The sequence below is a fragment of the Paenibacillus periandrae genome (assembly GCF_022458865.1).
GTDB lineage: Bacteria > Bacillota > Bacilli > Paenibacillales > NBRC-103111 > Paenibacillus_S > Paenibacillus_S periandrae.
The window spans coordinates 173,015-230,685 of sequence record NZ_JAJNMU010000018.1 but is presented as its reverse complement, the minus strand read 5'-3'; the positions used below and the strand labels follow the sequence as shown (position 1 = coordinate 230,685).

Here is a 57,671-nt window from a genome sequence, read left to right as displayed (position 1 = left end):
ACTCCATTCATCCGGAAGCCATTCTGCACTCCGATCAAGGCATGCACTACACCCATCCTGTCTTTCAAGACAAAGTAAAGAAAGCAGGGTTTAAACAATCGATGTCTCGCAAAGGAAACTGCTGGGATAATGCCCCTATGGAATCCTTCTTTGGTCATATGAAGGATGAACTTGAATACGCCGATTGTCAGACTATTCATGAGCTGCGCCAAAGGGTGAACGAATATATCCTTACGTACAATACGGAGCGCTACCAATGGGGATTAAAAAAGATGACTCCTGATGAATACAGAAGTCATCTTATCACCATCTAATATACCTTTTTATTACGTGTCCACAAATGGGGTTACAGTTCACTTTTGAGAAGAAGGAGTTGTTTTATTCCAAAATGATACGCTTGATATATTGTTTAGAAGTAAACTCATAGCTGCATTAGCACTTGTAATTAAATTACTTGATCCCACATTAAGAATTAACTGTGTAATTGAGTTATTAGACATATTCTTAATAAAAGTTTCTTTTGCGCACGTACCTTCAACGGTTAATTCTGATATAGCCCTTCCAAATCTCGGAGGTCTTATTGTTGCTTGTAGCAGGTTATTCACATTTGAATAAATTAGATCGTCATACATATGCTCCGCGATATACCAGTATCGTAGTAATGCATCAAATGGATCTGTAGCAATAGAAGCATAACGGAACATTTTTGATCTATCTTCTGTAAATAAAGAGCCGTTGTTAATCTCAATTATCCCAGTATTAACCTCGATACTGTCACAACCACATCTTATACAATGATTCCAGTTATTATTAGTTTCGTAAGCATGAAGGCCAATAGCTGCCAGTGTGCTCAGTACACTTTCTATTTCTATACAATCATTCGTAAATAACTCCACATAAGCTGTTACCTCATTTAAGCTGGCAAGAAGATTGCTATTTATGTCTAATTTTTTCAGCCACTTTTGAGGGTAACTGCACAGCAAAGCAACTGCAACAGAATCATTAGAGCTTGGATTCTGAGTTACTTTAGCAACCACAGTATTATTATAAAAAACATCCCAAGTGCCTTGTATTATAATACCTATCGAACTGAGAAGGTGCCTGTTCCTCAATAAACTCCATAAATGTCCTGAATACTAATCTTCGTTCAAATTCACCGATTCTTTTTGAAGTTGGTTTTGATTCAATCTCATAAAAAAGAGCTAGAGATAAAGAAACAATATGCAGAGATAGAGAATCTGACGTCACTCCTTACTGATGTGAAGCAGAATGAACCTAGCGAAACTGATTTGTATCAAGGGAAAGACGGGTTGAAAAAAGCTAGGGAACAATATAGGAATGCCGTTCAGGAACTGGATTGGAACGTACAGGAATTGAGGAGACTGACTTCTGATCAGGATGAAGCGAGTGTCTACTTACTTCGAGTCATGGTTCAGCAAGTTAAGAACTTGACGCAATTGTGAGTTGTAATTCAGTTTGTCACCAATTGTAATTTATTTTGTCATAGAATTGGAACGTAGCTCGCGGCAGCGGAGGAACGAAGTCGGGATCGCAAGGCAGAACAGGCGCCAGCAGTGACCTATCGCCGGGTAAGCAAGGAGGACGGCCATGTTTGAGTCTTTCTACGGTCTTGGACGTTCCCCGTTTTCTCGGGACTTACCGACGAATGAGCTCTACGAGTCGGTTATTCTCGAGGAGACGCTTGGCCGTCTTGAGTACGCCGCTCACCGGCAGTGGTTCGCCGTTGTAACCGGCGATTGCGGCACGGGCAAGACGACGACGATTCGTCGGTTCGCCGAAGTGCTCGATCCAGCCAAGTACAAGGTTCTTTACTTGTCAGATTCGAAGCTGACTCCGGGGCATATTTACAAGGGGTTGCTCGAGCAGCTCGGCTGCGAATCAAAATTCTACCGTGGCGATGCCAAGCGCCAATTGCTTCGCGAGATCGAGCTTATGCGCGGCATTCACCGGCTCTTGCCCGTTGTCGTCGTCGACGAGGCGCATCTCTTGGATCGCGAAATGCTAGAAGAAGTGCGATTTCTGCTCAACTTCAAGAGGGATGCGCAGAGTCCCATGGCGCTCATCTTGGTAGGTCAAAGTGAACTCGGGGATCGACTGAACCTGCAAGCTTACGCGGCTATCCGCCAGCGGATCGACCTGCAATGTAAGCTTCCGCATTACGATCGGGTTCAGACTGGTGATTATATCAGGCGTCACATGGCGTTCGCAGGTACGGATCATGACATTTTCACTGAAGGAGCGCTAGATGACATCTTTCGCTTCTCGTGTGGCGCTGCCAGACTGATCAACAAATTATGTACCCACGCACTCATTTACGGTTCACAGAACAAACATCGCATCATCGACGATCATATGATCAAGCGAGCCATCCAGGGAGAATTATCGTGATTCTCCCTTTCTCTTCACCACGAGCGGACAGCTTGTCCGTCACTAGTAGGACAACTTACGCCGTCAAATGGTGGACATTATGCATTAGCAGTAACAATATACATATAAATAAAGATAAAACACAATAAATTTCGGTTTTTTTGGAAAAAAGTCTTGATTAGTTGACGGCCATTCCTTCTGTGCTTCGATTGAGAAGGCTATATACCCCCATCTATAAAAGATAGTCCTGTAGATGTAGAAGACCCAACCCGTAAATCAAGCATTATTCTCGCACGTGCTCTGATGTTAAATCGCGCGCCGTCATGATTGCTGAGCAAGTTGGCGAAGCGCTGACTAAATGTTCTGAGCTGCAGGTTACACGCCCGCACATACAGACCTATATAACTATATCGCTATTCATTACTGAGACATTTGAATCGTTACTGATCTGGTTGAGCCCTAAAGCGTTGATGAGCAGTTTTTGGACTCAACTGGCTCAAAAGAGGTCCATATAGAATGGGGGAGTGTTATTGTTGGCTGAGTTCGCTTACCAAGCGGTTTCTTGAAAAAAGAAGAACCATTCGCAACGCAGCTTAATACCTGCAAAAAGATAGGCTTATTTGGCATGCTCAAAAACCAACGAAGCAGACTTAAAGAGGTACAATAAAAATTGGATGACAAATACCTCCTACACCAAATTAACAATTATATCCACTAAATACCAAAAAAGGTACCTAAGGCACAGCGAGATCAAGTAAGGTTACGGATTCAGGATTATCCTACTCTTTCTCTACAGACAGGGTATTCCTATAATTTTCTAATATATTTAAGTAACAAAGATTCAAGGATTCAGGAAAATTGTAAATTTCACTACATTGAGAGGATTTACCAACAGGTCCACTTACTTTATCATACAAATTATTATCATAAACTACATATTTTATCCAATACCACAGATTATATTGCAAATAATGGGTATTTATAGTAATTTAAACGTAGTTATTTGTCCCTTGTAAAAAACTTGTCATGTAACACACTCCAAGAGTGCTGTGACAAAGAGTATCTCTGATGTATTCAAGAGCAGCCTATCGGATGCACTAAACTGATTCTCTTTCTAATTATCGACGATACATCATGTAAGAGGAAGATCACAACTCGCCAGATGGAAGGGTGATCTTCATTTTGCTTATGACGAAGGCGAATGTATACTGTCTCATTGTGATGTAATGGCGAATTGCAAAAGGTTGCATTATTTTACAGCGAGTATTTTACAAAGCGAGGAATGTCTAATGTGTGGAATAACCGGTTTTTTTGACTGTCGAAAGAAGTATCCTGTACAAAAAGAACTTCTAACGAAAATGATGAGAGTATTGGAGCACCGGGGTCCTGATGGAAGCAACCACTATGTCAACGATGAAATTGCTCTCGGCTTTAATAGACTGAGCATAATTGATGTCGATAATGGGATGCAGCCCTTTTACAATGAAAACAATACAATCATCTTAATTTGTAATGGCGAAATCTTTAACTATAAAGAATTAAAACATCAGCTTGAAATAAAAGGCCATCGATTCAGAACGAACTCGGATTGTGAAGTTATTATTCACTTATACGAAGAACATGGTGTGGAATTACTGAATCTTTTGAATGGACAGTTTGCCTTTGCTTTGTACGATACTCAGAGTCATACCGTGTTCTGTGCGAGGGATCATTTGGGCATTGCGCCATTCTTTTATACGATCATTGACGATGTGTTCATATTTGGTTCGGAGATTAAAGCTATCTTTGAGCACCCGTTAGTATCCCGTGAAATTGACCTTGTCGGATTAGACCAAGTATTAACCTTCCCGGGTGTTATAAGTCCACGCACCTTGTTCAAGAACATCAAGAGTCTTCAAGGAGGCCATTACCTGCTAGTGAGTGAGTCTCATATAAAGGACATCGAATACTGGGATATGTTTTATCCAAAACAAAATGAAATAGTATACAAAGATGAAAATTACTATTTTGAACATTTAAATGAGTTGTTGTTGAAATCTGTAAAATATCGTTTGCAATCCGATGTTCCGGTTGGTTTTTATTTGAGCGGTGGCTTGGATTCTTCCTTGATTGCAGCACTTATTCATGAAATTGACCCCACGCCACAACATTCAATTTCAGTAGATTTTACGGACAAGATTATATCAGAATCCAAATATCAAAAAATAATAGCGGAGAAGGTCGGATCTTATCACAATACCATTCTTTTTGAATTGCGAGATCTTGATAAACATCTTCGCAAGACGATTTGGCATTCGGAAACCTTGCTCAAAGAATCCTATAATGTGGCTTCATTGCTTCTTTCGGAAAGAGCGAAAGAAAAGAATCTAAAGGTGATTTTGACAGGTGAGGGCTCAGATGAATTGTTCGCCGGTTATGTCGGATATCGGTTCGATATCATGAGGAATGAAAATCCGGCATCTGTTGATCCCGAAGAAGCAAAGATAAGAGAACTGCTCTGGGGAAGTCCCCTATTTATCTATGAGAAGAACTACTTGAAACACGAGGAATTAAAGAAGAAGTTATTCTCCTCGACGATTAATGGCATCCACAGTGAAATGAGTTATCTCAACAATCAAGTAGTGAGAAAAGACAGGATTGCAGAAAGGCATTTAGTGCATCAAAGGTCTTACATTGATCTCAAGCTTCGCTTAGGGAACCATCTGTTAGCGGATCATGGCGATCGAATGTGTTTTGCGAACTCCGTTGAAGCAAGATATCCGTTTTTGGATGTTAATATCTTAGAGTTTGTGCGTAAGATCCCACACCATCTTAAGCTCAATCAATTTAAGGAAAAATTTATTTTGAAAAAAATCGCATCGAACCGAGTGCCTGAAGAAATCATCAGTCGTCCTAAATTTGGATTTGTCGCACCCGGGTGTCCAGACTTATTAAGGGAGAATGCGTCGTACTTAAACGACGTTTTATCATATGATACCATCCGTAGGCAAGGCTTCTTTAATCCAGATACTATAGAGCAATTGAAAACTAAGTATTTGTCCCCCGATTACAAACTGAATTTAAAATTCGAAGAGGACTTATTGATGCATGTTTTAACATTTGGATTATTACTGGGTGAATTTAAGGTTTCCAATTTATGAGGAAGGAATGGTTAATCATGTATCCAATTGAAGTGGAGAAGAAGTTAAAAAGGGTGTGGTTAGGTATCTTAGAAATAGAATCGGTAGACCATTCAACATCTTATTACAAATGCGGCGGAGATTCCCTAAGCGTCATGTTGTTGATTACCAGAATTGAAGAAGAATTTGGAATCATTGTATCTTTAGGAGATTTGCATGAAAACCAGACTATTCATGCACAAGTAAACCTCATTCTTAAATTGTTGTCTAACCCGCGGGAAAAAACGATCGATTCATTTATGCCAAAAATCTAGCTAGCATAGGGGGACGGTAATGCAATTATCGGAAATGATGGTCCTGATCTATAGAAGCGTGAATAAAGATATGCTACCGGAAAAAGAAGTTATGAGGCAATTTCATTTAACCGAGGATCAGTTATCCGATATCTTGAAAAAGATTAAGAGTTTTATAAAGTATTATGACCATTACTACAAACTTAAAAATCCTGATTTTTACAATAATTTGGATCCGAGCATATTACAGGGACTATTTGATTCAAGTTTTTTACTGAATGAGAATAAGCCTGAAACTATTGAGACCACCCCTTATCAAACAGAGATTCAGATGGCAGGTGAAGGCCCGAAACTGGATTTAGGCTGGTGCTCATGCGATTCCATTGCTTTTTCGAACATAATAAAAATGAACCAACTTGGCTGTCCGTTCGCTCTATTGTTATCCCCCTTATCGACAACTGCCAAAATGGAAAATGGATTTGTTCGCATTGAGCGAGTAAACAAAGGGTTGAACGGTATTCATATAGTTAAAGAAAGTCTTTCGCCCGACGAACTATTATCAAAATGTCGAAGAATCATACGATCCGGTAAGACTCCATTGATTGAAGCACCGATTTATGATCACAACATAAATGAATTTTCTTATCATATTGCGGTCGTACTTAACGTAAGCCAACAAGAGTTAACGCTATATGATGAGTTTAACCACATCTTTCCGGAGTTAAAAAACGGTTCGAACTTGTATAAGATACCGATGAGTTACCTATATTCGGAATATAATCCATGTGGAAGGTGGCTGTGCGGCCCAAAGCGTTTACATCTTATCTATGCTGAACATCTGGATGAAGAAAGCGAAGGGGGCCATTTTCAGCAAATTGTCCATCAATCCATAAGACATGTAACCGAATCTTACAACAGCCAAGACAATTTGCTTACCATAATAGAGCAGTTCATTGATCGTATTACTACTGAGTCACAATATCATTCACTCTTATCTACTACTCATCAGATTCGGATGCGTTTTGTAGAAGAACGATACATCTGGTACCATTATTTACTGAAATATAGTTCATCGGAAAAGCTAGTTAGGCTTGCGAAGGATATGTTCTCTTATTGGGTGACATTTACCAATATTTTGCTTTACATTACAAAAAAAATGGATAAAGATCCTCTGCTGAGTGATGTGATCCAATCAGTCCGAAGGATTGAGATGGATTTTATTAATGAACTCAAACTCTGGAGCCCATTATCCAGATTAGGTGTGTTTACGTGAAAAAGCTGCATACATTAAAGTTCAGTGTCTTCTTCTTTTCTTGTTACCAGGATTACAACCGGGAAAATAAATACGACATCATTATGCGCCTTTCACGTTTTGCGGATGAGAACGGTTTTGAGGCAGTATGGTTTCCAGAGAGGCATTTCCATGATTTTGGCGGGTTATTCCCCAATCCGTCCGTCATAGCTGCAGCTATAGCGGCTACAACGAAGAACATTAACATACGTTCCGGGAGTGTGGTCTCACCCCTACATAACGTGATACGTATTGCGGAGGAATGGGCGGTTGTCGATAACCTGTCAAAAGGGAGGGTGGGATTATCGTTTGCTCCAGGTTGGCATCCCAATGACTTTGTTCTCTATCCCGAACGTTATCAGGAACGGAAGAAAATAATGTTCGACCAAATCAAGGTGATTGCTAACCTATGGAGAGGAGACAGCATTGAAACCGTAAACGGTGCAGGGGAACAGATTAAGATATCCGTATATCCTCAACCGATCCAAACGGATCTTCCGATCTGGATCACAACGAGCGGAAATAAGGAAAGCTACAAATCGGCTGCCCGGATTGGGGCCAATATCTTAACGCACATGATCGGACAGAATCTGAAAACCCTACAGGAAAACATTACAATTTACAGGGAAGAACTCGAGAAAAGTGGGTATTCCCCATATGAAAAGACAATTTCAGTGATGATGCACACATTCATTGGTGAGGACAGGGAATTGGTTAAAGGGATCGTAAAAGAACCGTTTACCAATTATCTTAGGACAAGTACCAGCTTATGGAATAATATGGATCGTTCGACGCTTCAGGATCATAAAGTCATGAATAAGTTATGTGAAGTTAAATTCAGACAGCACTGGGAGACTGCAGCATTATTCGGAACGATTGATTCGTGTGAAAATCTTATCAAGGATTTAAAAGGTGCAGGAGTAAATGAAATTGCGTTCTTGCTGGATTTTGGAGTGCCCGATTCATTGCTATTCGACGAGTTGGAACCATTACTTCAATTGAAACAAAGGTTTGCCGTGGAAGAGTAAACTGGAGGAACGAATATGGAGGTGGACTATATGGAAGGCGCGAGGATCAGACGATTTACGGATTGTGCTTCATTGAACAATGGGGTCCTGATGCCGTGGTTAGGACTTGGAGTATATAAGGCAAAGGAGGGTGGTGAGATTGAGAATGCATTGCTAGAGGCCTTTCGTTTGGGGTATCGGAGCATTGATACGGCTGCCTGTTATAAAAATGAAGCAGGGGTAGGCAAGGGCATCAAGATATCCGGTATTCCAAGGGATGAGATGTTTATTACAACAAAGCTCTGGAACGATGACCATGGCTACGAAAAAACCTTAAAAGCATTTGAGGTTAGCCGAGAAAAATTGAGTGTCAGTTATGTTGATTTGTATTTGATTCATTGGCCAGGAAAAGACAAGTATAAAGAAACTTGGCGTGCTTTAGAGAAATTGTACTCCGAGGGTTTAGTAAGAGCGATTGGGGTAAGCAATTTTAAAAAGCATCATCTTGAGGATATAATGTCGGACTGTACTATCGTACCAGCTGTAAATCAAATTGAACTTCATCCCCGTCTGACACAAAAGAACTTGCTTCAATACTGCCGGGATAAGGGGATTCATGTAGAGGCTTGGAGTCCGTTGATGAGGGGCCAAATATTCGATGATGAAGTGATCCAAGATTTAAGTCAGCATTACAACAAATCCCCTGCCCAAATTATCCTTAGGTGGAATTTGGAACACGAGTTAATTACAATTCCTAAAACAGTTCGCACAGAACGATTGCAGGAAAATATGGATATTTTTGATTTCGAATTGACACCTGAGGATGTTAGTAGGTTAGATGGTTTGAATCAAGATGTCCGTATCGGACCAGACCCTGATGTGTTTCTATTCTAAACATACCTAAGGAGTCTCTCTGCTACCAAGGAGGTGAAATAAATGGATAAAAGATTACTTGAATTGATCGACAAATATGTCCAAACATCTGAAGGAATGAGCGAGCAAATAGTGGACAGTAATTTGAGCGATTTAGGTTTAGATTCGTTCGCCATCATCAGTCTGATTCTGGACATAGAGGAAGCCTATTCGATCAAATTCCCAGAGGAACTCCTGAGTCTCGAGAAATTATCCACGGCTAAAGAGTTTGAATACATTATCCAGGAACTTCAAAATAAAGCTGGATAACAAATGGTAAGGGAGGCAGTCGGTGATGAGCATGGACAGAAGAGTAATTACTTTGCTATCGAGATTTGATTTGAACGATAAAGAAATCCTTGAGTTAAAAGAGCTTATGAATACGCATGCCAATTGGGCCAATATTTATGGAATGCTATTTCATCATCGGCTTTTTGGTATCGCTTACTCAACCTTGACGAAATATTTCACCTATGCTGAACTAAAGGAATTTGCATGTCCTACGTTTTACAGTAATCTGCGGAATAACTACATGATGCAGCTAAGTAAAAACAAAGAACATTTGAAGCAAACATTGAATGTTTGTGAGGTCTTATTAGATCAAGACATTAAATTTATCCTGCTTAAGGGTCTTACATTGGCATTAAATGTGTATCAGGATATTGGATGCCGTCATTTTAACGATACGGATATTCTTGTTCATCCCAAGCAACTAGAGGAAGCCATTTCAGTAATAAAAGATTTGGGATATACCCAAGGTGGGTTTGATTTTGTCAAACAGGAAGTGATACCGGCAACACGGAGAGAACTCATTACTCGTCCGCTTTTCTCTCACGAAGTAGTACCTCTGAGAAAAAAAATCGATGATAATCCCTTCTTTGATGCACATGTCATTGATCTGCAATTTTCAATTGATTTAATGACAGGAAACCGGACTGATGAGCTAGTCGAAGAGGTAATGGAGACTTCCATCCGCCTGGATATAGAACAATGTCATGTTCCTTCACTGAATTGGGACGATAGTCTACTATATGTCTGTATGCACTACTATAAAGAAGCAACCTCTGATTTCAACGTATATCTGTATAAAGATTTGGGAATCTACAAACTCTGCGATATCTACCATATGTTTAAGTCGCCTAAGATTACAATTAATTGGGACCGTTTCATGGCACAGGTAAAGCGATTGAATCTCCAGAAAGAAGTTTACTATGCCTTCAGCTACATGCATGCCCTCTATGGTCATGTGCTGCCGGATAGCATTATTTCTGAATTAAAGCCTGACAATTTGGAATATTTAAACGAAGTTTACAAAATCAACAGCGACAAAAAATTGGCAATAACCTGGGAATCTGAAATTGCAGATAGGATATTTGATATGGACAGGGTCTCTTTGTTACTTAAGAGTACCGTTTAAACAGGTTTGAAAATACAAGTAAAGCAGGTGTTTAGAGATGAGGGTTCCATCAGTCAAAGAAATTATTTTTTATAAATATGAAATGAATGTGCTTCAGGCAGAAGCTTTGGTTGACTTAATATTGCGTGGAAGCCAGCGGGTTTCCACCTTGCTCCTGGACATTGATGGGTCAAGAAAAATAAGGGAAAAAGGAATCATCCTGAGACTGAATGTAATTGAGGATATCATTTCCTTAATTAAAAGTACATTGATGATTGGGGAGCATGTGTTCTGGTACGGTAATGACGAAATTCTTATTGTATTTGAGAATGTTCCTTTTGAGGAATCGGTCAGGCGTGCAAATGAAATTCGAGTAGCCATTTCACAGCATCATATCGAGATGCATGAACCTGTTGAGAACGCCAGTTTCAGCGGTTCCGTTACTGTTACCGGTGGAATAGTAAGCTCGGATGAAAGTCGTGATATCAGTGACATTATCCGCTTGGCCAAAATTCGTATTACTCAAGCGAAACAAGAAGGACGGAATTGTATAAATGCTACACAAAATGCAGCAATGGAGAATTATCTTTACAAGTTGACCCAATACGAGCTGAATCAATTGGAGCAACTTTCACATAAGAGAGGGCGAGAACTTGGTTGTCTGTTAAGAGAAGCAGTCGATACTTTGCTGCTGCACTACCCACAATTCCATGGGCACCGGAAAGACCGGGAACAAAAAGTGCCCGCAGATGCTTTTTACTATGCAACTAAACCAACCGTAAGATTATAATAACAAGGAGGCCAAAGAGATGAAGATAGAATCCCCAACCGATAATATTGTCCGGATTTATGAAGATAGCAAAAGAATTGAAGAAGGGCAGAAAGCAATAAATACCTTCCTATCCGAGAACCTACCGAAGGGTGATGTTTACCTGATTGCATTGGATATGGATGGATCTGCTCTATTCAGAAATCGAAGTATCGAAGCTAAAATATTTCTGGTAAAACAACTAAAGGAATTGTTGCTTTGCCATATTACACCTGAACGTTTAATAGTTGACTCGGGAACAAGAGACGAGATGTTTATTGTTTTCCAAACGGATAACCAAGACGAAGCATTGCAGTATGCTGAAGAGATCAGGAGCCTTATTAAGGGGAATCGGTTCATCTTGGAAGAGAATAAAGATGAGACAATCTACTTGACTGCAAGCATCGGCGTAACCGTTGCACCCAAACTGGCGGATAATGCATTCGACCTCATCTGGTCTGCCAAAGAGGCTCTTAAGAAAGCAAAAGAAACCCGAGATACGATCGTTTGCATGGAAGTCCATTCCTTGGTTACTGTACAGAACTTATTGTCGGATGATCAGAAAGAAATGCTTCTCTCTCTTTCCGACTATTTCGGGAGAACGGAGGAATCTTTAATTCATGAGGCCGTTTTGCGGTTGTTCGAGAAGCACGGACCCATGTGGTATTGGGGGGTGGATTCGTCGGATGAATACAAGCAATTCCACGTAAGGTATGCCAACTAAAAAGATTTTAATTGCGAAATAAGATCTTGATCTCATTACAATATTGGCAAAGGAGAAATTCGATGAATCAACTCATTCGGGTATTTGGAAAAGAGCCTACAGAGTATGAGAATGGTAGATATTGGAATTCCAATCTGATTCTGTTTGAAGGAAAAGAATACATTGTTAGCCACAAAGCCGTATTGACTGTGATTACCAATGCAACCTGCAATGCTTCGTGCAAGTTTTGTTCCAACGATATCACCTTTACGCCGGGCGGGTCGTATATATCCCATGAGAATGAAGCAATACACAGAGCCATTTCATTTGCTGTCCTGGGCGGAGTGAAGAAGATTGCTTTTAGTGGCGGGGAACCTACGGCCAACCCGCAGGCTTTATATAATTTAGCGGCGCATACCCTTCCATTGTTTGAAAAGTCCCGGATCCATACGAATGGCTACGGGTTACTCAAAAACGTGATCACGAAAGACGGAATCGAAAAACCACTGATTGACGCGCTATGCGAACTTGGCTTATCAGGTATAAGTTTAAGTATTGCTCATTTTAACGAACAATCGAACCAGGATATTATGCGTTTTAAAGGGACATGGAAGGGACTTACAGAAGAAGCGCTGCAGAAGATTTGCCTCAGAAGTTCGGAGCAGTTTAATATCCGCATGAGTTGTGTATTGACGATGGCTGGTATTAAGGGTGTAGACGACATCCTGCAGTACATCGAATGGGGCAGACAATTTAATGTGAAGTCCTTCATCTTCCGATCCCCTTCATGGATTCCAAGCGAATATACCAAACCAACCATGGTTACACGTTTTAATCGGATCAATCATGTCGATATTGACCCCATTACAGATGGGTTGGACCAGCATCCTGACTTTAGTATCAAGTTCACCGAACACAAAACCGACTCGCATGTTCACGTTTATAAATACAAAAACGAAGTGACAGTAGATATCGATGCCTCTTCTGAAGAACCTGATCCGGACGAAAAAATTCGAAGAGTCATCATCATGTCGAATAATGTTGCATATAAGAGCTGGATTGATCCGTACTCAAACATTTTCCCCGACCAAGAGGAAAAAGCGCGGATCGATGCCAAGATTGAATTGCCTGAGCTTGAGCGGGATGGTGTTTTTGTTTGAACTTCACAATCGATTTGCATGTTCATACCATTAACTCAGATGGACAATATACACCACCAGAGGTCATCGATATCGCCAGGAGCAAGGGTGTTAAAACGTTGGTGTTTACCGATCATTCAGGTATCACTCACTCGAAAGAGATTGTTTCCTATGCTAAACGAGCAGGTATTGAAATTCCACTTATGGGAATTGAAATTAGTACGATTCATAAGGGTAACAAATACCATGTCCTCGGATATGCCAAAAATTTCAGAAATTCTGAACTTGAGTCCTATTTAATGTATCCAACCGCTATAAAGAATGAACGATATATCAAAATCATTGAGATGCTACGCTCCTCAGGCTACAACATTCCGGTGCATCGTGAAATGCTTAAAGGCATAAACGTGAACGGAACATACATGCATAAGGATAAATGGATGTTTACCGGTACTCTTATTGCCTCTTACGTATCACAGGTGAGTGGATTGTCCCCTGATGAAGCGAGAAGTTTATTTTCCGGGGGAATATATCCTGAAAAAAGGTTCATTTATATCGAGAAGGGGAAAAGCCGGGAAGAAAGATATCTCCCTACATGTGAGGTAATCCGGAAATTGCGTGAGTACGGCGCTGTTACCATTCTTGCGCATCCATGGTGGGAATGCACTGGGCGCGGGAATACCACTGAAAATGTAATTGCTCATTTTCAGGATTTCATCGATGCGGGCTTAGCCGGATTCGAGGCCTTATCTCAGCAGAACGATGAATGTTTTGTCGAAGCAGGAAATAAATTGGATAAAATGTATCCACATCTTCTTCATGTCGGTGGATCGGATTACCATGGAGACAAACGTCCTGATCTTGGCGTAAGAGGGGTTACTGAGGAAAACTATCGAAAATTGATGGAAATGGTGAGGATTTGAAAAACAAAAAAGTGATCCTATTTGATTTGGATGATACTTTAATCGATACCTTTTCCAAAAGCTACCTCAAAATTTCATATGCTTTTCGTAATCTGGAAATACCTCCTCCAACCATGATGGAATTTGGAAAAGTTTATGGAAAATCTAGCTTTCCCACTTGTATGTTGGAATGGCTCGATGAGATGCAGTTGCCAGTTTTCATGCAATATTACGAAGAATCTAAGCCACATTTCCCCTACATCTTGTTTAGCAGCATACATGAGTTAAATCAACATTTTGCTAGGGCAGGGGTTAAGGTGGGTATTGTTACGAATACCCCTGCGGATCGCATAATGAGCAAGATGGAACAGGTCGGGCTTCATCGTGTAGCATTCGATTATGTTCGGAGTAATGCCAAAAAACCAAATCCGGAGGGTATTCTATCCGCCTGTTCATTTTTTCAGGTTGAGCCTTCTGAAGTGTTATATATTGGGGATAGTTTAATTGATCTTGCAACTGCTAGGTCCAGCTCAGTGGATTTTTTTGCGGTAACGACAGGGAATACGGAGAGAAACCACTTTATAGAATCGGGTGTAAATCCGTCTTATGTTTTTGATTCGCTAAGCAGTTTGTTCCATGCCTTTACGCAAGGAGTTTCCATCTATGGAAAGAATGATTCTGTTTGATATGAACGATACTTTGGTCAATACCATGGAAACGGCATATTTGAGGAATAAATACTGCTTCGAACTGCTAGGTAGGCCTTTTCCAGCTTATGAGGAATTTGTGAAGATTTTTGGTCAAGTGGATTTTCCCAAGGGTATGTTCCGATGGGCGGGGCAGGAATATACGGAGGATTTCCTGCGGTATTATCCCTCATCACGCCCAATGCATCTTTATAAACCTTTGTATCCGATCAGAGAATTAATCGATGATTTTAGATCAGATGGTTATAAAATAGGTCTTATATCGAATTCCTCGAAGGAACAGTATCTCAAGAAGTTGGATGATATTGGGATTGAAGAGTCATGGTTTGATGTGGTATCCCTGGAAGCCAAACGTCCTAACCCGGATGTTTTGGTTTCCTTATACGATACCAATGGCTTGGAACCGAAACAAGTCATATTTGTAAGCGACAGTTTGTATGATTACTATTTATCCGAAAAGTTGGGCTTGAATTTCATTGCTGTTCTAACCGGATCCGATTCAATGGACATGTTTTTGCAAGCGGGTTTGGCTGCTCCGAAAGTTTTGAATAATCTTGGTGGAATAAAGGGGAAGAATCTACCTGATACGATATGGAATTCACGGAACGAAAGAGTACTATAAGTCTGTAGTTCAAACCGAAGGGCTGCATAGGGGAAGCAGTGCCTGGTTTATATACGGCAAAGATAGCGAACCTCAAATGACAAGAATATCGATTTTTCTTTCACTCTATTTCTCCATCTCCCTGTCCACCTTGAGGAGCATGGATGAGGAGGCCTGTACTTGGGGGGAATGGTATTCAACGCATCCTAATGAAATCCCTCTCATTGCATTATTTCAGTTGGGTCAGGACAGGTCAACTTATGAATCTGGAAAATCATATCATTGCAAGTATAGCGGTTACGAAGGTCAGAGTCTTCCTTATACGAAGGTGAGCGAATCTCAACTACTCCTTCCGTGTCAATTTGTGGGAAAGGTCCAACCGGATGATCTTATGGAAAGGATCTCCCGATTTAAAGAAGGTAAGCCTGATATTCATTTGGGAGGGCCTCGATTTTTAAGAAAGACAAATTCCACCGTTGAAACGGATGTTCATGTATCCAGTCTGACGGAATACAAGGCTGGAGAATTATGCGCCTATTTGGAGCCGATATATTCGGATATTCTCATGCGTTTAATTAAGGAGAGAGATAAATGTATAAGGTAGTCCTTGTCGGATGTGGAGGATTTGGTACATTATGGTATGAAGTTATTAAGAACCAAGATGTTGTAGCAGTTGTTGATCCCAAAAAGGAGTGCAGAGAAAATGCCAAGGCATTTTTCGGCCTTCGCGATGAGCAGTGTTTTTTACCAGACGGAGAATGGGAAAACTGCGGGGCAGATATTTTGGTAGATTGTTCCCCATTTTTCCACCATTATGACAATGCAGCAAGAGCTTTATCCAAGGGAATGCACTTGTTAACAGCCAAACCTCTGTGCTCGAACATGAAGGATGCTTTGAAGTTGGTTCAAATGGTCAATCAGTCTGAAAAAACCGCCTTCGTCGCTCAGCAAAAGCGGTATTATCCTGTATTTCGGGAATTGAGAAAACTCCTTCAGGATGGGTTAATAGGAAAAGTTGAAACCGTTAAAGTAAACATGAACTTATCTGGATTGGGCTGGATGCCTGGTTACCAATGGAGATCAAAGATGTCCGAACCTACCCTTTATGAGGCGGCGATTCATCAGTTCGATATAATGCGGGCCGTCTTTCAATGCGAAATCGAAAGTGTTCTGTGCCATAGCTGGAACCCTTCATGGAGTCCATTTCAAGGAAACTCTTCCCTGTGGGCGATCTTAAAGACCAATTCGGGCATTACTATTCAGTATGACGCCACCTTTGCCGCCAAGAGCGAGGAATTCGTCGCATTCGATTCGGGATGGACAATGGAAGGGACTGATGGAGTTCTCACCATTCGGTCAGGGAATATTTATTTGAACGGCCGATTATTTCTTGAACTTGAAGTTTCCCCGCCCTTGGAAGTATTGAATCAGGAAGTATGGAATCAATTTGTGACGGCTATAGATTCCAAACAGTCCAATCACGAGTTATCTTACAAGAAGAATATCGGTAGTCTGTTTGCTTTGTTTGCATGCGAACAATCAATCCAACAAGGGAGATGGATTCATGTCGAGCAACTCAACAACGCATGACGTAGCTGATCAACCCCGTATTATATTGCTAGGCCCACCTGCCTCCGGTAAAAGCACGCTTTTTAAGAGCTTATCCAGGATTTATCCAGATATCGGGCATTTTTCAGTCCGATTATTCTTCGAAAGAGAGAAGAAGTTAGGGACTAGATGGGGGGAATTGGCCATCCCTGATGAACGGGGTTGGCTACCCAACCTTCTGGTTGCAGAGGCTGCAGAAATGCATATCAAACAACATGCGGGCAGAGGCTTTGTCATGGAGGGATTTCCCGCCTCCGAAGAACAGGCACACCTTATGAATGAGATGATAAGAAGAAATGATTTTCAAATACACGGCATTATATACCTGATCGTTAACGAAGCGACGTCCATCTCCCGCGCTAATAAAAGAATGGTTTGTGACCAGTGTGATAACGGAGTTAATAATGTGGATTCGGAGAATGGATTATGTCCGGTGTGCCAGACTCCACTTATCAAGAGATTTGATGATATCGGCGACCGCTTCATTAATCGGTTGAGACTGCACCAAGAGCGGATTCAAAGGGTTATAGATATACTACAGCTGCCGGCAAAAACTGTAAATGCGGAACAAAGGAAAGAAGTCGTTTTTCAAGAAGTTTTGAATTTTTTAAGAAAAGGGGTTTGATGGGTGAAATTTCATATTTTTGGCGATGGATGTTTGCATGTCAATATCAACCAAAATATACGAAATGAAGTCTTTTCATTCGGTCAAGTTTCCCTCTCTCCAGGCGGGAACGCCATGAACGTTGCCAGGCAAATTAATCGTTTCGGCGGGGAAGTCCAGTTATACAGTGTGTTGGGTGATGATCCGGTCGGGCAAATGATCTCCGGCATTCTGCGGCAGGAAGAACTGAACTGCAATCATATTGTATGGCAACAGAACAGTAAAACGACGACGGTTTGTATTCAACTTAGTAAACAACAACCTCCCCGACTCACCGTGGAGGTTGGGGAATACACAAAAAATGGGGTAATGGAAGCACTACGTCCTTTCTTCAACCAAGTAAAACCCGGCGAGCCTGTATTTATTCCTGCATATCCGGAATATGCCCCTTTGTTCGATAACCTCTCCTTAAGCAGGGGGGAGATTTTTGCAGATTGTGGTTACGCCCCCTATTCTGGCCATCTGAATGAGTATAAACAGGCAATAGTGCGAATTTTAAATAAAGTGAATTATGCATTAGTCAGTGGTTTTTCATTTCGACAAGAGGATTTTCATTTTATTAAGGAGGAACTTGAAGGAAGACGTTGCCAAGCCGTTCTCGTGACTTTCGCCGGTAGAGGTGTATTGTGGATTACTTCGGATCAAATCCGATATTTGGAAACGGAACAGGTAATCCCTATCAATTCGATTGGTGCAGGGGACTGTTTTTTTGGAAGCTTCATGTATTTTATGAAGAACCATTATAGCCTGATGGATTCAATTCAATTCGCACATAAAGCGGCAAGCTGGAAGGTTCAACAATTTGACTCACTGCCATATCTGCAAGATATCGGGAACTTAATGGATGGCCTATTATAAATTTCGACTGGTAGGTGGGGTGAAATATTGAATAAATTAAAGGTAGGCATCATCGGGTTAGGCAAGATCACCCAGATCAAGCATTTGCATTACCTCTTTCATTCCGAAAAATTCAAGATTGAGGCTGTTTGTGACCTAAGTTCGGCAATTAGTGAAGTAATTCGGGAGAAATACAACATCCCGCATGCTTTTTGCAACTATCAGGAAATGTTAAAGCTGCCACTGGATGCAGTTTTCGTATTGAACCATGACCATTTCCAACCAATTATGGATTCCCTCAATGCAGGCTTGCATATATTTACCGAAAAACCTCTCTGTTGGACTATACAAGAGGCGAAGCAGATAGAGGATAAAATAACTAAAACTGGAAAAAAAATGCTTATCGGTTATATGAAGAGACATATACCGGTTGTGGATGATCTGCAGCGCGAGTTGCAGTCCGGTAAAAACATTAAGCTTGTGCGGATTCATTCATTTGCGTCGGGGGTTAAGAACAATCTATCTATATCCAGCCAGGTGGTAAAAGATAAGAGTTTAAAGCCTCAGGAACGCGTCACCAACGATTTGATTCTAAATAAACTTTGTCAGGGTTACCACTTTCAAAAGGATGAGGAAGCCATTCATTTTCGAATGCTCCTGGAGTTGGGCATCCATAACTATAATATAGTGAGAAATCTCTTAGGCGAACTTGTTTCCGTGGATTATGTATCTTTTTGGGACACAAGAAATGGTGCTCTGGAATCAGACGACAAAGAGAATGTCAAAAAACACAAAATGTTTATGGGTATTCTGACATTTGAGAATAACGTGAAATGTATATGGGAAATAGGAGCATTTTTTGATACGGATAAGCCATGGGACGATAAAATCGAGGTCTACACCGAAGATATGGAATATACCATTATTTTTCCAAATCCGTTTATCCGGGAGTTACCCGTGATCTATGAGAGATCCGGTCTAATTAACGGCATTCCCATAAATAGCCAGCATGTATGCCATTATGACGATGCCTTTAAATTACAGTTGGATTTTTTCTACAAGTTCATTAAAGAAGATGTTAACTCGACAATCAGTTATCAAGAAGGAACGAAGGATTTAGAGCAGCTATCTGAAATTGTGAGAGGGGCACGCCATCTATGATCGGTATTAGTCAAATTACATTGGCCGACATGGGATTTAAGGATTCTATCAAGCTACTTACGCAAAATGGCTTTCGTAACATAGGTCTGTTTTATTATGCCATGCAGGGAATGTCTCCAGATGAGATTAAAGCCATATTGAACGAATACGATGTAACCCCTATGAATCTTTCCGCGGCAGGCATTAACACACCAAGTTATACGGCGTTTGTGGAAGATGTGTATAATGCTATTAAATTATCATATAATATAGGTGTTAAGGATGTTATAACCATTGCAAGCCCTATGGGATGCTCAACTTCCGCGAACTCGTTAAAGCAGTTGAAAATTGCCTTTAAAGAAATTCTCCCGTTTTTAGAAGAATATGATATGCGATTGTTGTTTGAGCCCCTGCATCCTATTTATGCAGATATGAGCCTATTCTGCAAGTTTGATGAGGCGTTGGATTTTGTGCAGCAATATGATTCAACGCGGGTGGGAATTGTTTTGGATTATTACCACTTATGGTGGGACAAAAACTTGACTCAACACATCAATGCGGAATCTATTCCCTATATTGGGGCGGTTCACGTATCCGATTGGGGTAGAAAAGGACAAGACAAACTGGACAGGCTTATTATCGGAGACGGAATTATACCGATTCGGTCTTTAACTAAGGCACTCGTCCACGCTGGTTATTCGGGTCCTTATGAAATTGAAATCATTAATAGAAATATGAAGCAGAAGAAAGATGAACTGCTGGACCTCATCAATTTTGAAAAGGTCTTGATTGAGGAACTTTTTGTACATGATTGAGCTACAAGAAATCCGGGGTTGTTTATTTGATATTGGCGAAACCTTACTAATCCCGTCAGAGGAATTTGAACGAGTTATACAGCGCATATTGGGAACCAAAACATGCGTCTACCATTTAACGGATATCGACAAGGATATTCAGAGTTGCTTGCTCGATTCGCCGCTCAAAAAAAATCCGGATGTTTGGACAAGCGATACATGGATAGATGATGAACTTGTCAAGCTGTACACTCTCGCACTTTCTCTGAAAAACCAAAATAATGATATCGTTTGTATTGCCCAGAATCTGGTGCAGTACATGAAACGACCTGAGGCTTGGCGGGTTGTGGACGGGGCATATGAGCTATTGGATCAACTAAGAGCTTCGGGGAAAGTGTTGGGAGTGCTGAGCAATTGGAATAGTAACCTGGAATCCATTCTAGAGAATAAAAAAATGAGGGATTATTTTGATGTGGTGGTGTGTTCTGCTCAAGTCCGATCTGCTAAGCCGAGCCACACTGCGTTTCGGATTGCTCTGGATCGACTAGGTCGTTCTGTCCGTGCCCTGAAAGCGGAGCAAACTGTTATGATAGGGGATTCATACGTTCACGATATAAAGCCCTGTCTTCACCTTGGAATGAAAGGAATCCAGATGGGAAGCCAATTTAAAGTCCACGTTGCAGGGGAATATTTCGAAGTTTCCTCGTTACCAATGATCAACCGGCTATTGGGTTCGCAGCACCGGTAAATTCATGAATCTTACCAAGAAGGATGACGCTATGGAACAGTTGAAAAGAACGAATTTCACCATTTACAATTGGTTGGTTTCCTATTTAAGGCCTTATATTAAGTATGTCTCTATTCTGGTTATTTGCATTTTCATCATCACGCTCATTGAAGCATCTGTTCCATTGCTTGTTCGGTATCTGGTTGATGTTATCATTCCGCAGAGAAAGATCGGTTATTTTTGGGACCTTTTCTATTTATTAATCGGGCTTATCGTAGTCATGATTGTATTGAATTTGTTTCGGAATATCCTGCAAAGAACCATACATGAAAATGGTTCTAAGGATTTATTGTTATCCTTAATCAGACATATTCAAGAATTGGGATTTTCTTATTACGAGAATACGAAGGTTGGGGAGAACTTGTCATTATTAACAGTCAACCTTCCCAGTGTTCAGGATATTTATCGTTTATATATACCTCATATGATTTCCAAGACGATTTTCCTTCTCGTATCTTTAAGTATCATGGTTTACTTTAATTGGTTTTTAACCCTCATACTTGTTCCATGCTTTATTCTCTATTACTTTGTCGGGCCTTATTACGATAAAAGAGCCACCAACTTTACACAGTCAATGGTTCAAAAGAGATCAGAGATCAATGAAAACATCTATTATTCGATTTCCTCTGTTCCAGAGATTAAAGCAAACGGTTCGGCGAATTGGTCCATGGACACTTTTGTAAAGAAATTGAGTGATTTTGGCCACGTTTATAACAAAATGGTCTTCTTTTCTTTTATGAAGGGCATGGTTCGAAGAGCTACGATTCATGTAGGATTGATCCTGTTGATCATTCTAGGCTTCATCTTAGCCCACGCAGGCCGACTAACCGTAGGGGAATTCGCTGCATTCTTATTTCTGTACAGCAATGTTATGATGGAGATTACCGTGCTCATTACGTTTGCTACGGAGCAAAATATTATTATGGGCCAGGCCAGACCTCTTTACGACTTAAAACATAGCATGCCCCTCATTAAAGAATGTGACCATCCAATAATCCTGAAACAAGAGTTCGGCAATATCGTGTTCAGGAATGTGGATTTTTCTTATCCATCTAGGGATTATGAGGTTCTTAACCAATTCAATTTACAAATCACTCAAGGGCAAAAGATTGGAATAATCGGGAAAAGCGGATATGGAAAGTCCACTATCTTAAAACTGCTCGGCAGATTTTATGATCCGACGCATGGTGAAATTCTAGTCGATGGCCTACCCCTTAAGGAAATCGACACCCATTATTGGCGGGATCAAATAGGATATATCATTCAGGAAAGCTACCTTTTCGGTGGTACGATACGGGAAAACATTTCATTTGCCAAACCTGATGCCACCGATGAGGAAATTATGGATGCTGCGAAAATGGCTTACGCCCATGAATTTATAGCCGCACTACCGGACGGTTACAACACTTTGGTTGGGGAGAGAGGAGTCAAGCTCTCCGGAGGCCAAAAGCAAAGAATATCTTTAGCACGGTTATTTCTGAAGAGCCCCAGGATCATTCTCTTGGATGAAGCGACTTCCGCTTTGGATAACGAATCCGAACAAGTGGTCAAGAAAGCGCTTGAACGGCTGTTTGTTGGAGCGACGGTTATTGCTGTTGCACATCGGTTATCCACTTTATCTGCTTTTGACACGATCATTCATCTTGGGGAAGAGGACGAGCGTGATTAACGAAAACAAACCTGATGCATTGATGTAAACTTGCGCATTATTTCCACATATTGTCATTCAGTTTTGTACAATATCATGGTACATTCGCTCCCTTCTGTCTCCCTCAGGGGAATCGTAGGAAACACGTCTTCTACACCTCATCGCTCATCGCGTAGCCAGCCCAGCAATGACTTGATGGGCCAAAGAACCTGCGTGGGTGCTTATAACCGCTACAATGTAAGAAAAATTCGCAAATTATAGCAGCATTATTAATAAAAGTAGCGGAATTATTTTGACAATGTAACCGTTACACTAACCGAAATGATGTGCAAATTCTCAGCATTGACATAATAAGACTTGCTTCAATGATTTCAAACGATTAGATAGAGGTGTCAGAATGGGTAGTGTGAAGTGGTTATTACAAACTGTAGATCGTTTGGTCTCAAGGTACTTATTTGCAGTCTGCTTGTTATCAATGGAGACATTGACGTTTTTATCCACAATATATTTGCAGAAATATATTGTCGACGGGATTTTTGATAACACTCCTTATACCCAAGTTCTGTTGACTATCTTCTTTTTGGTTGTTGCTTACATTCTCTATTCGATCTTCTATGTCGTGGGGCCTTTCAAATGTGCTAAGGATGAAACAAGGCTCAGGAACATCTTGAGCACGAAGATGATGGAGAACATTTTCAATCTTCCTTCCAAAGAGTTTCAAAAAAAACGCACGGCTACGATGGTTGAATATTTCACGAATGATATAACTCAAGCTAGTAAGTTGATCGCATTCCAGATCCCAAGGGCAACACAACAAATGATTATGGTTGCGGCTTTAGTTCTCGTCATTGGTTTTACGAGTGCAAAGATCCTGTTGTTTTCCTTGATAATAAGTGTGATCTACATAGTGCTCGGTAAATATACCTCAGGGAAGATGCTGCTTGTATCTAGAGAAGTGCAAAGTAATAAAAGCAGAATGAATGTCAGTATTGAAGAAAGCATCGCGTCCCTTCGAGAAACAGTAACATACAACAGACAACAGTGGGCCATTGATCGTATCCAGAGACTATTTAATAAATATTTTAAATCAGTCATTCGCGAAGGCTGGATGGAAAATAGGTCTTTCCTAATTTCCGATCCGCTGAAATGGATTAGTAACTTGATGGTTCTGGGTTACGGCGGTTATCTTACTTACCAGGATGAGCTGACACTTGGTACATTTGTCGTGCTGTACCAGCTAATATCACAGTTTACGGGTACCCTTCATTCCGCATATCAACTTATTATGGATATTGCAGGGAAGGCCGCACACTTGCATCGCATGCAAGAGAATTTCGGGTCGGAGCACGAAAATCAATACCAAGGAGATAAAGAGTTCCCTGAGAAGGCAAGAACTTTAAGATTTAAAAATGTTTCTTTCGCCTACGAAGGCGGGTCGAGAATGCACTTATGTAATCTAAATATAGAAATTCCCTTAGGCAAAAAAATAGCGATTGTTGGGACGAGTGGAAGTGGGAAATCGACAATTGCACAACTGCTGATTCGTCACATTGAACCAAGCTCGGGACAAATCATGCTGGATGATGTGCCGATCAATGAGATTCGTAATGAATCTTGGACACAGAAGGTATCAATGGTATTTCAGGAGCCGTTTTTCTTTCCTGACACCATAAGAACAAACCTTATGGTCGGTCTGAAAAATGTTCACGATGCGAGATTAAGAGAGGCATGTGAAATCGCACAAATCTACAATTTTATCGGCACACTAAAGGATGGTTTTAATGAAATCATTGGCGAGCGTGGGGTTACCTTATCAGGAGGACAACGGCAGCGGTTGGCCATTGTAAGAGCCATACTGAAAAATCCGGATATCCTTATCTTGGACGAGGCTACTTCGGCCCTTGATAGCGAGACGGAAGAACAGCTGCAGCGGAACATTGATGAACTACGTAGGGGGGGGACCACTATCGTAATCGCTCATAGATTATCTACGATTGTTAACTCGGATCTAATTTTGTTTTTGGAATCCGGTGAAATCGTGGAATCGGGTACTCACGAGCAACTGTTAACCTGTAATTCTAGGTATAGGAAGCTTGTAGAAATCCAAATGAATGGTGATAGCGAAATCAGATCCCTAATGGTTCAAAAGGAAATTATCTGAAGGCAGGGGATTGGATTGAGTTCAACAATGCTGCCTGTATCTATACCGAAGTCGCAAGGATACCTTTATAATGCCTACTAATTGGTCATTCTTGGGTGTAGAGAAAAAACACCTCGAATAAGTTATAGGCGTTCAGTTTGATTAATAACTCCAGTCCATTGACGTAAAGCCCTTTTCACTTTATTCAAAGAGTCGCTTGCAAAAGCGCACAAATTCCTGGTAGTCGGATATTACTTTGATCCTGATTTTGTCGAGTCGGTCAAAAGAAATGAAGCGCGTACTGGGAAAGAACGAGTGCCGGAGGTCGGAATCAGAAGTGTAATGGAAAAATTGCAGAAGCCTGATTTCAGCGAAGGATTCGATGCGTTGTTTCGAATATGGATCGAAAACGGGAAGTTTCATATCGAACCCAAGAGTCGTTGAGTATATTTTTTGGAAAATGGGACCAATAATGACTTTACATTCCGATTGATTATTTCGTAATGAGGGTATCATATTGAAAATATAAAATGCGCAAACAGATGAGGGCTAAATGGACATCATCGAAAACGAATCAACCTACACATCCGTTAAATACCGGACTCCTGATGGCGCTCCCAGCGACATTGTCATTTTTACCATAACCTCGACGGAAAAGAATACGGCCAAGAAGGTGCTTCCGATCCGGGAACTGCAGATATTGATGATTAGAAGGAAGTAATGGCCCTACGAAGGACAATGGGCGCTGCCCGGCGGGTTTTGCAAAGATTCGGAAAGCATGTACGAATGGCGCGGCGTGAGCTTGAAGAGGAGACCGACGTTAAAGATGTACACATAGAATACTTTAAAGTATACAGTATGCGAGCGGATGAAAGCACAATACGACATAGCGGCCCATTACGGCTTGCTTGTACTAGGTACCGATCACGCTTTGGAGGTAATAACCGGATTTTTCGTGAAATACGGGGATGGAGCTTGCGATGTGACGCCGATTTACGGCTTAAATAAGCGGCAGGGAAGCAGCTGCTTCAGGCGCTGGATTGCCCGGTGCAGTTGTATACGAAGAAGACGACCGCGGATTTGGAGGATTTGAAGCCCGGTCTTCCTGACGAAGAGGCGCTTGGCATGACTTACGACGAATTGGATCGGCATTTGGAGGTAGTTAACCTTCCTGAATAACGTACTCTTCTAATTGAAAAAAGCTATACGCTTAACGAGCATAAACGAAGAGGTCCGGTCACCTTATATGACGATTGGTGGAAAGAAGAAGCTTAATTCGGATGGTTGGCCATGAATTTTCCAAGCTGGCCGGAGACAAATATGATGTACGGAAATCTTACCATTCATACGGATAAATACCAGATTAACATGATGTTTGCCCATTGGGTCCATGGAACGCTTAACGATCGGGCGGTATTTGACGTGTATTTCCTCAAGCTTCCATTCGGCAATGGTTTTGCCGTCTGTGCAGGATTGGAGCGGATCGTGAACTACATCTCGACCTCCGTTTTGAAGAGGCTGAGATCTCGTATTTGGCTGAGTAGGAAGAACAGTACGGGCCGGGATTTCTGGAGGAGTTAAGGCGGTTCCATTTTCCGGGGGACTTGTATGCGATGCCGGAAGGGACCGTTGTTTTTCCGGGTGAACCGCTTATACGGGTTGAAGCCAAAATATTCGAAGCGCAGTTGATCGAGACGGCCGTTTTGAACTTTATGAACTACCAAACGCTCGTGGCGACTAAAGCGGCACGCATCAAGCGGATCGCTCCAGACGATGTTTTGCTTGAATTTGGAACAAGACGCGCCCAGGAGGCTGATGCGGCAATATGGGGAGCACGGGCGGCATACTTGACCGGGTTCGACGCGACCTCGAATCTGAGGGCGGGCATGTTGTTCGGCATCCCGGCCAAAGGTACGCATGCCCATGCCTGGGTTCAGATCCACGTTTCGGAAGAGGAAGCATTCCGGCGATATGCCGCGACGCATCCGGATCAAGTCACCTTGCTGGTCGATACGTACGATACGCTGAAGAGCGGTATCCCGAATGTGATCCGCACGGCTAAAGCTTTGGAAGCAAGAGGGAAACGAATGAATGCCATCCGTCTGGATAGCGGAGATATGGCTTATCTGTCTAAAAAGTCGCGGGAGATGCTAGACTATGCTAGGTTACCTTATGTGAAAATTGTAGCTTCCAACGATCTCGACGAACATCTCGTCACCATCTGACCTAAAGGTCCTTACTCCAAAAGAAATCTATGCCCGATGGAAACCACACATGAAACGCAGGGCAAGTATATCGTTTGCTGAAGCACTGGTAGAAAAGGCGCAACAGTCCATAGCCCAAACGGTTGCCCCAGAACAAGTTAAAATATCCCTCTTGTTTTTGTTAGATCAATATGAAGCATTATCAATACAGTTATAACATCTTGAACAAGAGGCCATTTCCCTTTTAAAAGAAATTCCACAAGCCCAGAGCTTATTAACCATTAAGGGGATCGGTAAAATCACAATTGCCGGTATACTAGCGGAAACTGGTGATCTAAGCAAGTATAGACATTGGCAACAAGTTTTAAGGCTTGCAGGGTTACACTTAGGAGAAGATAGTTCCGGTAAACATAAAGGAAAGGTGCAGATTACTAAATGTGGAAGGTCAGGGTTGCGTAAATTCCTATATTTAGCGGTATTGCACTTGGTTGTTAACAACGAAGAGTTTCGGGCACTACACCAACACTATACCCAGACGAGAAAGATGAAAAAAGTGCATTCGATTATTAAACTATGTGGGAAATTAGCTCGAATATTGGTTGGTATTGTGCGCCAGGGGCAGTCCTACACTCCAGAGAAAGTAGTCACTGCATTAAACGCGGCATAAATAAGAAAGCTTAATTAATAACGTAAGTTGGCTCGTTCGCAGGATTTCGGGTAAAGAAAGCACCCGAGTACTGAATTCTCATTCCTTAAATGCACAGACCAGTCAACGAAGCAGATCAGCCTCTATCCCTTGGACAGGTATAACAATGGAATGACAGGGTGAAATGCCCCGTTGAGTCATGGGAGGGAGAACCGCCAAAGCTAGCATAGAGCAGTGTGCAGTATTGGAATAACATGGGGACATATATTGTTCCTTTGTTTCGCTTTGCCCTGATGCAGTCTGGGAACTATTCGTACACTATGATTCTTTCATTTACCTCATACAAAGGATATGAAATCCTGCGAACCAGCGAGCTTTTCGTAAGAAAATCCAATTATACTGAGGGAGGAATGTAAGGGCATAGACCCAGCGTGACATGGGAGGTAAAACCCAAGGGCGGACGTGGAGATCCACTGAGCGATCATAACCACAACCAAAAAGTTTTGGAATGATCCTAAGCTCTGTTCCCGCCTACGCTCAACGGGTAATCGGTCAATCTATTACATTCTCTACCGGCACCTCTCCGAGCTGTCAATGTTGAAATACTATGAATGAGCGAGAAAACAGGAGAAAATATTACTTTATAGTGGAAGTAATGTCCTTTTATATTTTTTCGCTTCGACCAAAGCTCCTGAGCGGGGTAATGATCGCAATCTCACAAAATATTACAAGAAAAGATTTTTGCAAGGATCAAGGAGTATAAGTTTAAATGAGCTTTCCATAATATGGACATTCACGTGTGGCAAGTGTAAAATGTAATAAATATATAAAAATTCCAAATAACGAAAGGGAATGGTTTGCATTAAGATTATACATCCCGTTACAGATCCAATTATTGACTGTTACCCAAACTACGCTTCTTTTCTCTCGATCCTACAGAATCATGAAATAGCGAAACCCTGGATAATAAGCAATTTTGTTCAGCTTGAATGTCCAAATAATATCGAAATAAATTCTCGTATGGATTTTTATATGGGCGTTCCATACTATATTAGCATATGTCCGTGAATTATTCTGCAAAGAATTAGAAAAGATATAATCACATTAAAGTGGGGTAATGATATCTCCCAGTTTGTCCGGGATGCACTTTTACAAGGCAATTATGTATTTTTATTGGTTGACCAATTTTATATCCCTGCTTCAAGTGCATTTAATAAATATCATCGTATTCACGAATTATTTATTTATGGATTTGATGATGAGATTGAAGAGTTTCTGATTTCAGATAATTTTCAAAATGGAAAATACACCAGAGGAAAGTGTTCTTTTTCTGATTTAAATAACTCATATATAGATTTTAAAAAAGCAACGGATTTGGGACAAGAGCTGGTCTATTTACTTTCATTTAATAGTTCTTCAATATTTAATCAAAATATAAACGTGCTAAAAGAGTTACTTTCAGATTACCTGTACTCTATTAATTCATCCCAGAAAAATAACTTACTAAATCAGCCATTAAAAAAAGAGTGGGTTTACGGGTTGAGATGTTACGATCATTTAATCAGTTACTTGAATAATGTTAAATCAATGGGTGATAGATTGGATATTCGTCCGTTTTATGTTTTGAAAAATCATAAATCAAGGATGATCGAACGATTACTGTATCTTTCGGAGATTCAAATACTCAAAGATCCTGATATATATGTATCGAACTATGCTAACATCGAGAAAATATCTACAATAATTTTAAATTTATCTCTTAAATACTCCATTACAAAAGATAAGAACATTTTGAATAGGATCGCAGAACATCTTGAACAACTATCAGGCAAGGAAGCAGACATTCTACCACGTTTAATAAGGTCAATTTCTTAACGAATATTCAAGTCTTTGAGTCTAGCCAAAAGTGTGATGGCCTTGGCTACAAAGTGGTTGCTTCCAAGGGAAATTACGGCACCAAATTTGTATACTTTGATGTTACACGACTTACTAATGAGGAAGGATTACCTTCCTTTTTTTCAACACTAACTTGAATGATGCTGTTTAATAAAGAAAAAAACCTGAATCCGTGAGAGCCCAATGAAACATGTCAAAAACACCAATTAAATTGGAGTGTTGAGCTATTCAAGCTGTTACAACTTGAACTGACGCAGACTTAATACACCTTTCGTATAGGTGGCAACGCTTATATGAAGCAAGCATCAATCATGAGATGAAGATGGTCTAGTAAATGCGATGAAGTGTTTGAAACCAAGGACTGTACGAACCAAAGCGAATTTTGACCTGACGAGCATGTCGTACATGGCGTGTGGCAAGATAGATTAGGTTTTGAATGGCCGTACGAATGCGTCTACGCTAAAATTGTTGTGGATCGGAGCAAAACTTCCAAGCTCCAGTGACCGATCAGACAGAGAATGTTGTACGCGGACAATCCAGCATCAAGATCAAATTGTTCGTCGCAAACTTGCCGGCCGGGAGTCGTTTTAGGTCAATATCAGTCTTGATCTCGCTGTGGTATTGCTCGCTTGTGCCGTGATCACGGTAGAGTTCGATGCGATTACCTGAAACACTTGGCGAAGCGGCTGATCAAACTCTTTCTCATGAAGCATCATAGAGTCGATGTAAACTTTCATGCCCGATCGTAAGCCACACTTCTTTCGGCTCTTTTTCGCAATCAATCTATATTGAAGGACTTCTCGATTTGGCTGAAAAACAGAGGAGATCTCTGTACAAACTATCGTTTTTTTGACGTTTGATTGTTTGGAGCTGAATAATAACCGAAGTGAATGGTCGGAATATTGCTCTGGTTTACTCGACTGCATTTCGGCAAAAATATCGAAGAAATAGTAATACACTGAAAATAATTCGACGTAGGTGATCCTATGAAACTCATCATTCATTCCTTAAAAATGTGCGAGTATTTCGCACCGGGTAGTTTTGTTCAGTGGCATGCCGACGAGAGAAGCTACGTTTTCGTTGAGGCGCTGTCACCTGTTAGCGTGGAATGGAGGAAGTTTAAGGAACGAGTTGCTCCCGGACAAATGGTTATCGGTCAAAAGTTTCGCATTGTAAATGTTGATCCTGAAGCGCTGGCAAGTATCCGCGGGGTGGTTTTTCAGTTGGAGGAACAACCTCATAATATGATGTATCCTGTTGTTTTAAAGGAACACACCGAAGTAACAAGGCAACTGTTATCCTTGATTCTCAAAAAGAATCAAACAAATATGGATCTTCTTTTACGAACAATAACACTTCAAAACAAATCTCTATTCGATACGATAACGAATTCTAACGAGATTTGTCCAGTGAAGACCCAGACTCCGATCGGTCATATTGATACTAGATTGATCATAATCAATCGTTATATACGAAATCATTTTACACGTCCTCTAACTTTAACAGACCTGGCCGATATGATCCAATGCAACCCGATATACTTGAGTAACACCTATTCCAAAGTTTTTAAAATCTCACCGATTAAACATCTGCAAAAGCTGAAAATGTTTAAAGCGAAAAATTTGTTGCGTGAAACAGATTTTAGCGTTGGTGAAATCGCTATCAGACTAGGTTACATTTCAGGGTCTCAATTTGCCGATATTTTCAAGAGATATTACGAAATGACACCGACCGAATTTCGAAGATCTCATTATTTATAAACGTAAGGAGTTTAATCATGCCAGTAGACTTCGTGATGAGAGCGACTGAGGAAAAAATCAGAGAAATTCTAGAGATTCATGATACAATCATTCCTGTTGATCAGGATTTGTTCACATATGGCTTGGATTCCTTGAAAACCGTCATATTGGTAGTAGAATTGGAAGACGCTTTTGATATCATGTTTGAAGATAAAGAATTGTTATTCGAAAATTTCGCAACAATCCAACTTGTTGCCGATCTTGTGAAAAGGAAACTGGTGACCAAAGATGATCAATCCCAGAGAGTTGATTAACGGTGCTAACCTTGTGTGGCTTTTCAATATCAACCAGGAACAAAGGTGGAACGATTGTGCCGTGTTCCCTTCCGTTACAGATGTGCAGAAGTTGGAACTTGTCTATCAACAGGAGCAACTGTTGTTATTTATCGCTGATGAAAGAGATACAGTTTTTTTCTGTCATAAATCGGATGAGCAGTTTTTGGAATATTTGCGAGAACAGGGGGTCCGTCTCCCTAATATTGTTCAGGTACCTGATTTAAAATTATCTGAAAATATGGCTTCAAATTTTCAGAATTCTATATTGGTTCCATATATCGTTTCCGAAGAAACCGAAGAGCTAGTACATTCTATTCCCGAAGCCCGGATATTCGGAAGTCATCTTGATCTGGTTAAGAGAATCAACAACAAATTTGCTACCCGCAAAATGGCGATAACCAACGGATTTAACGTGACAAAAGGGTATTTTTGCACGAATGCTGCTGAACTTCAGAATGCTTATCATTCACTAAGAATTGCAGGGTTCAAAAAATGTATACTGAAAATTCCTTATGGGTCATCAGGCAAAGGTTTAAAAATAATTGATGGCGATAAATCATTTGAGGTTTTACAGCGATTCATTCTCCGGAGAAGCAAACAGTTCGAATTGCTGTTAGAAGGGTGGCATCCTATCGGGCATAATATAAACTGCCAGCTGTGGGTCGATAAAAATCGAATTGAGATTTTGGCGATTACTGAACAACAAATTGATGAAAATGCAGTTTATCAGGGGACATGCTTCACACCTACCTATTCTACAGAAATCTTGGAAGTTTATCGTAATGAAATGACGCGATTAGGGACAATTTTGAGAAAGACGGGGTACCGCGGAATATGTGGTGTAGATTCTATTATTGATTCGGAAGGAAATTTGATCCCTATTATTGAAGTAAACGCCCGTTTTACACAAGTAACGTATCTGCTTCCAATCGTACAACAACTAGTCCCAGTTTATCAGCATATCGTTAGCAATTTTGTGAACTTTGAGATCGAAAAACCTGTTGATTTTCCCGCTATATATATAAGGTTACAGGAAGTGTTGATAAAGGATAAGAATACAGGTTTTATAGTTTACACTTTTGCGAAATACACCTTGCCGAATAGTATGAGGACTCTTTATCGCTTGTTTATCCTTGTCTTCGGTAATGATAACGTGAAGGTCCAAAAAAATCTTGAAGCCTTAAGAAATTTTAAATGAATCTTTAACAAGTTATAATATGAACAATAATTAGAACTTGCTGAACGTCAAATTTTAGACTGAAAACCGCATAACAACAAGGGATTTGAGCTCTTGCATGTTAATTATCATAATAACCTCTCATTATCTTCTATGACAAACAAAGTTGTTCAGTCAATTGAACAATCTGGTATTGAATTAATTTTTCTCGATGATACTCAAATTCTATGAAGATAGATTTTGATATTTTCGATGGACAGCTGCATAAAGGAATAATTAGAAGAAAGTCTACGAAACTATATTAAAAAAGTTTGCAATAATAAATTCCGATAAATGCATTGGGAAGTACTCAGTTTTGATTTTTTTGTCATGACTAAGTACTTTTTTGTTGTTCGTGGAGGGTGACCCTACTAAGACAAAAATGAAACAAAAAATAAAGAAGGATTCATAATCATAGAGTTGTAACCGCTGCAATAAACTACTTATTAACTTTGGTGATGTTTGGAAGCATAAGGTTGCCACATGAAATTGGAAGCATAACCTCTCTAAAGCGGCAAAAATATGGGTTAAGTTACATAAACAACTGTGACTTTACTCAAATGTTTACAGTGCGTGGAACTATAAGTTTGCCGATTTCAAAAAATGGCTTGATTTTACTGGGTTTTTATTATGTTTCACCCTTTAGAAAGGGAAGGGCCCAAGCAATTTCGAAGCCATTTTCTTTATTAAATTTCGTTTAGAGCAATCAAATGTGAACTCAGGGCAAATTTATCGGTCCATTTTTGACTTTTGGCAAATTTATGAGTAACCAAGGGAGAGTACCACAACAAAAAGAGTGACAGTAGTTTGTAATAAACTTTAAATCATCTTATTACGGTGAATTAATAAATGTAACTATAATAAGAGTTGCTCCCTTTTTAAATATCTTAACCCCATAGCCCGTCTGTGGGGCATTTTTTTATTAAACTCCCTCGGTATGATGTAGTATTCATAGTAGCGGTGAAATCAGGCAACAATACGTTTATTTTGGAGAGACGACCCATAGTAACTTTATCCCCTCAGATGAGGGAGAATTGTTTTGGATTCATAAGAGTGAACTGTTGAACTTGAAAACTTCAAAAGCAATTAGGTTTACAATTGAGCATTATCTTGAAAATCCTGTTCAGACAAATGTTTGCGTTGGAGCAGTTACAGTTAATGATGACCAGTTTCCACATATCCAATGGTCTACTGTTAAACAAACTTCATCCTTCTGAAAATTATAGCTTTTTAAGATTAAGCTACAGGGAACGATAACGGCTGAACACCCTTATGCTGGACACTACACCTCTTAACCAGCCGATTGCATAGAATTCCTTAAAATTATTCCCATTAGCTTCATTTCTCTTGGTTTATACCTTAACAGGCTTAGGTTTTACAAGATTTTTCTTCAAGGCATCGAGGTATTCATAGGGCGATAGGTCGTAAATACTCCCATGGATCCGTTGCTGGTTGTAGGCTTGAATGAATTGCGTGACGATCTCGTAAGTCTGTGGATGATAGGTCTCAAATTCATGACGCCCATAGCATTCTGCCTCTAATATCGAATGGAAAGATTCAATATGTGCATTTTTGTTTGGCGTCCTTGGTGGGATCCGTTCATGGATAACTCCGAACGTTTCCCAGGCCTGTTCAAACAGGTGGCTAATGAACTGTGGGCCGTTATCCGAGCGTATGAAGGGCTTCTCTTCCTTGGGTTTATCAAAGAGTTGACGCTTCATCAGGGCTTCCTGGGTGATCTGTACCAGGTGCTTCGCCTCACAGGTTAATCCTAGGTGGTACGTAATCACCGCACGGTCAAATATGTCTAGGATGCACATAATGAAGAAGAATCGACGCTCGCCAGCAATCCAGCCATACTTAATATCCGTTTCCCAGAGCTGATTAGAATCTGTAAGGACTCGGTTGTTCGCCAGCCTTCTTGGATGCTTCATTTTCAGCTTGCGCTGTGGCCTCAGAACCTCCATACGCTTGCACAGCCTGTACACTTTCTTCTTGTTAATCACAAGCTGGTGGCGTCTTTTTAACAGCACTGTGAGCTTACGGTAGCCATAATTAGCCCCTTCACCAGCCAGGAACTCCATCAGCCATTCATCGATTTGTTCATCGCTAACAGGCTTGCCGTCGCATCGATAAGAGTAACCAGGTGCAGGTCGGCCGACCCTGTGGATCGGTTTCTTTTCGGCTTTATTCACATGTGTGTAATAAGTTGAGCGTTCGACTTCCAACACACGGAGCACGAAGGCAGTACCGTACCCTTGGCCGATGTACTTCTGGGCAATCTCTATTTTATCCGCAAGTTGGGGTTCGTTTTTTTAGCAGGTCTTTGAGAATTTCCCTTTCCAGGGCTTGTTCCGCTAATAGCTTCTTCAGTTTTTCATTCTCATGCTCAAGTTGCTTGAAATCTTCAGCCGTAGGGATAAAAGCGGTTTGCCTCTTGCTGGCTCCGTCCAACTGGTCCACATCTTTACGGTTCAATTCTTTGGCCCATCGCAAGACCATCTTGGGATCCAGTTCATGCTGCCGGGCTACGGCCGTAAAATTCCCAATCTCTTTCCCTTTTCGAATGATTTCCATCTTGAAATTAAGATCATATTGCACACGTTTCATAACGTTCCCCTCCGTCTACTTAATATTGTATTGGATTAAGGGGTGCGCTGTCCAAGTCTTCTAGAGGGCTAAAAAGGAACCGCTTAATTATGAATTCGAGAGCCTGACTACAACCGTATCAGCAGGAGATACCACGGCAATTGGCAGCGATTCCGCCGCCAGCGGTGGTGCATTAGGCTATGGCAACTTAAACGCAGTGGGAGACTGGGTGGAGTACACGGTCAATGTTCCAACGGCTGGAACCTACACAGTGAGTGCACGGGTTAAAAAGCATCCCGACCGTGGCACGTCGCAATTGTATATCGATGGTGCTGTTCAGGGGAATCCTGTAGATCAGTATCAAAGTGTAGAGGGTTATTCGGTCGTTGGATTGGGCAATGTGACGTTCAGCTCGGCAGGAAACAAGCAGTTTAAATTTCAAATTACAGGTAAAGATCCAAGCAGCGGTAATTATACTTTGGCTAATGATAAAATCATGCTAACCAGAGTCAATTGATTTCTATATTTGCTCAGGCAAGCAATCAAGAACCAGCATTCCCCCTTTATTGAGGTGGAATGCTGGTTCTTTTTAATGTGATGTCCGAATCCCTATTTCCCATCATCTTAATTTCAACCTAAGATCGAAGGATTGCCACCTCGGCAAATAATCGCGCATCCCTTACGATAAAGAGGTCAAGATGATCACTAGATTGAAAGGGGAATATTCGAATGAAATTAGCAACAAAAATGTCAACAGCAGGGGTAGCGCTGCTGCTTGCCGCTTCAATGGCCGCCTGCAGCAGCGGTGTTACGCCTGCCGCCGAGCCAGCCAAATCCACAGGTGCCACAGACGCCAAGACCGAAGCCAAAACAGACAAGCCTGTGGAGCTTACATTTTGGTCTTTGGGCACTAACGGCTATGAGAAGCTGGCTGAGGAGTATAAGGCGGTTAAGCCTAACGTCACGATCAAAATTCAAAACACAGCCGACCAAACGGCTCATCACAATAATATGTTAACGGCGCTGTCTGCGAACAAGGGTGCACCGGATATTTTCATGGTGGAGATTGCTTTTCTGGAAAAGTTCATGGAGGCGAAGGATAAGTTCAATAATTTGAACGATCTTGGCGCAAGCAGCCTGAAAGGAAATTATCTGGATTGGAAATGGAAGCAAGCTTCCTCCACGGATGGTAAATTCCAGCTTGGCTTGCCAACGGACGTAGGTCCAACTGTCGTTTATTATCGCACCGACTTGCTGGAGCAAGCGGGCATTGCGAGTAAGCCTGAGGAATTTTACAAAGAAATTGCAACCTGGGACAAATTTGCCGAAACTGCAAACAAGTTCAAGCAAAAAACAGGAAAAACCTTTGTAGATATACCTGGATTGCTGTTTAATGGTCTGCGGGATCAAGGCAACGAAATCTTTTACAACAATAATGATGAATTCATTGGCGATAAAAACCCGCAAGTGAAAAAAGCCTATGACTTTACGGTAAAAGGGATTAAAGAAGGCTGGGTAGGCAAAAACGTGCTCTGGACACCGGAATGGGCAAAAGAAACGAATGATGGCGGATTTGCTGTCATGCTGGCTCCGGCATGGATGAGTGGCGTTATTAAAGGAAATGCCAAGGATGCAACGGGTAAATGGATGATTACGCAAATGCCTGAAGGCGCTGGCAACTGGGGCGGTTCGTTCCTGAGTATTCCCAAGGAATCGAAAAATGCCAAGGAAGCCTATGAATTTATCTCATGGATGGACAGTAAGGATGGACAGCTCAAATCGTACATCTCGAATGGTCTGATGCCATCAATTCCTGCAGTTTATGAAGAGGCCAAGTTTAAAGAGCTTAAAGATTCCTTCTATAATAACCAAGCGATTTCTGTTGAATTTGCCAAAGCTACAAAAAGCGTCAAACCGATCCGCTATGGCAAGCTGCATGATGCAACAGACAGCATTTTCAAAGAAAGTCTGAGCAATGTCCAGCAAAAAGGCAGCGATCCGCAAGCAGAGTGGGATAGTGCGATTAAGAAGATCAAAGAACTGAATAAACGCAGTTAATTGCTGGACGAATATCTGGAGGGCGCAGGTTCATCGTATATGGTGAATCTGCTCCCTTATAGGAGCGATCAAATGAACATCCATGCTGTTGCACCCACCGCCGGAGCTGCTGCGCGTCCATGGCTCACCGAGCGGCGAAGAAGCCGATTGGCGGCTTATCTGTTTATATCACCATTTTTTGTGCTGTTCGCGATATTTGGAATTTATCCGATCTTTTTTACATTTTATTTGTCCATGTACAAGTGGAACGGTATGGGGGATATGAAGTTTGTCGGCTTGAAAAATTTTGAGCTTGTTTTGACCGATCCGACCTTTTGGACCTCAGTCGGCAATACGTTTATTATGGGCGGCCTGGGTACGATTCCACAGCTCATTCTGGCACTCATTCTTGCTGTGGCCTTGAATTCCGCTTTTATTAAAGGAACGAAGCTGCTGAGAGCTATTTATTTTTTGCCAAATGTGACTTCCATTGTTGCGGTTACGATGATTTTTAGCGCAGCATTTGCCAATAAAGGCATGGCCAATTATTTGGTTTCATTTTTGGAAATGGGACCTTATGCATGGAATATTCAGGACTGGCCGCTGAAGACAGCGATCGCGACGATGGTCATATGGCGCTGGACCGGCTATAACGCGATTATATTTCTGGCGGGCCTGCAAAGCATTCCCGGCGATTTATACGAAGCCGCACGTATCGATGGAGCCAACCGTCGTCAATTGTTTACACATATCACAGTCCCGCTGCTTAAACCGTTTATTTTATTTACTGTGCTGATTTCAACGATTGGCAGTATTCAGCTATTCACCGAGCCCTATGTGTTCTTAAGTCAGGGAGGCTCAGGCTCCACCCGCGCGGAGGGCATTACGATGGTGATTTATTTGTATACGGAAGCATTCCGTAATTCATTCTTTGGCACTGCGGCTGCAACGGCCGTCATCTTATTTATGTTCACCGTCATTTTTTCATTACTGAATACCTGGTTGTCCAAACGTATGGGAGGAGAAGCGTAATGCCGGTAGGAGAAAAACAAAACATCATTTCACGAATCATTATTTATATCCTGCTGGCTGCAGGAGCGTTCGCTTCGGCCTATCCCTTTTATTGGATGCTGGTGATCTCAACCCGAACGAGAGATGCGGTGTACCAAATCCCGCCCGCTATTGTCCCTGGACCGGAGCTTATCGCTAATTTCTCACATGCGCTGGAGCGGATTATTTTTTTCAGGGCGCTCTGGAACTCGTTTATCGTATCAGGTACGACTACGGTTTCCGTACTGTTCTTTTGTTCATTGGCGGGCTTTGCATTTGCCAAATTTGAATTTCCAGGAAAAAAGCTGCTGTTTGTGCTCGTCCTTGGGACTCTGCTCGTCCCTCAGCAGCTGAGTGTGCTGCCGAACTATATTTTGATGGCGAAGCTGTCGTGGATTGATTCGTATAAAGCCATTATTGTGCCCAGTATGGTTTCAGCATTTGGGATTTTCTGGATGCGTCAATATATTATGTCCAGTATTCACACGGAGCTTCTGGAGGCAAGCCGGATCGATGGCAGCGGATATTTCAATACGTATTGGCGGATCGTGCTGCCGATCATCGTACCCGCGTTGGCGACACTTGGTATTTTCACTTTTTTAAATACGTGGAATGACTTTTTCTGGCCGTTGGTTGTGCTTAAGAACAATGAGAATTTTACGATTCAGATTGCGCTGCAGCAGCTGTTCAGCCGCAACGATTCAATTGACTATGGGATGATTATGTCAGCTACGTTCTTCGCAACACTTCCTTTATTAATCGTATTTGCGCTATTTAGCCGCTGGTTTATATCGGGCTTAACCTCAGGAGCTGTAAAAAGCTGAAATGTTTACAAGCGGCGCAGCAGGATATCCCCCCTCCGGTGAGAATGTGTAAGTACGATATGCAACAACTCTGGAGGATTCGTTATGTCGCTGCGCCATAAAATTATGCTGGGCGTTATATTGCTTGTGTTTATTCCAATTGTGCTGATGGGCAGCATTACCTACAAGCTGTTTAACGGAGCTATCGAAAAGCAAACGGAGAATTTTTACGCTAACAGTCTGCTGGAAACGGACCGCAAAATCCAGTATGCGTTGAACGAAATGAATGTGATCTCGGACTTGAGTATTACCCAACCGGTTATACAGCAATTTTTGAAGCGCAAGTATACGGGAGAGCTTCGGGAAAGTGAAGGGGCTGCCAGTCGTCAATTGCTTACCGAGTTGAACAATCTGCTTTTATCCCATCCGAAAATAACGTCTTTGACCTTATATAATCAAAATGAGCTGGTTCACAGCTCCAGAGCAGCTCCGGCGGCAACCTATGAGATGCTGAAGCAGCAGCCTTGGTATGGGCAAATGAGAGCTTTGAATGGACGGCCTTTATGGCTCGGTCCTTTTGAAAATTCAACAGCCTCCGATCAGCAGCTTACCCATGTGCGTACGATTAAGGATTATTATTCACTCGATGACATCGGAACCCTCGTATTGACGGTGAAGACGGATGCAGTTGATCATGTTTTCTGGGAAGCGGGGACGATTAAGGAAGGCGAGATGCTGGTTGTGAACCAGCAGGGCTTGGTGCTGTTCAGCAAGTCAGGTCAGCATCTGGGGAAACAGCTTTCTTTTCCATTTCTACAGTCTCATGAGGAGCGTCACGCTTATGTGGACACCTATGAGGGCCAGGAAACCTTTATTACCTATTATCCCTCCCAAATTTCCGGGTGGTATTTGGTTGCTCTGACACCACTGAATCAAATGTACGCGGAAACCGCTGGGATCCGTAATCTGGCGCTCGGTCTGCTCGTCTTTGCTCTGCTCAGTGTGATATTATTTGATGTCCTGTTTATTCGTAAGCTGGTGCATTCGATCATTTCAGTTGTGAAAGCGCTGCGATTGGCAGAATCGGGCAAATTCACGGAGGTCAGACAGGGCAGTGAGGTGTACCGTGACGAATCAGGGTTATTGGTGCGGGGCTTTAACCGGATGAGCGGTCAAATTCAGGAGCTGATCCGGCGGGTGGAAGTGGAGCAGGAGAGGAAGAAGGAAGCAGAGATGCAAGCGCTTGTGGCACAGATCAATCCACATTTTATATATAATTCGCTGGAAACGATCAATTCAATGGCCGTGCTTCAAGGTAATAAGGAAATCAGCAGACTGGTGATTTCACTCGGCAAGCTGCTGCGGATCAGTATCAGTGAAACCCAGGAGCTGGTTCCGATTGCTACCGAGCTGGAGCATGTCAAGCATTACTTGTTTATCCAAATGTGCCGTTTTGGCGATAAGTTGAATTATGAAATGGAGCTGCCGGACATATGGAAAAGACACCTGACGCTGAAGCTGATTGTCCAGCCCATTGTGGAAAATGCGCTCTATCACGGAATCGAACCGATGCAGGAGCAAGGTGTTATTCGTATCCGTGTCATGGAGGTCGGGAACGATCTTGTTGTGGAAGTGGCGGACAACGGACACGGGATTGAACCAAACAGGCTGGAGGAGCTGTTTGCCGGACGGCAGCAGAGCACGGACAAGACGAGGCATCGCGGTGTAGGCATGAAAAATGTGCATGATCGACTGCGGATTCGTTTTGGCGGCAGCTATGGAATTATGGTCTGCTCGACCCGTGGTGAAGGCACGATTGTACGGATTCGGATGCCGCGGATATTAGCGGACAGCCAGGGAGGTGCGGGACCATGAACAAGTCCTTTGACAAACTGCGTTGTGGGCTGTGGAACTGCTCTCTATTAAGAGGACGGATGCGTGCGCTTTTGGCTGGAATATTTATAAGCATTCTGATCGTACAAGGAGCTGGCTGTTCCTCTGAATCACGGCCTCAGGCTACAGAAAAGATCAAGCTGAGCTTTCGTCATGTCTGGATTCAGGAGCACAACGCCCAGATGTTAAAGATCGTATCTGAAGTCATCAAGCAATTCGAGCTGGACCATCCGAACGTGCGGGTTGACTTTGAAGGATTGGATCAAACCGTTCACCGCGAGCAGCGCTTGAAAAGTGAGATGGTGACAGGCAATCCCCCGGATATTTTTGTGTTGTTCAGCGGCGCTGAAATCGAGCCTTATGCACGTGCAGGGCGTCTGCTGGATTTGTCGGGTTTTCTGAAAGAGAACAGCATGGACGACGGCTTTTACGATCTGAGCCTTTGGAGGTTCGGCAGTGGGGTGTATGGCCTTCCGATCGAAGGCTTTGTTGAGCCGGTATATTATAACAAGCAGTTGTTTGCCGAGCTGGGCCTGTCTGTTCCCACCAATTGGGACCAGCTCGTGCAGGTGATCACCAGGCTGAAAGCAGCAGGGCTGGTTCCATTCTCGTTAGGCAATCAGGAGCGCTGGCCTGGGGCGATGCATTATCATTACTTCCTGCAGCGGTTTGCGGGGTCTGCAGTGATCGATCAGATTGTGAAAGGAAAAGGCAGCTTCATGAATGCCGATTATGAGCAGGCGACAGAGCGTTTTCTTGAATTCGCCAAACTTAGTCCATTCCCGACGATGTCGGATACACGCAGTATTGATTATGCCGAGAAACTGTTTTTGGATGGCAAGGCCGGAATGTTCCTGAGCGGCAGCTGGGAGCTTAATTTATTTCAGGGTGAAAATTCCACACCAGGGTTTGCCGACAAGGTAGGGGTCTTCAATTTTCCTGTCCTGTCGGGACCGAAGGAGGCATCGGTTGGTCTGGCCAGAGGCTACACCTTTGGTCTGGGCCTATCGGCCAATCTTGAGGGTGAACGACGCCGAGCAGCGCTCGATTTGGTGAAGGCTATTTATGCCCCGGATGTGCAGAGGCGAATTGTATATGAAAGCTTCCGGCTGCCAGCTATGAAAATAGCGGTTGATTATCACCGGACCGGACCGGTATTCAAGCAAATTGTCGATTTGCTGGAGGCATCGCCTACAGCCTTTGTTCCATATGATAATGCGCTGCCACCTGCTTTGCAGGAGCCGTTTTTTCAGGTCGCCGAGCAGCTGATTGCTGGCAATGTGTCGGCACAGGAAGCGCTGCAAAGGCTGGAAGCTCAGCTGCAGCAATACTATGAGCTGATTGGCAAATAACCCGTAACAAGAGTGTGTCCAAAGGAGGTGTTTTCCATTGCCCAGCATCTATAAGGTGGTTCTTGTTGATGACGAGCCGATTATTCTGCGCAGCTTGAAGGTGGCTTTGCCTTGGGAGGAAATGCAGATGCAAATCGTGGGAGAAGCGGCAAATGGTGAGCAGGGATTGCAGCTGATTCAAGCTCACAGACCGGACATTGTGATCAGCGACATACGAATGCCGGTTATGGATGGGATTTCGATGATGAAGGAAGCGCTGCATCAGCAGCCTTCATTAGTTTTCGTCCTGCTCAGCGGGTATGGGGAATTTGAATATGCCAGAGAAGCGCTTCGATATGGCGCTTCTGATTATTTGCTTAAGCCTGTCGATCATGAAGAGCTTGAGAACGTGATGCGAGAGGCCAGGAGCAGGCTGGAGCAGGAGGCTGAACGCCAATCGGAGAAAGATTACTTGAACCGCTCTGCACAGGCTTTATCCAGCTTGCTCAGAGAAAGGCTGATCAGCAGCATGTTGGAGGGGAACAACAAGCCGTATAATCCGTCTTATTGGCTGCAGGGCTGGGATTTGGAGCATCCGTATGTGATGCTTGTTGTTGGCTTTGATGATACGCTGGAAGTGAATCGCTGGAGCCAGGAGGACCGCAGATTGTGGTTTTTTGCAGTTGGCAATGTGTTGAGTGAATACGGAGGCAAGCGCGGCGCCTTGACCGTATTTCCGTTTCGAAGCGGGGAATGGGTCCTGCTGCTACAAAACGGCAATAAGCAGGAGGCCGAGCATACCGCCGGAGAAATCATCACATTGGTGAAAATATGCACGAAGCTGTCCTGCTCGGTCGGGATCAGCAGACAGCATTCGGGACTGGATGCGTTGTTTGCTTGTTATCGCAGCGCACAGCAGGCGCTGTTAGCCCGATTTACCGGAGGCCGGGAGCGGGTGTATGTGGACGCCGACACGGCAGCAGCCTCCGCATGGTTACTGGAAGCGGAGGCCGGGGGTGCCTCTGCTGATCGGTCAGCCTCCGCTGCGTTATTGCATTGGGAGCAGCGTTTGACCGAAGCGGTTGCCGGCTTTGATCGCAGCAGAATATCCATGCTGCTGGAGGAACTGATTAACGAGCTTCGTACTAAGAGCAAAGGCCAGGAGGATGCCGCAGCGATGATGATAGAGCTCGTTGTTGGCATCTCCCGGCGATTGAGCGATTTAAGCGAGGAGCCCTTGATGCGTATCAAGGAATTGATTTCACATATTCCGCTTTGCGGGACACTTGATGAATTGGAGCTGCTGCTCAGACAATCATTACTGGAGCATACGGGCCGACCCCTACGGGTATCTGCTCGTGAGGATGAGGTTCGTACCATCCAAAAAGCCATCGAATATATATCCGGACGGTTTCATCATGATCTGAGTATTGATGAGGTTTCCGAGTTCATCGGACTCAGCTGCAGCCACTTTTGCGTTTTATTTAAGAAGGAGAGCGGGGTTACGTTTCTCGAATATGTGACCAAGCTGCGAATCGAACGCGCTTGCTCGATCCTGCGCAATACGGATGTCAAGGTATACCAAATAGCGCCCCTGGTAGGTTATCAGGACGCCAAATATTTTACACAGGTGTTCCGTAAAATGATGGGTATGACGCCATCTGAATATCGTACGACGGTACAGATGGAAGTGGAACTTAAAGAAAATTAACAACACTGCGTATGCAAGTGAAGGGAATATCGATTCATGTCCAAATCCGATCATATAGGCATGTAATTTTAGCACATGAGCTGCCTTATTTCTTGGCATAGGCCCTGTTGTGAAAATGTGAGATATGCTCGAATAGTACCTCCCCGTCTTGGGGAATCTGGCTGTCGGGCTGCCAAATCAGGTACAGGGCCTGATATTTCTCCGGAACCCAAATGTAGGTGTGAACATAGCTGGTTAGTGTAAACCCGTAATGCTGCCAGAAGTGAAGACGCTGTAAATTGGTAGCATTATCCTCGGACTCGATTTCAATAACAGCACCTGTACTTTGCAGCGCAGACCTGGACCACCCGATGATATAATCCAAAAACATTTTGCCTATACCCTGGCCGCGCGAATCCTCACGAACTGCCATGTAATCGATAAGCAGTCCGTTGATCCCTTCCAGCTTACCCGTTAACGTCATGGCGATGATGTCAGACTGATTGCTGGCGATATGCAGCTGGCACAGCTTTCTCTCAATGGAGCGGCGAATAATTGTTGTAGGTTTGCTGTTGTCGGGGTCAAAGGCTTGTCTATAAATCGGTGCCGCCTGCTTCCAAATCTGTTCATCCCAATAATCGATTGTTTGATATTCCATCCGTATGTCGACCTCCGATTTCTATCATATCAGAAATACGGGAGGGAACCCAAATCCGAAAGGCTATCATTTGCGAATAAACTGCATATAGTTCAGCATATAAAATGGCTGTCTTTAGTCTAAAGCGAGACTAGAAGACAGCCATTATATAATCACCGCTAAGGACGAACTCTGACCACAGCTACTTCCGATGCATTGATAGCAAAAGCATTGCCACCTTGACCAATTGTAGCTCTGGCACCTTGCTTGACAATGACTTTGGTATTTCCTTTGGCCCATTTTTGACGATTTGCTGTTTTACGCTGCATAGTAACGCTCACCTCCTTCCAGAGGTACATCCCTATCCGTGTTCTGCCAATTAACGCCGTTTTTGCTTTTTTGAAATGTGCACATTAACGGCATTACTTGCCAGAACGTTGCCTTGTACAGAGCTTGCCGTCGCCGTTTGATAAATGTGAATAACAAGAAAATGGTTTTAACCAACACGGTAGCGGTATGATTTCACATCGGACCGATTCACTTGTAGACCTCCTTATGGCTTAAACGAATCTACCATCACAGTATTCGGGAGGCCGACAGGTTGTCTCGGAGAATGGTAGGGAGGTGAGACAAGTTCGTACTATTTTTCTTGAAATAAACTTGTGGATAAATAGCGCTCCCCGGAATCCGGGAGTAAGGTTACAATCGTTTTGCCTGTATGCTCAGGACGTTTGGCAATCTGGGTAGCCGCGTAAACCGCAGCTCCAGAGGAAATCCCGACAACGAGTCCTTCTGCTTTGGCCAATAAACGTGCTGTTTCGAAGGCATCTTCACTTTTGATTGCCATGATCCCATCAATGACCGACGGCTTGTAGATCGAAGGGACAAAACCAGCCCCAAGTCCTTGGAGCTTATGCGCGCCTTTGGTACCGCCAGATAGAACAGGGGAATCAAAAGGCTCGACTGCGATGATTTGCACGGAAGGCTTTTTGGATTTCAGCACCTCGCCAACACCTGTAATCGTACCTCCTGTCCCCACTCCACAGACAAAAATATCTACAGAGCCTTCTGTATCCCGCCAAATTTCCTCTGCTGTTGTGACACGATGAATTTGCGGATTAGCCGGATTATCAAATTGCTGAGGCATGAAGGAATCCGGTATTTGGGCAGCCAATTCTGCAGCTTTACGCATCGCTCCTGGCATACCCTCCGATCCTGAAGTCAATACCAGTTCCGCACCCAGAGCCGTCAATAGCTTCCTTCGCTCCAGACTGAACGTTTCCGGCAAAGCAATAATTAACCTGTATCCCTTGGCGGCAGCTACGAAAGCGAGCGCAATTCCCGCATTGCCGCTGGTTGCTTCGATGATGACTGAATTTTTATTTAAAAGGCCTTGCTCCTCTGCAGCCTGGATCATCGCGTAGCCGATCCGGTCTTTGACACTGCCTGCTGGATTGAGATACTCCAGCTTGGCTATAAGTTTCGCCTCAAGCTGTTGATGTTTGTTATAATTCGACAGCTCAAGCAAAGGGGTGTTACCGATCAAGTCCGTTAAGTTTTTAGCAATTCGTGACATAGGTAAATATCCTCCTTGTATATATTCCTTATTTTCCACTGTGCATAGTGGGATAATATACTTAAACCTTAACATTAGCATCACCTGTCTGACAAATCAGTTATTTTGATGTGAAAAACGATTTCTTTTAATAGGATAAGGCAAATATAAGTACGTTCCTTTATAATGGACTTAATCGAACAGCAGCAGCTGAAGTAAGAGCGGGGGCATGATTTGTGGACACGGAAACTTTCACTTTTAAGGATATCGATCAGTTGGAGATATTCGTCTATCATTGGAGCCTTGAAGATCGACAAGAGCCCCGGGCCATTATTCAAATTGCTCATGGCATGGCGGAAACGGCAGCACGTTACGAGAGATTTGCTCGATCCTTAGTACAAGCGGGCTACGAGGTGTATGCGAATGATCATAGGGGGCATGGATGTACAGCGGGACATCCGAATCAGGTGGGTATTACGGGTACCGAGGGATTTGCCAAAATGACGGAGGCGATGGCGAAGCTGACTGATATTATTGACAAAAGGCATCCGGGCGCGCCTGTCTATTTGCTTGGTCACAGTATGGGCTCGTTCCTGGTGCAGCAATATATGTATACATACAGCGATAAGGTTAGGGGCGTTATCCTGTCAGGAACAAACGGCAAGCATCCACCGACCCTTAGAGTAGGGATCATGCTTGCACAATTGCTGGCTTCCCTGCAAGGCAGTGACCACCGCAGTCCACTTTTGATGAAGCTGTCGCTGGGCAGCTATAACAAGCCATTCCGTCCCAACCGGACGGGTTGCGATTGGCTGAGCCGCGATGAAGCGGAGGTTGATCGTTATATAGCAGATCCTTATTGTGGAGGGATATTTACCGCAGGGTTTTTCAGGGATTTCTTCCGTGGATTAGTTGATATTCACCTTCAGAGCAACATGGAACGCATCCCCAAGCAGCTGCCAATTTACATATTTGCCGGTGATCGGGATCCGGTTGGAGGCATGGGCAAAGGAATTCCTCAACTGATAGGGATGTATGACCAGCTTGGCATCGAACAGGTTACCTGCAAGCTGTATCCGGATGGCAGGCATGAAATGCTGAATGAAATTAATCGTGAAGAGGTTACCCGCGATGTGCTGAAGTGGCTGGAGCAGCAGCAGTCTCTAGTCGCTCAAGTGGAATGAATTCCAGCCTGACAGGCAATTCTATTTACATACAGGGTGAGGCTCTCGGGGCTTCATCCTATTTTTTGTTTAAGGTGATATGTGACCAACCTGATATTATTCTACCCCTGTGCTTATGATATTCCCCTTACCGAATGAGAATGAAGCTTGTAGAATGAACAATAGAACGAGAGGGGAGAATCACACAAATGAAAAAAATAACCAAAATTGCTCTAACTACAATGGTATCAGCGTCCATGCTTGCCGGATGTGCAGGGGGACAACCAACAGAAGATAAAGGTGCGGCGGCCGGTGGGGCTAATAAAGAAAAAGTGAAGCTGTCGATTTGGCATAACTGGACAGGCCAGGACGCCAAAGGTATTGCCATGCGTAAAATCCTCGATGATTTCAAAACGCAGCATCCCGAGATCGAGCTGGAGGCGGAGGGGTTGCCGACAGACGGTTTGAAAACACGTTTGCGTACAGTAGCGGCTGCGGATGAAATGCCGGACCTGTTCGTCATGTGGCCGGATGCGATGACCAAGGAATTCGTGAATGGCAAGCTGCTGCAGCCTATTGATGAGTTTTTGAACAGCAAACCGGAATGGAAAAACAACTTTATTCCAAACGCTCTCGATGGCTACACGGTGGATAGCAAGATTTACTCTGTTCCTATGAACCTGGCTCCAAGCTCATTCATTTACTACAATCAGGCTATCTTCGACAAATACAACGTGAAGGTACCGAAAACCTGGGATGAATTGAAAACAGTGATGGATACCTTTAACAAAAATAACATTATTCCTATGGCATTAGGTAACAAAGCAAACTGGGTAGTTCAATCGACCATTTTCAGCACAATCGGTGATCGTGTAACGGGGACGGACTGGTTCTTAAAAGCCTCTGCTCAAAATGGCGCCAAATTTACCGATCCTGAATTTATCAAAGCTTTGACCGTACTTCAGGATCTGGGCAAATCCAAAGCGTTCCAGGATGGCTTTAATGGAATCGACGAGAATCAAATGATGCAGCTGTTCTTCCAGGGAAAAGCCGCGATGTTTATGGATGGCGGTTGGGCAACAGCGAATTTGGTAAACAATGCACCGAAGGAAGTTTTGGATACAACACACATAACAATCCTTCCTGCGATTGATGGAGGCAAAGGCGATCCGCAAACCACAGCAGGTGTAGTTGGAACAGGCTTAGGTGTTAGCAAGAAGCTGACAGGTGTGAGAAAAGATGCAGCAATGGAACTATTTTATGCATTGTCCGGTCCTGAAGGTCAAAAAGCAACGCTGGGCAGCAGCACATTGGTCAGCTATAAGATTGATGTAGATAAAAGCAAAGCACATCCTTTATTCGTTGAGCTGAATGAATTGATGAAAAATGTTAAAATCAGTCCGGTTTACGATTCCAAATTAAGCTCTGCTGCAGTTGAAGTGATCAACAACGGACTTCAGGAATTGTTAATGGGTACAAGCCCAGAGGTTGTGGCCAAAAAAGTGCAGGATGCGCAAGCAGGCGCGCTTGGTAAATAAGGACAATAAGTTCATTCAGTCAAGACAAGAGTTTATCGAACCAATCAGATATTTGAGCACAACGAGCATCGGTACGAATCAGCCCTCCCTGGTGGAGGGCTGATTATTTGGAGGGGAAGTGAGAGAGATGAAGACACTAAACATGCGTAGATTTATCATAATGGGCTTACTGCCATCCATACTTATTTATACCTTATTCGTATTTGTACCTGTGATTTGGTCTGCCTATTACGGTTTCTTTGAATGGAAGGGCATTGGCGAAGCCAAATTTATCGGCTTGAAAAACTACGTGGAAGTTATTCACGATACTATATTTTGGCGTGCACTCAAGAACAATATTATTTTTGTACTTGCCTCGGTATTCGGTCAGCTGCCGCTCGCTTTGATTTTGGCGATTGTGCTGTTCAAAAACAATGCGCTGCAGCGGTTTTTACGATCTGCCGTGTTTATGCCCATGGTCATGTCCTCGGTCGTTATCGGGATGATCTGGCAATATATTTACCACCCGCAAATCGGTATTCTTAACTTCCTGCTGGATTATTTGGGATTAAGCAGCTGGAAAATGCAGTGGCTTTCCGACAGCAATATTGCGATCTACGCGCTAATTCCTCCGCTGACCTGGAGCTTTGTCGGTTTATACTTAATTATTTTCATCTCGGCTTTGCAAAATATCCCCGGTGAAATTCATGACGCAGCCCTCATAGACGGTGCCACAGGCGCTCGCAAAATGATTTCCGTTACGCTGCCCATGGTTTGGACTACGATACAGGTTGCCATCGTGCTATGTATCTCAGGAAGCTTGAAGTCGTTTGACCTTGTGTATGTGATGACCAAAGGCGGACCGGCACATGCCACGGAGCTGCTGGCTACTTATATGTATAACTCGACCTTTTCCTCCTATCGTTATGGATACGGAAGTGCAATCTCCACCTCGATTATTATTCTGAGTCTGCTCTTTATCGGAACCAGCCAATGGCTGACAAGCAGAAAGTCAAAGAACGCATAGAAAGGAGGTCCATTCATATGAACAAAACCATGGCTCCATACTCACAAGCAGCTCCAGCCAAGTCCGGATTTTCCGCGAAAAAATGGAGGCCCGCTATTTTTTGGACTCTCATGACGGTTTATGGTATTTTAACGTTGTACCCTTTGTTTTGGCTGTTCATCAGTGCCTTCAAAACGAACGCCGAGTTTCTGAACCGTCCCTTTAGCTTGCCGTTATCGTGGCAGATTGATAACTTTGTCAAAGCCTGGAGTACGTCCAAGATGGGTACGGCTTTTGTGAATTCGGTGATCGTATCCTTGGCTTCATTGGCCATCACCTTATTCGTATCAGCTTTGTCCTCCTTCGTATTGGCCAGATTGCAGTTCAGGTTCAAGGGCTGGATACTGGGCTTCTTCGTAGTTGGCATGCTCATTCCGATTCATAGCACCTTGGTGCCGTTATTTATTTTAATGAAGCAGCTTTCCTTATTAAATACGTACTGGGCACTTATTTTGCCTTACACGGCTTTTGCACTGCCTACAGCTATATTTGTATTGGTTGCTTATTTATCTTCGGTACCCAAGGAAATAGAGGAAGCGGCTTTTATTGATGGAACAGGGCTTTGGGGTGTATTTCTGAAAATTATGCTGCCCATCTCGACACCAGCGCTGTCGACAGTAACGATTTTAAGCTTTTTGCACTTCTGGAACGATTTTTCCTTTGCTCTCGTGTTTATTAGCAAATCAACACTCAAAACCTTGCCGCTCAGTATCGCTACCTTCGCCGACGGCTTTCAAACGGATTACAGCCTGACGCTGGCTGCCATGACGATCGCTGTAGTTCCCACGATCCTCGTATATTTGGTGTTTCAGGAGCAGGTAATGAAGGGCATGACGGCCGGTGCAGTCAAAGGCTAAACCGTTTCTCGCCAGTGTTCTTAGGACTATGCAGCAGGGGGTGTGATCAATGCCGGTGTGGCGATGGATGAGAAATTCTTTAGGGCGCAAGCTGACTGTTATTATGCTCATAACCACACTGATTCCCCTTATGCTGCTTGGGGGATTTGCTTATGTCATTTCATCGAAAATTACGGAAGAAAAAACCGAACAGGCAGGCATTGATACCCTTCGTCAGATGGATGGGAATTTGCGTTTTATTATTAAGGACGTGGAGAACATGTCCATTTTTTTGATTGGTCAGAGCAATGTTCAGCAGTATGTTAGCAGCCTGGATGATGATGTAGGCTCTCAGACACGTATTCGCAGCTTTATGACCAATCTGATCAGCTCCAAGGAATACATTTCGAATGTAGAGATAATTCCGGCCAACTCCAATCCGCCGTTGTCTACGACGAACCTGTATCAATCTGATCTGGACCGTCTTGTTAATGTGCGGGAGGTGACAGGCAAGATGTGGACCACCCTGTATAACGTGCAGAATTATGCCGGCAACCAGAGAGTGATCTCGTTCATTCGACCTTTGCGCAGCACTGATAATTATCGGAATCTCGGCTGGCTGACGATTTCATTGGACGAGAAGGTAATCTCCAGATATTGGTCTGAGCCCAACCTTGGTGATGGAAAGGGGAGCGTCGCGCTTCTTAACGAACAGGGGATCGTTCTATCAGCCACGGATAAAAGCTGGCTTTCCCAGTCCTTGGATGTCCTGATGCCTGGTCTGTTGACTGAATTGAATCCGGCTTTGTATGGCGTTGTGAATCATGGCGAAGGCCGGGCTAAAAAGACGATCCTGTATTTCCGCGAACCGCTAGTCGGATGGGTGCTTGTAGGCGTGATTCCGTTTGACCTGTACAGTGCGCAGAACCGATATATTTTACAGCTTACCGGTGTCGCGGTCGCACTTTCCATTGTGGCTACAGCAGGTCTGATTCTGTTCCTCATTCAACGGATCACAAATCCGCTGCGGGTGCTGACCCGGTTAATCGCCAAGGTCAATCCGGAAGAGCCGCTGCCGCTATATTCAGTTGCATCATCTGACGAGATTGGCAAGCTCGCGGAGAGCTATAACATGCTGGGCAATCATATCGAGAAGCTGAAGAAACAAGTGATTCGCAACGAAGCGCATAAGAAGGAAGCGGATATGAGGGCTCTTCAGGCCCAGATTAATCCGCATTTTCTGTATAATACTCTTTCCTCGATTCACTGGATAGCATTGATGAATGAGGAGAAGCGGATTGCCGATATGGTTGGGGCCTTGAGCGATTTCTTGCGATTCAGTCTCAATAAAGGCAAGGAATTTTGCCCGGTTCATCAGGAGCTTGCCCATATCAAAAACTATGCGCAGGTTCAATCGATTCGTTATCCGGACAAATTTGATATGGATATCGTGGTAGATCCTGAACTGCAGGACCGTTATATGCTCAAGCTGCTGCTGCAGCCTCTGGTCGAGAACGCAATGCTTCATGGTATCCAAAAAAAAGAGGGAAAGGGGATGATATCGGTGTACGTAGAGCACAAGGCCAACCGGATGAGCTTTCTGGTGCTTGATGACGGAGTAGGCATGACTGAGGAGCAATTGGAGTTGATCACAAACAATCTGAATTCGCCGGATGGGGAGCTATATCCGGATGTAAGCTACGGATTAAGAAACGTGAATGAACGGCTGCAGCTTCATTATGGGCTGGATGCAGGTCTGATTATTGAAAGTCGGCTGAACGCGGGTACACGCATTTCATTCTCGATCCCGGTTTTGGAGGGACAACATGAAAATAATGATCGTCGATGACGAGGTCATCATCAGAACCGGACTGGCTAAAGTGATTAAATGGGACGAGCTCGGCATGGAGCTGCTGGAGCCTGCATCCTCTGCGGAGGAAGCGCTTGTACGAATTCCGCTTGAGCGTCCCAATGTGCTGCTGACCGATATCCGGATGACGGGCAAGACAGGGCTGCAGCTTGCTGAAGAAGCGATTCAGATCATCCCGGATCTGGAAGTCATTGTGCTCTCGGGGTACGACGATTTTGCCTATACGCAGCAGGCTATCCGGCAAGGCGTAAGCGATTATTTGTTGAAAACGAGCAGGCCGGAGGAAATCATCAAGACCGTGTTAAAGGCCAGACAACGAATTGAAGATAAATGGGCTGCGCATAGTCAGGATCATTACAAGAATAAGGAAGCGCGTAATCGTACCTTTGAACGTTGGATTAAGAGTGGGGAAGCGGGATCGATAGACCGTCATTTACTCCATACCTACTTACCTGGACTGTTTGGTGAAAGTGATACGCCCGGAAGCGAGCTTCAGGTGTTCATTGTAACGGCAGAGGGCTGGGAGGATTCGCCTTCATCAGCGTCTCTGCTTTTGTTTGCAGTTGACAATATGCTGCAGGATTTGTTGAATTGCGAATCACTACTGGAGAAAAAAAGGGTGATTGCAGCGATCCGTTTGGGTCATGGCAGCGATAACGGGATGCAGCATCTCCGGTTTATTTTTCAAAAGATAGAGCGGCTGTTGAAATGCAAGCTGTATGCGGCTTTTGGCACCCCCGTTCAGCAGCCTGAGCATATGCATGAATCGTATACAACGGCTAGCGATGCTTTTAACTACAAGACTTTAATTAATGAGAGCATTTGGCTGTACGAGGATATTGTCAAACGCAAGGGTGGCAAAACGGTCTGTACACACGATGAGGAGATGGAGCTGTCTTCTATTTTGCTGGAGGATGATTCGGTGGCTCTGAAGGGCTGGGTGCAGCGGTTTATTCAGGTACAGCTGGAGGATCCTCAGGTGACGCTCGAATCGCTGGAGGCTCTTGTTCATTCGGTTGCGATCTCGGCTCATCGCTGGCTGGAGCGGGTTATGTCGGCAATCGGACGCGAGAGTACAATGGAGGAGAGCCCCAAGCATTTTCAGCTTAAGCTTAGTGTTACCCCGAAGGACACGCTGTTTCAATATTTAAATTCTGTAATGAAGCTGTATCACAATCGTCTGGGCGAAGGACAAGCGACTCATGCGCAGAAGGCAATGGCTTACATTGAGGAGCATTTGGGCAGTGATGTGGGATTGCAGCAGGTTGCAAGGCACGTGCATTTGCATCCGAATCACCTGAGCGAGGTATTTAAGAAAGAGACCGGAATTACCTTCGGCGATTACGTAACGAGGCAGAAGATACAACGGGCGATGGAAATATTAACGATTTCACCAGCCAAAATCAGCGAGGTTGCGGCTCGGGTCGGCTACGAGGATGTTAAATATTTTAGCCAAATTTTCAAAAAGTACACGGGCAAAACACCGAGTGAATTCCGTGAAACAGCTGTCAACAATGGGTAGAGGAAAAGAGGAACCTTGTCATGGAAATTAAGGGCGTATGGAGAATTCAGCATTTTGATGTGGGGCAGAAAAGACCGATGGAGATGGCTTCGCCTAATCTGGACGATCGGTTCTGGATTACGGCTCAAGTGCCGGGCGACGTGCATTCGGCATTAATTGAAAGAAATATTATCGATAATCCTTACTTCGGACATAATGATGCCAAGAGCTTGTGGATTGAGCAAAAAGAATGGTGGTACCGCACGCAGTTCGATTATGTGAAGCAAGCAAACAGCGATGAACGTCACCAATTGATATTTGAAGGCCTGGATACTTTTGCAACGGTTTATGTGAATGGGCTTGAGATCGGTACGACGGACAATATGCTGATGGCGCATACGTTTGATGTCACGAAAATATTGCGAGATGGGAAAAACAGCATTGCCGTCAAGTTCGATCCGCTCTATTTGCACAATCGGGACAAAGAGCAGTTTCAATGGTCATCCTATACGAAGGAACGGCCATGGCTTCGCAAAGCAGCGATGAATTTCGGCTGGGATTGGGGTCCGCGGATGGTGACGGTTGGAATCTGGGGCAAGGTACGACTGGAAAGCAATCGCATGGCGAAGCTGGAAGGTGTCTATGCGCGTACGATATCCGTCGATGAAGGAGAAGCTATCATTCGTATTGATGCGGAAGTAACGCCTTATGCGAAGGACCAGGACTTGTTGTGTGAAGTGAAGCTGTTGACGAAGGATGGGCATTCGGTGGTATCCGAGCAGCTAGAAATTAGACAAAACAAAGGCTCTGTGGAGCTGGTTGTCTTATCTCCAGAGCTATGGTGGACGCATGACTTGGGCGAGCCTTATTTGTACGAGCTGGAGGTTGTTCTGATTGCCAATGATGAGCGGGTAGACCGTTACCGCAAGCCTTTCGGTATTCGTACCATTGAGCTGCAGCTGAAGGATGAAGCCGATCAGCATGCTTTTGCTTTTATCATCAATGGAGTGAAGCTGTTCGCCAAAGGCTCGAACTGGATACCAGCGGATAATTTCATTGGTGCGATTCCGGATCAGCGCTATCGTGACTTGATCGCTCTTTCTGTGGATTCGAATATGAATATGCTGCGTGTCTGGGCTGGCGGTATTTATGAAAAAGATGTGTTTTATGAGGAATGCGACCACCGCGGCGTACTCGTGTGGCAGGATTTTGCTTTTGCCAATGCGCTGTTCCCTGAATTCAACAAGAACTTTATGAATAACGTGCGCGAGGAAGTCATGTATAACGTCAAAAGACTTCGTAACCACGCATCGCTAGCACTCTGGTGCGGTAACAATGAAATCGACTGGCTGTATGATATGAAATCCGCTGCCGGTGACATTACTTCACCTTTTTACGGTGAACAGATTTATCATGAGCTGATTCCTGAAGTATTAGAGGCGTTGGATGACAATCGTCCTTACTGGCCTTCATCACCTTATGGCGGTAATGATGCCAATGATCCAGATGTCGGGGATCGGCACAACTGGCAGGTATGGCATGGCTCGGTATATCCGCGTAAGTTCGGAGACGTGCCGCTGCTTGATTACAGCATCGAAGGCGTTACGTTCAAGAATTACAAAAAGGACTTCACTTTATTCAGCAGTGAATTTGGTATGCATGCGTCAGCCAACCGGTACACCTTGGAGAAAAATATCCCGGATGGACAGTTCTACTGGGGCAGTGTGGAAATGGCTTACCGCAACAAGGACACGAATCATCAAAAGGGCATCCTGCTGATGGAAGGCTACACAGGTATTCCGCAAAATATTGAGGAATATATGAATTTCTCGATGCTGACGCAAGCCGAGGGCTTGAAATACGGGATTGAGCATTATCGCCGCAACAAGAAGCGGATCAGCGGATCACTCGTATGGCAGCACAACGACAGCTGGCCGGGTACAAGCTGGTCGCTGATTGATTATGAATTGCTTCCTAAGGCATCCTTCTATTATGCGAAGAAATTTTATTATCCACTACTGCTCTCGGTTGATCATGAGCCTGGACAATCGCTGCATATATGGGTTGTTAATGACCGTGTTGAAGCCTATAAAGGACAAGTCCGGGTAGCTGTCTATGATTTCGGCGGTAGTGAAGTGTACAGCACCTTATTGCAAGCTGATGTGCCGAGCAACGGGGCTGTCCAATTGGGAAGTTTGACCGAGGCTGAGATATTGAACGGCAAAGCTGCAGGAGAGGTTGTCGTCAAGCTTACAGCAGTAGACTTCGAGGCTCCAGACAATCTGCACTATCTGCGTGACCAAAAGGACTTGAATCTGTCCGCGGCTGCGCTTAAGGTTGAAGTCGACGCGAATGAGCAGACCGTGACAATTACAGCCGAAGGCTCACTGGCCCGAATGGTGAAGCTCGATCTACCGCAGGGCAACGTCCGCTTCAGCGACAATTTCTTTGACCTGCTGCCTGGTGAGCAGGCAACGGTTCACATTAGTGATCCACGAGGTGACAAGGTGTCACTGGATGCTTTAAAGGTATCGGGGATAAACGTTTAACGCCAGTTGTTGTAGGCAATATGTCAACCACTAATTTGAGGATGGGCCTGAAATCATTCTGAAGAAGGACATGGAATTTGTCATTTTCCATGTCCTCTTTTTGCGTTGTCCAACACAAGCTATCGCATGAGCAGTTGTCTGAAGTCTCTGGGTGAAAATCCGGTGTAGCTCTTGAACATCGTCGAAAAGTTATGCTGCTCGATACCTACCGCACGGGCGATGCTTCCAATGGTCATGTCGGTTGAAAGCATTTGTCTGGCCTTGTCAAGCCTCATCCGATTGATGTATTGGATGGGAGAGCAGCCCATCACGGAATGAAATGCTCGTATGAAATAATTCGGATGATAATGGACCAAGCTGGCAAGCTGCTCAATCGTTATTTTATGTTCCAGATTTTGTTCGATAAATTGAAACACGCGGCTCAACTTTTGCGTGGTCGATGAAGGGATTGCCGTTTGTTCAAAGCCATGATCAATGAACAAACCTATTAATTGAAGCATCGAAGCCTGGATATTAAGAATGGATGAGGGCGTCTGTTTCTTCATTTCGCTGATCATCCGGCTGAACCAGCTCTCAACCTCGGAGCTTGAGAGGACGTCGATGCATACGGGAAAACGGTACATCTCCAATAAATCCCTGTTGCCTACACGCGCTGTGAAATGGC

The 57,671-nt window shown here is 43.4% G+C and carries 52 protein-coding genes and 3 pseudogenes (2 of these 55 running past the window's edge); 47 read left to right on the top strand and 8 right to left on the bottom strand.

Annotated elements, in window-relative coordinates; genetic code table 11:
- Positions 1 to 314, top strand: partial view of an IS3 family transposase gene (locus tag LRL21_RS28585; protein ID WP_240419181.1) — the final stretch only. Its footprint begins 565 nt before the window's first position; 314 of the gene's 879 nt are visible here — the last part of the coding sequence; its start codon lies off the left edge, out of view; its stop codon occupies positions 312 to 314.
- Between the two features lie 39 nt (positions 315 to 353).
- Here LRL21_RS28585 and LRL21_RS28580 read toward each other — a convergent pair whose 3' ends face one another.
- A complete protein-coding gene (locus tag LRL21_RS28580; RefSeq protein WP_240419169.1) occupies positions 354 to 1,037 on the bottom strand; it encodes a hypothetical protein in 684 nt (227 codons plus the stop codon).
- A 222-nt stretch (positions 1,038 to 1,259) separates the two neighbouring features.
- Here LRL21_RS28580 and LRL21_RS28575 point away from each other — a divergent pair, with 222 nt between their 5' ends.
- The 29 genes and pseudogenes from LRL21_RS28575 to LRL21_RS28435 all read left to right on the top strand — a co-directional run bounded on the left by LRL21_RS28575 (position 1,260) and on the right by LRL21_RS28435 (position 29,609).
- Entirely contained in the window at positions 1,260 to 1,463 is a 204-nt protein-coding gene (locus LRL21_RS28575) for a hypothetical protein (protein ID WP_240419168.1), read from the top strand.
- A 145-nt stretch (positions 1,464 to 1,608) separates the two neighbouring features.
- Positions 1,609 to 2,409 (top strand): ExeA family protein, encoded by an 801-nt coding sequence (locus LRL21_RS28570; RefSeq protein ID WP_240419167.1) that lies wholly within the window; start codon positions 1,609 to 1,611, stop codon positions 2,407 to 2,409.
- Between the two features lie 1,268 nt (positions 2,410 to 3,677).
- Positions 3,678 to 5,528: an asparagine synthase (glutamine-hydrolyzing) gene (gene asnB, locus LRL21_RS28565; RefSeq protein WP_240419166.1), complete on the top strand. Its 1,851-nt coding sequence runs from the start codon at positions 3,678 to 3,680 to the stop codon at positions 5,526 to 5,528.
- Positions 5,529 to 5,545: 17 nt separating this feature from the next.
- Positions 5,546 to 5,821, top strand: a complete 276-nt coding sequence (locus LRL21_RS28560; protein WP_240419165.1) for an acyl carrier protein — start codon at positions 5,546 to 5,548, stop codon at positions 5,819 to 5,821.
- A 19-nt stretch (positions 5,822 to 5,840) separates the two neighbouring features.
- Positions 5,841 to 7,073, top strand: a complete 1,233-nt coding sequence (locus tag LRL21_RS28555; protein ID WP_240419164.1) for a hypothetical protein — start codon at positions 5,841 to 5,843, stop codon at positions 7,071 to 7,073.
- Entirely contained in the window at positions 7,070 to 8,119 is a 1,050-nt protein-coding gene (locus tag LRL21_RS28550) for a MupA/Atu3671 family FMN-dependent luciferase-like monooxygenase (protein WP_240419163.1), read from the top strand. Before LRL21_RS28555 ends, LRL21_RS28550 begins: the two co-directional genes overlap by 4 nt.
- A gap of 15 nt (positions 8,120 to 8,134) precedes the next feature.
- Complete coding sequence (locus LRL21_RS28545) at positions 8,135 to 8,992, top strand: aldo/keto reductase (protein WP_240419162.1); 858 nt, start codon at positions 8,135 to 8,137, stop codon at positions 8,990 to 8,992.
- A gap of 42 nt (positions 8,993 to 9,034) precedes the next feature.
- A complete protein-coding gene (locus LRL21_RS28540; protein ID WP_240419161.1) occupies positions 9,035 to 9,280 on the top strand; it encodes a phosphopantetheine-binding protein in 246 nt (81 codons plus the stop codon).
- 25 nt (positions 9,281 to 9,305) lie between these two features.
- Positions 9,306 to 10,427 carry a nucleotidyltransferase domain-containing protein gene (locus LRL21_RS28535; protein WP_240419160.1) on the top strand — a complete coding sequence of 374 codons (1,122 nt, stop codon included), beginning with the start codon at positions 9,306 to 9,308 and terminating at the stop codon, positions 10,425 to 10,427.
- A 37-nt stretch (positions 10,428 to 10,464) separates the two neighbouring features.
- Positions 10,465 to 11,196 (top strand): GGDEF domain-containing protein, encoded by a 732-nt coding sequence (locus LRL21_RS28530; protein WP_240419159.1) that lies wholly within the window; start codon positions 10,465 to 10,467, stop codon positions 11,194 to 11,196.
- A gap of 19 nt (positions 11,197 to 11,215) precedes the next feature.
- The gene (locus tag LRL21_RS28525) at positions 11,216 to 11,938 is read left to right on the top strand and encodes a diguanylate cyclase domain-containing protein (RefSeq protein WP_240419158.1); all 723 of its coding nucleotides are present in this window, start codon (positions 11,216 to 11,218) and stop codon (positions 11,936 to 11,938) included.
- A gap of 62 nt (positions 11,939 to 12,000) precedes the next feature.
- Positions 12,001 to 13,077: a radical SAM protein gene (locus LRL21_RS28520; RefSeq protein WP_240419157.1), complete on the top strand. Its 1,077-nt coding sequence runs from the start codon at positions 12,001 to 12,003 to the stop codon at positions 13,075 to 13,077.
- A complete protein-coding gene (locus tag LRL21_RS28515) occupies positions 13,074 to 13,979 on the top strand; it encodes a PHP domain-containing protein (RefSeq protein ID WP_338044689.1) in 906 nt (301 codons plus the stop codon). The genes LRL21_RS28520 and LRL21_RS28515 overlap by 4 nt, the downstream gene beginning before the upstream one ends.
- On the top strand, positions 13,976 to 14,644 hold the full coding sequence (locus LRL21_RS28510) for an HAD family hydrolase (RefSeq protein ID WP_240419156.1): 669 nt from the start codon (positions 13,976 to 13,978) through the stop codon (positions 14,642 to 14,644). The genes LRL21_RS28515 and LRL21_RS28510 overlap by 4 nt, the downstream gene beginning before the upstream one ends.
- Positions 14,622 to 15,287 carry an HAD family hydrolase gene (locus LRL21_RS28505; RefSeq protein ID WP_240419155.1) on the top strand — a complete coding sequence of 222 codons (666 nt, stop codon included), beginning with the start codon at positions 14,622 to 14,624 and terminating at the stop codon, positions 15,285 to 15,287. The genes LRL21_RS28510 and LRL21_RS28505 overlap by 23 nt, the downstream gene beginning before the upstream one ends.
- 570 nt (positions 15,288 to 15,857) lie before the next feature.
- Complete coding sequence (locus LRL21_RS28500) at positions 15,858 to 16,856, top strand: Gfo/Idh/MocA family protein (RefSeq protein ID WP_240419154.1); 999 nt, start codon at positions 15,858 to 15,860, stop codon at positions 16,854 to 16,856.
- A complete protein-coding gene (locus LRL21_RS28495; RefSeq protein WP_240419153.1) occupies positions 16,831 to 17,499 on the top strand; it encodes an adenylate kinase family protein in 669 nt (222 codons plus the stop codon). Before LRL21_RS28500 ends, LRL21_RS28495 begins: the two co-directional genes overlap by 26 nt.
- 3 nt (positions 17,500 to 17,502) lie before the next feature.
- A complete protein-coding gene (locus tag LRL21_RS28490) occupies positions 17,503 to 18,396 on the top strand; it encodes a carbohydrate kinase family protein (protein WP_240419152.1) in 894 nt (297 codons plus the stop codon).
- Positions 18,397 to 18,423: 27 nt separating this feature from the next.
- On the top strand, positions 18,424 to 19,536 hold the full coding sequence (locus LRL21_RS28485) for a Gfo/Idh/MocA family protein (protein ID WP_240419151.1): 1,113 nt from the start codon (positions 18,424 to 18,426) through the stop codon (positions 19,534 to 19,536).
- Positions 19,533 to 20,330 (top strand): sugar phosphate isomerase/epimerase family protein, encoded by a 798-nt coding sequence (locus LRL21_RS28480; RefSeq protein WP_240419150.1) that lies wholly within the window; start codon positions 19,533 to 19,535, stop codon positions 20,328 to 20,330. Before LRL21_RS28485 ends, LRL21_RS28480 begins: the two co-directional genes overlap by 4 nt.
- Positions 20,323 to 21,057 (top strand): HAD family hydrolase, encoded by a 735-nt coding sequence (locus LRL21_RS28475; protein ID WP_240419149.1) that lies wholly within the window; start codon positions 20,323 to 20,325, stop codon positions 21,055 to 21,057. Before LRL21_RS28480 ends, LRL21_RS28475 begins: the two co-directional genes overlap by 8 nt.
- Before the next feature lie 4 nt (positions 21,058 to 21,061).
- Complete coding sequence (locus LRL21_RS28470; protein WP_240419148.1) at positions 21,062 to 22,765, top strand: ABC transporter ATP-binding protein; 1,704 nt, start codon at positions 21,062 to 21,064, stop codon at positions 22,763 to 22,765.
- 376 nt (positions 22,766 to 23,141) lie between these two features.
- Positions 23,142 to 24,905: an ABC transporter ATP-binding protein gene (locus LRL21_RS28465; protein ID WP_275900934.1), complete on the top strand. Its 1,764-nt coding sequence runs from the start codon at positions 23,142 to 23,144 to the stop codon at positions 24,903 to 24,905.
- A 532-nt stretch (positions 24,906 to 25,437) separates the two neighbouring features.
- Positions 25,438 to 25,742 (top strand): annotated as a pseudogene (locus tag LRL21_RS28460) (NUDIX domain-containing protein); the annotation flags it as partial.
- 10 nt (positions 25,743 to 25,752) lie between these two features.
- Positions 25,753 to 26,063, top strand: a pseudogene (nadE, locus tag LRL21_RS28455) (NAD(+) synthase).
- 141 nt (positions 26,064 to 26,204) lie between these two features.
- Positions 26,205 to 27,100, top strand: a pseudogene (pncB, locus tag LRL21_RS28445) (nicotinate phosphoribosyltransferase); the annotation flags it as partial.
- A gap of 58 nt (positions 27,101 to 27,158) precedes the next feature.
- Positions 27,159 to 27,305: a hypothetical protein gene (locus LRL21_RS28440; RefSeq protein ID WP_240419145.1), complete on the top strand. Its 147-nt coding sequence runs from the start codon at positions 27,159 to 27,161 to the stop codon at positions 27,303 to 27,305.
- Positions 27,306 to 27,323: 18 nt separating this feature from the next.
- Positions 27,324 to 27,755: a transposase gene (locus LRL21_RS46865; protein WP_420832497.1), complete on the top strand. Its 432-nt coding sequence runs from the start codon at positions 27,324 to 27,326 to the stop codon at positions 27,753 to 27,755.
- Between the two features lie 1,152 nt (positions 27,756 to 28,907).
- Positions 28,908 to 29,609 (top strand): hypothetical protein, encoded by a 702-nt coding sequence (locus tag LRL21_RS28435; RefSeq protein ID WP_240419144.1) that lies wholly within the window; start codon positions 28,908 to 28,910, stop codon positions 29,607 to 29,609.
- Between the two features lie 608 nt (positions 29,610 to 30,217).
- Here LRL21_RS28435 and LRL21_RS28430 read toward each other — a convergent pair.
- A complete protein-coding gene (locus tag LRL21_RS28430; RefSeq protein ID WP_240419143.1) occupies positions 30,218 to 30,367 on the bottom strand; it encodes a hypothetical protein in 150 nt (49 codons plus the stop codon).
- Between the two features lie 249 nt (positions 30,368 to 30,616).
- Here LRL21_RS28430 and LRL21_RS28425 point away from each other — a divergent pair, with 249 nt between their 5' ends.
- Genes LRL21_RS28425 through LRL21_RS28415 form a run of 3 tightly spaced genes read left to right on the top strand, consistent with a single transcriptional unit; the run spans position 30,617 to position 32,902 of the window.
- Complete coding sequence (locus tag LRL21_RS28425) at positions 30,617 to 31,390, top strand: AraC family transcriptional regulator (RefSeq protein WP_240419142.1); 774 nt, start codon at positions 30,617 to 30,619, stop codon at positions 31,388 to 31,390.
- Positions 31,391 to 31,407: 17 nt separating this feature from the next.
- A complete protein-coding gene (locus LRL21_RS28420) occupies positions 31,408 to 31,683 on the top strand; it encodes an acyl carrier protein (protein WP_240419141.1) in 276 nt (91 codons plus the stop codon).
- Positions 31,658 to 32,902, top strand: coding sequence for an ATP-grasp domain-containing protein (locus LRL21_RS28415; protein WP_240419140.1), 1,245 nt, complete (start codon positions 31,658 to 31,660; stop codon positions 32,900 to 32,902). The genes LRL21_RS28420 and LRL21_RS28415 overlap by 26 nt, the downstream gene beginning before the upstream one ends.
- A gap of 1,370 nt (positions 32,903 to 34,272) precedes the next feature.
- Here the strand turns inward: LRL21_RS28415 and LRL21_RS28410 are convergent.
- Positions 34,273 to 35,202, bottom strand: coding sequence for an IS3 family transposase (locus LRL21_RS28410; protein WP_338044691.1), 930 nt, complete (start codon positions 35,200 to 35,202; stop codon positions 34,273 to 34,275).
- Between the two features lie 7 nt (positions 35,203 to 35,209).
- Positions 35,210 to 35,530, bottom strand: coding sequence for a transposase (locus LRL21_RS45815; protein ID WP_275900933.1), 321 nt, complete (start codon positions 35,528 to 35,530; stop codon positions 35,210 to 35,212).
- 103 nt (positions 35,531 to 35,633) lie between these two features.
- Between LRL21_RS45815 and LRL21_RS28395 the strand changes: the two genes are divergently transcribed.
- From LRL21_RS28395 to LRL21_RS28365, 7 genes are all read left to right on the top strand, one after another.
- The gene (locus LRL21_RS28395; RefSeq protein WP_275900948.1) at positions 35,634 to 36,026 is read left to right on the top strand and encodes a carbohydrate-binding protein; all 393 of its coding nucleotides are present in this window, start codon (positions 35,634 to 35,636) and stop codon (positions 36,024 to 36,026) included.
- Between the two features lie 212 nt (positions 36,027 to 36,238).
- The gene (locus tag LRL21_RS28390) at positions 36,239 to 37,567 is read left to right on the top strand and encodes an ABC transporter substrate-binding protein (protein ID WP_240419137.1); all 1,329 of its coding nucleotides are present in this window, start codon (positions 36,239 to 36,241) and stop codon (positions 37,565 to 37,567) included.
- A gap of 72 nt (positions 37,568 to 37,639) precedes the next feature.
- Entirely contained in the window at positions 37,640 to 38,578 is a 939-nt protein-coding gene (locus tag LRL21_RS28385) for a carbohydrate ABC transporter permease (protein WP_240419136.1), read from the top strand.
- Entirely contained in the window at positions 38,578 to 39,420 is an 843-nt protein-coding gene (locus LRL21_RS28380; protein WP_240419135.1) for a carbohydrate ABC transporter permease, read from the top strand. Before LRL21_RS28385 ends, LRL21_RS28380 begins: the two co-directional genes overlap by 1 nt.
- An 84-nt stretch (positions 39,421 to 39,504) precedes the next feature.
- A complete protein-coding gene (locus tag LRL21_RS28375) occupies positions 39,505 to 41,274 on the top strand; it encodes a cache domain-containing sensor histidine kinase (protein ID WP_240419134.1) in 1,770 nt (589 codons plus the stop codon).
- Complete coding sequence (locus LRL21_RS28370; RefSeq protein WP_240419133.1) at positions 41,271 to 42,644, top strand: ABC transporter substrate-binding protein; 1,374 nt, start codon at positions 41,271 to 41,273, stop codon at positions 42,642 to 42,644. The genes LRL21_RS28375 and LRL21_RS28370 overlap by 4 nt, the downstream gene beginning before the upstream one ends.
- A 37-nt stretch (positions 42,645 to 42,681) precedes the next feature.
- Positions 42,682 to 44,334: a response regulator gene (locus LRL21_RS28365; RefSeq protein ID WP_240419132.1), complete on the top strand. Its 1,653-nt coding sequence runs from the start codon at positions 42,682 to 42,684 to the stop codon at positions 44,332 to 44,334.
- Positions 44,335 to 44,419: 85 nt separating this feature from the next.
- Here the strand turns inward: LRL21_RS28365 and LRL21_RS28360 are convergent, their stop codons facing one another.
- The 3 genes from LRL21_RS28360 to cysK all read right to left on the bottom strand — a co-directional run bounded on the left by LRL21_RS28360 (position 44,420) and on the right by cysK (position 46,526).
- Entirely contained in the window at positions 44,420 to 44,971 is a 552-nt protein-coding gene (locus LRL21_RS28360) for a GNAT family N-acetyltransferase (RefSeq protein ID WP_240419131.1), read from the bottom strand.
- Positions 44,972 to 45,129: 158 nt separating this feature from the next.
- Positions 45,130 to 45,279 (bottom strand): hypothetical protein, encoded by a 150-nt coding sequence (locus LRL21_RS28355; protein WP_240419130.1) that lies wholly within the window; start codon positions 45,277 to 45,279, stop codon positions 45,130 to 45,132.
- A gap of 311 nt (positions 45,280 to 45,590) precedes the next feature.
- The gene (cysK, locus tag LRL21_RS28350; RefSeq protein ID WP_240419129.1) at positions 45,591 to 46,526 is read right to left on the bottom strand and encodes a cysteine synthase A; all 936 of its coding nucleotides are present in this window, start codon (positions 46,524 to 46,526) and stop codon (positions 45,591 to 45,593) included.
- Positions 46,527 to 46,741: 215 nt separating this feature from the next.
- Between cysK and LRL21_RS28345 the strand changes: the two genes are divergently transcribed.
- The 7 genes from LRL21_RS28345 (at position 46,742) to LRL21_RS28315 (ending at position 57,007) form a co-directional block, all read left to right on the top strand.
- A complete protein-coding gene (locus tag LRL21_RS28345) occupies positions 46,742 to 47,689 on the top strand; it encodes an alpha/beta hydrolase (protein WP_240419128.1) in 948 nt (315 codons plus the stop codon).
- Between the two features lie 188 nt (positions 47,690 to 47,877).
- Positions 47,878 to 49,206, top strand: a complete 1,329-nt coding sequence (locus LRL21_RS28340) for an extracellular solute-binding protein (RefSeq protein ID WP_240419127.1) — start codon at positions 47,878 to 47,880, stop codon at positions 49,204 to 49,206.
- A 127-nt stretch (positions 49,207 to 49,333) separates the two neighbouring features.
- Entirely contained in the window at positions 49,334 to 50,212 is an 879-nt protein-coding gene (locus LRL21_RS28335) for a carbohydrate ABC transporter permease (protein WP_240419126.1), read from the top strand.
- Positions 50,213 to 50,229: 17 nt separating this feature from the next.
- A complete protein-coding gene (locus LRL21_RS28330) occupies positions 50,230 to 51,108 on the top strand; it encodes a carbohydrate ABC transporter permease (RefSeq protein WP_240419125.1) in 879 nt (292 codons plus the stop codon).
- A 67-nt stretch (positions 51,109 to 51,175) separates the two neighbouring features.
- Positions 51,176 to 52,936 (top strand): sensor histidine kinase, encoded by a 1,761-nt coding sequence (locus LRL21_RS28325; RefSeq protein ID WP_240419124.1) that lies wholly within the window; start codon positions 51,176 to 51,178, stop codon positions 52,934 to 52,936.
- Positions 52,914 to 54,479 (top strand): helix-turn-helix domain-containing protein, encoded by a 1,566-nt coding sequence (locus LRL21_RS28320; protein ID WP_240419123.1) that lies wholly within the window; start codon positions 52,914 to 52,916, stop codon positions 54,477 to 54,479. The genes LRL21_RS28325 and LRL21_RS28320 overlap by 23 nt, the downstream gene beginning before the upstream one ends.
- Positions 54,480 to 54,499: 20 nt before the next feature.
- Positions 54,500 to 57,007 (top strand): beta-mannosidase, encoded by a 2,508-nt coding sequence (locus LRL21_RS28315; RefSeq protein ID WP_240419122.1) that lies wholly within the window; start codon positions 54,500 to 54,502, stop codon positions 57,005 to 57,007.
- Positions 57,008 to 57,126: 119 nt separating this feature from the next.
- Here LRL21_RS28315 and LRL21_RS28310 read toward each other — a convergent pair whose 3' ends face one another.
- Positions 57,127 to 57,671, bottom strand: partial view of a helix-turn-helix transcriptional regulator gene (locus LRL21_RS28310; protein WP_240419121.1) — the 3' portion only. The gene runs 274 nt beyond the window's last position; the window shows 545 of its 819 coding nt (coding positions 275-819); the start codon falls outside the window, past its right edge; the stop codon is at positions 57,127 to 57,129.

Excerpts from the sequence above, each read along its gene's own strand:
- LRL21_RS28380 (WP_240419135.1), top strand. The coding sequence starts at position 38,578 with ATGCCGGTAGGAGAAAAACAAAACATCATTTCACGAATCATTATTTAT.
- LRL21_RS28335 (WP_240419126.1), top strand. The coding sequence starts at position 49,334 with ATGAAGACACTAAACATGCGTAGATTTATCATAATGGGCTTACTGCCA.
- LRL21_RS28385 (WP_240419136.1), top strand. The coding sequence starts at position 37,640 with ATGAACATCCATGCTGTTGCACCCACCGCCGGAGCTGCTGCGCGTCCA.
- cysK (WP_240419129.1), bottom strand. The coding sequence starts at position 46,526 with ATGTCACGAATTGCTAAAAACTTAACGGACTTGATCGGTAACACCCCT.
- LRL21_RS28540 (WP_240419161.1), top strand. The coding sequence starts at position 9,035 with ATGGATAAAAGATTACTTGAATTGATCGACAAATATGTCCAAACATCT.
- LRL21_RS28360 (WP_240419131.1), bottom strand. The coding sequence starts at position 44,971 with ATGGAATATCAAACAATCGATTATTGGGATGAACAGATTTGGAAGCAG.
- LRL21_RS28520 (WP_240419157.1), top strand. The coding sequence starts at position 12,001 with ATGAATCAACTCATTCGGGTATTTGGAAAAGAGCCTACAGAGTATGAG.
- LRL21_RS28500 (WP_240419154.1), top strand. The coding sequence starts at position 15,858 with ATGTATAAGGTAGTCCTTGTCGGATGTGGAGGATTTGGTACATTATGG.
- LRL21_RS28505 (WP_240419155.1), top strand. The coding sequence starts at position 14,622 with ATGGAAAGAATGATTCTGTTTGATATGAACGATACTTTGGTCAATACC.
- LRL21_RS28390 (WP_240419137.1), top strand. The coding sequence starts at position 36,239 with ATGAAATTAGCAACAAAAATGTCAACAGCAGGGGTAGCGCTGCTGCTT.
- LRL21_RS28480 (WP_240419150.1), top strand. The coding sequence starts at position 19,533 with ATGATCGGTATTAGTCAAATTACATTGGCCGACATGGGATTTAAGGAT.
- LRL21_RS28535 (WP_240419160.1), top strand. The coding sequence starts at position 9,306 with ATGAGCATGGACAGAAGAGTAATTACTTTGCTATCGAGATTTGATTTG.
- LRL21_RS28355 (WP_240419130.1), bottom strand. The coding sequence starts at position 45,279 with ATGCAGCGTAAAACAGCAAATCGTCAAAAATGGGCCAAAGGAAATACC.
- LRL21_RS28555 (WP_240419164.1), top strand. The coding sequence starts at position 5,841 with ATGCAATTATCGGAAATGATGGTCCTGATCTATAGAAGCGTGAATAAA.
- LRL21_RS28415 (WP_240419140.1), top strand. The coding sequence starts at position 31,658 with ATGATCAATCCCAGAGAGTTGATTAACGGTGCTAACCTTGTGTGGCTT.
- asnB (WP_240419166.1), top strand. The coding sequence starts at position 3,678 with ATGTGTGGAATAACCGGTTTTTTTGACTGTCGAAAGAAGTATCCTGTA.
- LRL21_RS28495 (WP_240419153.1), top strand. The coding sequence starts at position 16,831 with ATGTCGAGCAACTCAACAACGCATGACGTAGCTGATCAACCCCGTATT.
- LRL21_RS28470 (WP_240419148.1), top strand. The coding sequence starts at position 21,062 with ATGAATCTTACCAAGAAGGATGACGCTATGGAACAGTTGAAAAGAACG.
- LRL21_RS28340 (WP_240419127.1), top strand. The coding sequence starts at position 47,878 with ATGAAAAAAATAACCAAAATTGCTCTAACTACAATGGTATCAGCGTCC.
- LRL21_RS28560 (WP_240419165.1), top strand. The coding sequence starts at position 5,546 with ATGTATCCAATTGAAGTGGAGAAGAAGTTAAAAAGGGTGTGGTTAGGT.
- LRL21_RS28425 (WP_240419142.1), top strand. The coding sequence starts at position 30,617 with ATGAAACTCATCATTCATTCCTTAAAAATGTGCGAGTATTTCGCACCG.
- LRL21_RS28570 (WP_240419167.1), top strand. The coding sequence starts at position 1,609 with ATGTTTGAGTCTTTCTACGGTCTTGGACGTTCCCCGTTTTCTCGGGAC.
- LRL21_RS28440 (WP_240419145.1), top strand. The coding sequence starts at position 27,159 with ATGAAACGCAGGGCAAGTATATCGTTTGCTGAAGCACTGGTAGAAAAG.
- LRL21_RS28525 (WP_240419158.1), top strand. The coding sequence starts at position 11,216 with ATGAAGATAGAATCCCCAACCGATAATATTGTCCGGATTTATGAAGAT.
- LRL21_RS28475 (WP_240419149.1), top strand. The coding sequence starts at position 20,323 with ATGATTGAGCTACAAGAAATCCGGGGTTGTTTATTTGATATTGGCGAA.
- LRL21_RS28545 (WP_240419162.1), top strand. The coding sequence starts at position 8,135 with ATGGAGGTGGACTATATGGAAGGCGCGAGGATCAGACGATTTACGGAT.
- LRL21_RS28315 (WP_240419122.1), top strand. The coding sequence starts at position 54,500 with ATGGAAATTAAGGGCGTATGGAGAATTCAGCATTTTGATGTGGGGCAG.
- LRL21_RS28530 (WP_240419159.1), top strand. The coding sequence starts at position 10,465 with ATGAGGGTTCCATCAGTCAAAGAAATTATTTTTTATAAATATGAAATG.
- LRL21_RS28320 (WP_240419123.1), top strand. The coding sequence starts at position 52,914 with ATGAAAATAATGATCGTCGATGACGAGGTCATCATCAGAACCGGACTG.
- LRL21_RS28330 (WP_240419125.1), top strand. The coding sequence starts at position 50,230 with ATGAACAAAACCATGGCTCCATACTCACAAGCAGCTCCAGCCAAGTCC.
- LRL21_RS28325 (WP_240419124.1), top strand. The coding sequence starts at position 51,176 with ATGAGAAATTCTTTAGGGCGCAAGCTGACTGTTATTATGCTCATAACC.
- LRL21_RS28370 (WP_240419133.1), top strand. The coding sequence starts at position 41,271 with ATGAACAAGTCCTTTGACAAACTGCGTTGTGGGCTGTGGAACTGCTCT.
- LRL21_RS28465 (WP_275900934.1), top strand. The coding sequence starts at position 23,142 with ATGGGTAGTGTGAAGTGGTTATTACAAACTGTAGATCGTTTGGTCTCA.
- LRL21_RS45815 (WP_275900933.1), bottom strand. The coding sequence starts at position 35,530 with ATGAAACGTGTGCAATATGATCTTAATTTCAAGATGGAAATCATTCGA.
- LRL21_RS28375 (WP_240419134.1), top strand. The coding sequence starts at position 39,505 with ATGTCGCTGCGCCATAAAATTATGCTGGGCGTTATATTGCTTGTGTTT.
- LRL21_RS28420 (WP_240419141.1), top strand. The coding sequence starts at position 31,408 with ATGCCAGTAGACTTCGTGATGAGAGCGACTGAGGAAAAAATCAGAGAA.
- LRL21_RS28430 (WP_240419143.1), bottom strand. The coding sequence starts at position 30,367 with ATGAAAGTTTACATCGACTCTATGATGCTTCATGAGAAAGAGTTTGAT.